General features: G+C 69.2%; 49 protein-coding genes, 1 tRNA gene and 1 pseudogene. 21 read left to right on the forward strand and 30 right to left on the reverse strand.

The window, feature by feature from the left end; translation table 11 throughout:
* From AB0B90_RS35995 to AB0B90_RS36005, 3 genes and pseudogenes are all read left to right on the forward strand, one after another.
* Positions 1-435 (forward strand): annotated as a pseudogene (locus AB0B90_RS35995) (alanine racemase); the annotation flags it as partial.
* A 35-nt stretch (positions 436-470) separates the two neighbouring features.
* The gene (locus AB0B90_RS36000) at positions 471-857 is read left to right on the forward strand and encodes a Rid family detoxifying hydrolase (protein WP_350948466.1); all 387 of its coding nucleotides are present in this window, start codon (positions 471-473) and stop codon (positions 855-857) included.
* Positions 858-888: 31 nt separating this feature from the next.
* A complete protein-coding gene (locus AB0B90_RS36005) occupies positions 889-2,100 on the forward strand; it encodes a hypothetical protein (protein WP_362926489.1) in 1,212 nt (403 codons plus the stop codon).
* Positions 2,101-2,301: 201 nt separating this feature from the next.
* Here the strand turns inward: AB0B90_RS36005 and AB0B90_RS36010 are convergent, their stop codons facing one another.
* The gene (locus AB0B90_RS36010; RefSeq protein ID WP_362926490.1) at positions 2,302-2,856 is read right to left on the reverse strand and encodes a TetR/AcrR family transcriptional regulator; all 555 of its coding nucleotides are present in this window, start codon (positions 2,854-2,856) and stop codon (positions 2,302-2,304) included.
* Positions 2,857-2,963: 107 nt separating this feature from the next.
* Between AB0B90_RS36010 and AB0B90_RS36015 the strand changes: the two genes are divergently transcribed.
* A complete protein-coding gene (locus tag AB0B90_RS36015) occupies positions 2,964-3,692 on the forward strand; it encodes an alpha/beta hydrolase (protein WP_362926491.1) in 729 nt (242 codons plus the stop codon).
* A 69-nt stretch (positions 3,693-3,761) separates the two neighbouring features.
* Here AB0B90_RS36015 and AB0B90_RS36020 read toward each other — a convergent pair whose 3' ends face one another.
* Positions 3,762-4,382 carry a LysE family translocator gene (locus AB0B90_RS36020; RefSeq protein ID WP_350948470.1) on the reverse strand — a complete coding sequence of 207 codons (621 nt, stop codon included), beginning with the start codon at positions 4,380-4,382 and terminating at the stop codon, positions 3,762-3,764.
* Between the two features lie 144 nt (positions 4,383-4,526).
* Between AB0B90_RS36020 and AB0B90_RS36025 the strand changes: the two genes are divergently transcribed.
* Entirely contained in the window at positions 4,527-7,325 is a 2,799-nt protein-coding gene (locus AB0B90_RS36025) for an AAA family ATPase (RefSeq protein ID WP_362926492.1), read from the forward strand.
* A 195-nt stretch (positions 7,326-7,520) separates the two neighbouring features.
* Here the strand turns inward: AB0B90_RS36025 and AB0B90_RS36030 are convergent, their stop codons facing one another.
* Positions 7,521-7,910 carry a response regulator gene (locus AB0B90_RS36030; RefSeq protein ID WP_350948600.1) on the reverse strand — a complete coding sequence of 130 codons (390 nt, stop codon included), beginning with the start codon at positions 7,908-7,910 and terminating at the stop codon, positions 7,521-7,523.
* Positions 7,911-8,218: 308 nt separating this feature from the next.
* On the opposite strand from AB0B90_RS36030, the gene AB0B90_RS36035 reads away from it, so the two are divergent.
* Positions 8,219-8,617 carry a hypothetical protein gene (locus tag AB0B90_RS36035; protein ID WP_362926493.1) on the forward strand — a complete coding sequence of 133 codons (399 nt, stop codon included), beginning with the start codon at positions 8,219-8,221 and terminating at the stop codon, positions 8,615-8,617.
* Between the two features lie 210 nt (positions 8,618-8,827).
* Here AB0B90_RS36035 and AB0B90_RS36040 read toward each other — a convergent pair whose 3' ends face one another.
* The 3 genes from AB0B90_RS36040 to AB0B90_RS36050 all read right to left on the reverse strand — a co-directional run bounded on the left by AB0B90_RS36040 (position 8,828) and on the right by AB0B90_RS36050 (position 10,785).
* On the reverse strand, positions 8,828-9,634 hold the full coding sequence (locus AB0B90_RS36040) for a nucleotidyl transferase AbiEii/AbiGii toxin family protein (protein ID WP_350948473.1): 807 nt from the start codon (positions 9,632-9,634) through the stop codon (positions 8,828-8,830).
* A gap of 92 nt (positions 9,635-9,726) precedes the next feature.
* On the reverse strand, positions 9,727-10,341 hold the full coding sequence (locus AB0B90_RS36045) for a type IV toxin-antitoxin system AbiEi family antitoxin domain-containing protein (RefSeq protein WP_362926494.1): 615 nt from the start codon (positions 10,339-10,341) through the stop codon (positions 9,727-9,729).
* 303 nt (positions 10,342-10,644) lie between these two features.
* The gene (locus AB0B90_RS36050; RefSeq protein ID WP_350948475.1) at positions 10,645-10,785 is read right to left on the reverse strand and encodes a hypothetical protein; all 141 of its coding nucleotides are present in this window, start codon (positions 10,783-10,785) and stop codon (positions 10,645-10,647) included.
* 89 nt (positions 10,786-10,874) lie between these two features.
* Here AB0B90_RS36050 and AB0B90_RS36055 point away from each other — a divergent pair, with 89 nt between their 5' ends.
* Positions 10,875-11,360 carry a DUF5946 family protein gene (locus AB0B90_RS36055; protein WP_350948477.1) on the forward strand — a complete coding sequence of 162 codons (486 nt, stop codon included), beginning with the start codon at positions 10,875-10,877 and terminating at the stop codon, positions 11,358-11,360.
* 218 nt (positions 11,361-11,578) lie between these two features.
* Positions 11,579-12,739: a glycosyltransferase 87 family protein gene (locus AB0B90_RS36060; RefSeq protein WP_350948478.1), complete on the forward strand. Its 1,161-nt coding sequence runs from the start codon at positions 11,579-11,581 to the stop codon at positions 12,737-12,739.
* A gap of 89 nt (positions 12,740-12,828) precedes the next feature.
* On the opposite strand, the gene AB0B90_RS36065 is transcribed toward AB0B90_RS36060, so the two are convergent.
* Positions 12,829-13,374: a TetR/AcrR family transcriptional regulator gene (locus AB0B90_RS36065; protein WP_350948479.1), complete on the reverse strand. Its 546-nt coding sequence runs from the start codon at positions 13,372-13,374 to the stop codon at positions 12,829-12,831.
* A gap of 118 nt (positions 13,375-13,492) precedes the next feature.
* Here AB0B90_RS36065 and AB0B90_RS36070 point away from each other — a divergent pair, with 118 nt between their 5' ends.
* Complete coding sequence (locus tag AB0B90_RS36070) at positions 13,493-14,179, forward strand: SDR family oxidoreductase (protein WP_350948480.1); 687 nt, start codon at positions 13,493-13,495, stop codon at positions 14,177-14,179.
* A gap of 178 nt (positions 14,180-14,357) precedes the next feature.
* On the opposite strand, the gene AB0B90_RS36075 is transcribed toward AB0B90_RS36070, so the two are convergent.
* The 3 genes from AB0B90_RS36075 to AB0B90_RS36085 all read right to left on the reverse strand — a co-directional run bounded on the left by AB0B90_RS36075 (position 14,358) and on the right by AB0B90_RS36085 (position 17,210).
* Positions 14,358-14,660 carry a hypothetical protein gene (locus tag AB0B90_RS36075; protein WP_350948481.1) on the reverse strand — a complete coding sequence of 101 codons (303 nt, stop codon included), beginning with the start codon at positions 14,658-14,660 and terminating at the stop codon, positions 14,358-14,360.
* A 4-nt stretch (positions 14,661-14,664) separates the two neighbouring features.
* Complete coding sequence (locus tag AB0B90_RS36080; RefSeq protein WP_350948482.1) at positions 14,665-15,096, reverse strand: hypothetical protein; 432 nt, start codon at positions 15,094-15,096, stop codon at positions 14,665-14,667.
* A 158-nt stretch (positions 15,097-15,254) separates the two neighbouring features.
* Entirely contained in the window at positions 15,255-17,210 is a 1,956-nt protein-coding gene (locus AB0B90_RS36085; protein WP_350948483.1) for a hypothetical protein, read from the reverse strand.
* 1,203 nt (positions 17,211-18,413) lie between these two features.
* Here AB0B90_RS36085 and AB0B90_RS36090 point away from each other — a divergent pair.
* From AB0B90_RS36090 to AB0B90_RS36100, 3 genes are all read left to right on the forward strand, one after another.
* A complete protein-coding gene (locus AB0B90_RS36090) occupies positions 18,414-18,833 on the forward strand; it encodes a C40 family peptidase (RefSeq protein ID WP_350948484.1) in 420 nt (139 codons plus the stop codon).
* A gap of 270 nt (positions 18,834-19,103) precedes the next feature.
* Positions 19,104-19,178: transfer RNA gene (locus AB0B90_RS36095), tRNA-Arg, on the forward strand.
* A 227-nt stretch (positions 19,179-19,405) separates the two neighbouring features.
* The gene (locus AB0B90_RS36100) at positions 19,406-20,062 is read left to right on the forward strand and encodes an NAD(P)H-dependent oxidoreductase (protein WP_350948485.1); all 657 of its coding nucleotides are present in this window, start codon (positions 19,406-19,408) and stop codon (positions 20,060-20,062) included.
* On the opposite strand, the gene AB0B90_RS36105 is transcribed toward AB0B90_RS36100, so the two are convergent.
* From AB0B90_RS36105 to AB0B90_RS36130, 6 genes are read right to left on the reverse strand one after another with little or no spacing between them, the layout of a single operon-like run.
* A complete protein-coding gene (locus tag AB0B90_RS36105; protein ID WP_350948486.1) occupies positions 20,005-20,565 on the reverse strand; it encodes a hypothetical protein in 561 nt (186 codons plus the stop codon). The two genes, AB0B90_RS36100 and AB0B90_RS36105, sit on opposite strands and share 58 nt — an antisense overlap.
* The gene (locus AB0B90_RS36110) at positions 20,555-20,959 is read right to left on the reverse strand and encodes a carboxymuconolactone decarboxylase family protein (protein ID WP_350948487.1); all 405 of its coding nucleotides are present in this window, start codon (positions 20,957-20,959) and stop codon (positions 20,555-20,557) included. The genes AB0B90_RS36105 and AB0B90_RS36110 overlap by 11 nt, the downstream gene beginning before the upstream one ends.
* Positions 20,956-22,182 (reverse strand): MFS transporter, encoded by a 1,227-nt coding sequence (locus tag AB0B90_RS36115; RefSeq protein ID WP_362926495.1) that lies wholly within the window; start codon positions 22,180-22,182, stop codon positions 20,956-20,958. The genes AB0B90_RS36110 and AB0B90_RS36115 overlap by 4 nt, the downstream gene beginning before the upstream one ends.
* 7 nt (positions 22,183-22,189) lie before the next feature.
* Positions 22,190-22,702: an aromatic-ring-hydroxylating dioxygenase subunit beta gene (locus AB0B90_RS36120; protein ID WP_350948489.1), complete on the reverse strand. Its 513-nt coding sequence runs from the start codon at positions 22,700-22,702 to the stop codon at positions 22,190-22,192.
* Entirely contained in the window at positions 22,699-24,018 is a 1,320-nt protein-coding gene (locus AB0B90_RS36125) for an aromatic ring-hydroxylating dioxygenase subunit alpha (protein WP_350948490.1), read from the reverse strand. Before AB0B90_RS36125 ends, AB0B90_RS36120 begins: the two co-directional genes overlap by 4 nt.
* On the reverse strand, positions 24,015-25,124 hold the full coding sequence (locus AB0B90_RS36130) for a glycosyltransferase (protein ID WP_362926496.1): 1,110 nt from the start codon (positions 25,122-25,124) through the stop codon (positions 24,015-24,017). Before AB0B90_RS36130 ends, AB0B90_RS36125 begins: the two co-directional genes overlap by 4 nt.
* Positions 25,125-25,617: 493 nt before the next feature.
* On the opposite strand from AB0B90_RS36130, the gene AB0B90_RS36135 reads away from it, so the two are divergent.
* The 5 genes from AB0B90_RS36135 (at position 25,618) to AB0B90_RS36155 (ending at position 29,554) form a co-directional block, all read left to right on the forward strand.
* Positions 25,618-25,956 carry a hypothetical protein gene (locus AB0B90_RS36135; protein WP_362926497.1) on the forward strand — a complete coding sequence of 113 codons (339 nt, stop codon included), beginning with the start codon at positions 25,618-25,620 and terminating at the stop codon, positions 25,954-25,956.
* A 168-nt stretch (positions 25,957-26,124) separates the two neighbouring features.
* On the forward strand, positions 26,125-26,895 hold the full coding sequence (locus AB0B90_RS36140) for a neutral zinc metallopeptidase (RefSeq protein WP_362926498.1): 771 nt from the start codon (positions 26,125-26,127) through the stop codon (positions 26,893-26,895).
* Between the two features lie 193 nt (positions 26,896-27,088).
* Positions 27,089-27,664 (forward strand): hypothetical protein, encoded by a 576-nt coding sequence (locus AB0B90_RS36145; RefSeq protein WP_362926499.1) that lies wholly within the window; start codon positions 27,089-27,091, stop codon positions 27,662-27,664.
* A gap of 296 nt (positions 27,665-27,960) precedes the next feature.
* Positions 27,961-28,587 carry a methyltransferase domain-containing protein gene (locus AB0B90_RS36150; protein WP_350948495.1) on the forward strand — a complete coding sequence of 209 codons (627 nt, stop codon included), beginning with the start codon at positions 27,961-27,963 and terminating at the stop codon, positions 28,585-28,587.
* A 52-nt stretch (positions 28,588-28,639) separates the two neighbouring features.
* Positions 28,640-29,554, forward strand: a complete 915-nt coding sequence (locus AB0B90_RS36155) for a sugar isomerase (RefSeq protein WP_350948496.1) — start codon at positions 28,640-28,642, stop codon at positions 29,552-29,554.
* A 6-nt stretch (positions 29,555-29,560) separates the two neighbouring features.
* Here AB0B90_RS36155 and AB0B90_RS36160 read toward each other — a convergent pair whose 3' ends face one another.
* The 3 genes from AB0B90_RS36160 to AB0B90_RS36170 form a co-directional block, all read right to left on the reverse strand.
* Entirely contained in the window at positions 29,561-30,709 is a 1,149-nt protein-coding gene (locus AB0B90_RS36160) for an NAD(P)/FAD-dependent oxidoreductase (protein WP_362926500.1), read from the reverse strand.
* Between the two features lie 222 nt (positions 30,710-30,931).
* A complete protein-coding gene (locus AB0B90_RS36165; protein WP_350948498.1) occupies positions 30,932-31,897 on the reverse strand; it encodes an LLM class F420-dependent oxidoreductase in 966 nt (321 codons plus the stop codon).
* A gap of 151 nt (positions 31,898-32,048) precedes the next feature.
* Positions 32,049-33,437, reverse strand: coding sequence for an NAD(P)/FAD-dependent oxidoreductase (locus AB0B90_RS36170; RefSeq protein WP_362926501.1), 1,389 nt, complete (start codon positions 33,435-33,437; stop codon positions 32,049-32,051).
* Between the two features lie 462 nt (positions 33,438-33,899).
* On the opposite strand from AB0B90_RS36170, the gene ctaD reads away from it, so the two are divergent.
* The gene (gene ctaD / locus AB0B90_RS36175) at positions 33,900-35,567 is read left to right on the forward strand and encodes a cytochrome c oxidase subunit I (protein WP_350948601.1); all 1,668 of its coding nucleotides are present in this window, start codon (positions 33,900-33,902) and stop codon (positions 35,565-35,567) included.
* An 81-nt stretch (positions 35,568-35,648) separates the two neighbouring features.
* On the opposite strand, the gene AB0B90_RS36180 is transcribed toward ctaD, so the two are convergent.
* From AB0B90_RS36180 to AB0B90_RS36190, 3 genes are all read right to left on the reverse strand, one after another.
* Complete coding sequence (locus AB0B90_RS36180; protein ID WP_362926502.1) at positions 35,649-36,581, reverse strand: MBL fold metallo-hydrolase; 933 nt, start codon at positions 36,579-36,581, stop codon at positions 35,649-35,651.
* A gap of 110 nt (positions 36,582-36,691) precedes the next feature.
* Positions 36,692-37,585, reverse strand: coding sequence for a serine/threonine-protein kinase (locus AB0B90_RS36185; protein ID WP_350948501.1), 894 nt, complete (start codon positions 37,583-37,585; stop codon positions 36,692-36,694).
* A gap of 25 nt (positions 37,586-37,610) precedes the next feature.
* Positions 37,611-39,602 carry an N-6 DNA methylase gene (locus AB0B90_RS36190; RefSeq protein WP_362926503.1) on the reverse strand — a complete coding sequence of 664 codons (1,992 nt, stop codon included), beginning with the start codon at positions 39,600-39,602 and terminating at the stop codon, positions 37,611-37,613.
* Positions 39,603-39,686: 84 nt separating this feature from the next.
* Here AB0B90_RS36190 and AB0B90_RS36195 point away from each other — a divergent pair, with 84 nt between their 5' ends.
* Positions 39,687-40,490: a PP2C family serine/threonine-protein phosphatase gene (locus AB0B90_RS36195; protein WP_350948503.1), complete on the forward strand. Its 804-nt coding sequence runs from the start codon at positions 39,687-39,689 to the stop codon at positions 40,488-40,490.
* A 148-nt stretch (positions 40,491-40,638) separates the two neighbouring features.
* Here AB0B90_RS36195 and AB0B90_RS36200 read toward each other — a convergent pair whose 3' ends face one another.
* The 6 genes from AB0B90_RS36200 to AB0B90_RS36225 form a co-directional block, all read right to left on the reverse strand.
* On the reverse strand, positions 40,639-41,469 hold the full coding sequence (locus tag AB0B90_RS36200; protein ID WP_362926504.1) for a phosphoribosylaminoimidazolesuccinocarboxamide synthase: 831 nt from the start codon (positions 41,467-41,469) through the stop codon (positions 40,639-40,641).
* Between the two features lie 189 nt (positions 41,470-41,658).
* A complete protein-coding gene (locus AB0B90_RS36205) occupies positions 41,659-42,039 on the reverse strand; it encodes a DUF488 family protein (protein WP_350948505.1) in 381 nt (126 codons plus the stop codon).
* A gap of 50 nt (positions 42,040-42,089) precedes the next feature.
* Complete coding sequence (locus AB0B90_RS36210) at positions 42,090-47,276, reverse strand: DNA repair ATPase (protein WP_362926505.1); 5,187 nt, start codon at positions 47,274-47,276, stop codon at positions 42,090-42,092.
* A complete protein-coding gene (locus AB0B90_RS36215; protein ID WP_362926506.1) occupies positions 47,273-49,414 on the reverse strand; it encodes a flotillin family protein in 2,142 nt (713 codons plus the stop codon). The genes AB0B90_RS36210 and AB0B90_RS36215 overlap by 4 nt, the downstream gene beginning before the upstream one ends.
* A gap of 13 nt (positions 49,415-49,427) precedes the next feature.
* Positions 49,428-50,048, reverse strand: coding sequence for a hypothetical protein (locus AB0B90_RS36220; RefSeq protein ID WP_362926507.1), 621 nt, complete (start codon positions 50,046-50,048; stop codon positions 49,428-49,430).
* Positions 50,049-50,591: 543 nt separating this feature from the next.
* The gene (locus tag AB0B90_RS36225; protein WP_350948602.1) at positions 50,592-51,353 is read right to left on the reverse strand and encodes a protein phosphatase 2C domain-containing protein; all 762 of its coding nucleotides are present in this window, start codon (positions 51,351-51,353) and stop codon (positions 50,592-50,594) included.
* A 251-nt stretch (positions 51,354-51,604) separates the two neighbouring features.
* On the opposite strand from AB0B90_RS36225, the gene AB0B90_RS36230 reads away from it, so the two are divergent.
* Both AB0B90_RS36230 and AB0B90_RS36235 read left to right on the forward strand, forming a co-directional pair.
* Complete coding sequence (locus AB0B90_RS36230; RefSeq protein ID WP_362897464.1) at positions 51,605-53,188, forward strand: peptide chain release factor 3; 1,584 nt, start codon at positions 51,605-51,607, stop codon at positions 53,186-53,188.
* Between the two features lie 91 nt (positions 53,189-53,279).
* Positions 53,280-54,260 (forward strand): Gfo/Idh/MocA family oxidoreductase, encoded by a 981-nt coding sequence (locus AB0B90_RS36235; protein ID WP_362926508.1) that lies wholly within the window; start codon positions 53,280-53,282, stop codon positions 54,258-54,260.
* Positions 54,261-54,923: 663 nt separating this feature from the next.
* Here the strand turns inward: AB0B90_RS36235 and AB0B90_RS36240 are convergent.
* Positions 54,924-55,640 (reverse strand): GntR family transcriptional regulator, encoded by a 717-nt coding sequence (locus tag AB0B90_RS36240; RefSeq protein ID WP_350948511.1) that lies wholly within the window; start codon positions 55,638-55,640, stop codon positions 54,924-54,926.
* Positions 55,641-56,354: 714 nt separating this feature from the next.
* The gene (locus AB0B90_RS36245) at positions 56,355-56,954 is read right to left on the reverse strand and encodes a hypothetical protein (RefSeq protein WP_362926509.1); all 600 of its coding nucleotides are present in this window, start codon (positions 56,952-56,954) and stop codon (positions 56,355-56,357) included.
* Between the last annotated feature and the right edge of the window lie 5 nt (positions 56,955-56,959).

The raw sequence follows: 56,959 nt of genomic DNA on the forward strand, positions 1-56,959 counted from the left end.
ATCGGCCGCGAGCTCGCCGCCTGCCAGGCGAGGGTGATGCTGCGCAGCGGCGCGTACGTCTCCCACGACGACGGCTACTACCGCGAGCGCACCCCGTACACCCGGATCGACGGAGAACTGCGCGCGGCGCTGGAGATCTGGGCGCACGTGCTGAGCGTCCCCGAGCCCGACCTGGCCGTGGTCGGGTTCGGCAAGCGCGACGCCCCCTTCGACGAGGGGCTGCCGATCCCGCGCGGAGCCGTCGCGGACGCGACGGTGCTCAAGGTCCAGGATCAGCACACGCTCCTGAGGCCGGCACCGGGCTCGCCGGTGCGGCCGGGCGACCTGGTGTCGTTCGGCATCTCCCACCCGTGCACCGCCTTCGACAAGTGGCGGACCATCCCGGTGGTCGACGAGGAGTATGTCGTCGTCGATCTGATAAACACCTTTTTCTGAATTTCCATCGCTGAGGATTGCTGAGGATTGGCGAGATGAGCGACAAGCAGGAGCTGAGGACGAACGAGGGCGCGGCACCCGTCGGGGCGTACTCGCAGGGTCTCGTGGTCGGCGACTTCGTCTACACCTCGGGCATGGGGCCGCTCAGCCCCGAGACCGGCGAGGTCGTCGGGACCGACGTGGCCGAGCAGACCCACCAGGTGATGCGCAACCTCGGCGCGATCCTCGCGGCCCACGGGCTGGGCTTCGACGACGTGGTGAAGTCGACCGTGCACCTGGAGCACCTCAAGCGTGACTTCGCCGCCTACAACGAGGTGTACAAGTCGTATTTCACCCGCCCGTACCCGGTTCGCACGACCGTCGGCTCGGACCTGATGGACATCCTCGTCGAGATCGACTTCGTGGCCTACAAGCCGCGTTAGAGTCTGACCGACTTCGTGGGAGGGCGGCGGCTTGGACAGCTCGCTATACGTCTACGTCGAGGACGTGCGCGGGGAGGGCCTTGAGGCGGTCCTCGACCGGATCACCGGATACGGCGTGACGGGCGTGACCGTGGCCGCGGCCTACCACCGTGCCCGCGACGTCACCCCGCACGGCCGCCCCCGGGTGACGATCCGCAACGACGGCGCGCACTTCACGCCGCCCGCCGACCTGTTCGGCGGGCTGCGCCTGGTGCCGCCCGTCCAGGACGGCGCCGAGGACGAGCCACTGGCCGCCCTGCGCGAGGCCACCGCCGCACGGGGGCTCGCCCTGCACGGCTGGACCGTCTTCCTGCAGAACACCACGCTCGGCCTGGCCAACCCGGACGTGACCGTACGCGACTGCTTCGGCGACCGCGGCTCGCCCGCCGACCTGTGCCCCTCCCACCCCGACGTGCGCCTGTACGCGGTCGCGCTGGGTCGGGCGGTGGCGAGGCAGGGTGTCGACAGCGTGGTGGCCGAGGCGCTGCACTACGGAACCTTCGGCCACGGCTACCACCACGAGCGCAGCTTCGTCCCGCTCGGGCCGATGGACGCCTTCCTGCTCGGCCTGTGCTTCTGCGGTTTCTGCATGCGCCGCGCCGCCGACCTGGGCGTGAACGCGGAGGTGGCGCGCGAGGAGTGCTCCAGGATCGTGGGCGCCGTGTTCGACGGCGACCCTCCCGCCCAGGGTGAGGTGACCCGCGCGGCCCTGACCGCGTACGCGGGGCCCGAGGTGGTCGCCTACGCGCGGGCCCGTTCGGAGACGGTGACCTCGCTGGTCTCCGAGGTCTCCACCGCCGTCACCGACGAGGGCTCGCGTCTCGTCTTCCTCGACGGGACCGGTGCGGTGAAGGGCTACACCGACGGGCTGCCCTCGCCGGGGCTCGCCGCGCACGACTCCTGGCAGCTCGGCGTCGACCTGGTCGCCCTCGGCGACCTGGTGCCCTCGCTCGGCGTGCTCGCCTACGCCAGGGACGTGGCCAGGGTGGCCGACGACGTCGCCGCCTACCGCCGCTCCACGGGCAAGGACAAGGAGTTGCGGGTCGTGCTGCGCCCCGGCCTGCCCGACACCGACTCGGCCGACCGGCTCGCCGCCAAGGTCCGCGCCGTACGGGCCTCGGGCGCCGACGCGGTCGACTTCTACGCGTACGGGCTCATGCCCTACCCGATCCTGGACCGCATCCCGGGGGCGCTCTCCGCCTGAGACCGGCCTGGTCCGGTGAGACCGGCTTGGTTCGGCGAGACCGGCCTGGTCCGGCGAGACCGGCCGGAGGAGGCCGATGTCTGGTCGGCCGGGGGTCTTCGCGAGGCGAGGCTCGGGTTCTGCGGCGGGTCCACGAGCGGGTTCGTGGGTGGGGTCGCGAGCAGGTTCATGAGCGGTTTCACGAGCGGGTCGGTGGGAGGGTCAGGAGGCGCGGGCGCCGTCCAGGACGGTGCTCACGGCGCGGGCGGCGAAGTCGTCGTCGAGGGGCAGGCCGCGGAAGACCGCGCGCAGCCAGACCGCTCCGGCGAGCAGGTCGACGATGAGCATGGGGTCGGCCCCGGCCGGCAGCTCGCCGCGCCGCCGCGCGCGGTCGAAGACGGCCCGCTCCCGCGCGAACCGGTCGGCGAAGAAGCGCCGGGTTGCCTCGGCGAGCTCGGGGTGGTGAACGGCGGCGCCGAGGGCCGCGACCGCGACGTCGGAGGCGGGCGGACGGGTGAGCAGGGCGGCGACCCCGCCGACCAGGGCCTCCAGATCCCCTCTGAGGTCGCCGGTGTCGGGCGGCTCCATCGCGAGCAGGTCGGCCTCGACCAGGGCGGCGGCGAGTAGTGCCGCCTTCGACGTCCACCACCGGTAGATCGTGGTCTTGTTCACCCCCGACCGCTCGGCGACCCCTTCCACCGTCAGGCCCTCGTATCCCTTGGTGGCGAGGAGTTCGAGCGTCGCCTGGAAGATCTGCTGTTCCTTGCGCGGTGCCATGGGCCGACTATAACGACTCATAGCAACGCAACGGTGCGTTGTGTTTTAATCGACGCAATTCCCGGCCGGGCCATCTCCCCGATCGGGCCGACCCCCTGGAGGCGTGCGTGCTCCCCGTCGTTCTCGTCCACGGCATCCGGCTCAGCGCGACCATGTGGGACCCCGTCCTCTCCCACCTCTCCCGCCTGGGGCGTCCCGCGACGGCCGTGGACCTGCCGGGCCACGGCACCCGCCGGGGCGAGCCGTTCACGATGGACGCGGCGGCGTCGGCGGTCGCGGACGCCGTCGACGCCCTCGGCGGCCGGGCGCTCGTGGCCGGGCTCTCCCTCGGCGGATACGTCGGCATCGCCACCGCGGAACGCTTCCCCGCGCGGGTGGCCGGGCTGATGGCGATCGGATGCACCGGACTCGGCTCGGCGGCGGGCCCCCACCGGTTCGCCGCCTCGCTCGCCGCCCGGAATCCGTCGCTCGCGAACCGGATCAGCTCCTACACCCTTCGTCGTCTCCTGCCGGGTCCCGTGGGGGAGGCGATGGTGGCCGGGGGAGTCTTCTGCGAGGTGATGCCCCAGGCCGTCGACGCCGTCGCCGACCAGGACCAGCTCACGGCACTGGCCTCCTACCCGGGACGCGTGTGGCTGGTCAACGGCACCCGGGACCCGTTCCGGGTGCACGAACGCGCCTTCCTGCGCGCCTGCGGGAACGGACGGCTCATCCTCGTCCCCCGCAGGGGGCACCTCGGCGTGCTGGCGGCGCCGGGAGCGCTGGCCAGGCTGGCGGGTGACCTGTGCGACCAGGTGGACCACTGTCCGCACACCGGAGCGGAGCGGCGCGTCTAGACGGACCCGCGCGTCCAGATGATCGCGTACCCCCACGTATGCCTCGTATGTCGAGGTGGTCTCGTGTGTTCAGACGGAGCGACCGGAGAGGGCGGTCGCGACGCCGAGACCCAGGTAGACGATCCCGCTGAAGTGGCCGATCAGCGGCGCCCTGCTCCTCAGCCGCCCGCCCACGGCACCTGCCGCTACGGCGTAGATCAGGTCGGAGAGCAGGCCCAGGAAGAGCAGGGTTCCGCCCAGGACGGCGATCTGCAGCGGCACCGCGCCCGCCTCCGGCTCCACGAACTGGGGCAGGAAGGCGAGGAAGAAGAGGATCACCTTGGGATTGAGCACGTTGACGACCACGCCCTCCAGGAAGATCGCCCGAAGCGGCTGCGGCGGGGTCTCCCGGCTCGCGAACTCCTGCCTGCTCGTCAGTGCCCGGATGCCCAGGTAGACCAGGTAGGCCACCCCGGCCCACTTGATCACGTTGAACAGGGTCGCCGACCGGGCGATCACGTACGAGAGACCGGCCGCCGCCGCGGCGATGTGCACCAGCGTGCCCACCTCGACGCCGAGCGCACTCGCCACCCCGGCGGCGCGGCCCTGGGAGACGGCTCGGGTGATGATGTAGATGTGGTTCGGGCCCGGAATGAGGACCAGTGCCAGCGACGCGATCGAGAAGATCAGCAATGTGGACGGGGAGACCATGCCCCGACGATAGGGGCGGCCCGGCCCTCGCCGTCAGGGCCAATGCCTGGACCTTTTGGTGTACCAATCGGCCTAGGTTCGCCCCTTACTGATGTACCAATCGTTCCCCGTTCATCCCCTGCGGGTGGAATGTCGATTCCGTCAGTGCCCCGTGCGATACTCGCCGACGTGGGGTGGAACAGCACGCGGAGTGTTCTGATCGGGCGGTCGGCGGAGCTCGATCGCCTGACCGCGGTGCTCGACACCGCGGCCGCCGGGCAGGCCGGGGTCGCCCTCGTGGGAGGCGACGCGGGCATCGGCAAGACCCGCCTGATCACCGAGCTGGCCGGACGGGCCGAGGCGGCGGGGTTCGCCGTGCTCGTCGGCCAGTGCGCCGAACTCGGCGACGCCCTTCCCTACCTCCCGCTCGCCGACGCCCTGCGTTCGGCACGAGGGGAGTTGCGCGCGGCGCTCGACGAGCGGCCCGTCCTCGGCAGGCTGCTGCCCGGCGGCACCGACCAGGGCAGGGAGAGCACGTCGGGCCTGACGCAGCAGCAGCTCTTCGGCTCGATGCTCGGCTTCCTGGCCACGCGGCCCGTGCTGCTCGTCCTGGAGGACCTGCACTGGGCCGACCAGTCCACCCGCGACCTGCTGGTCTTCCTCAGCCGGATGCTGCAGACCGAGCGCGTCTGCCTCGTCGGCACCTACCGCACCGACGACCTCCACCGCCGCCACCCCTTGCGCCGGGTCCTCGCGGAGCTCAAGCGCCTCCCCTCGGTGACGCCGGTGGAGCTGGAGCCTCTCGACCGCCACGAGATGACCGACTACCTCGCCGCGCTCGGCGGCACCGACGCCGGCGTGATGAGGAAGGTCGTCGACCGGGCCGAGGGCAACCCGTTCTACGCCCAGGAGCTGCTGGACGCCGCCTCCGAGGGCTCCTCGATCCCCGACGGCCTGGCCGGCCTGCTGCTCTCCCGGACGGAGCCGCTCTCCGACCCCGCGCAGCGGGTGCTCGGCGGCGCGGCCGTCGCGGGCCGCCGGGCCGACCACGACCTGCTCCAGCAGGCCTCGGGCCTCGACGACCTCGCCTTCGAGGAGAGCATGCGGGAGATCGTCTCGCGCGGCCTGCTCCGCCCCGACGGGGAGTACGGCTACGCCTTCCGGCACGCGCTTCTCCAGGAGGTCGTCTACCACGACCTGCTGCCCGGCGAGCGGACCAGGATGCACGCCGAGTTCGCCCGCCTGCTGACCGGCCGAGGAGGTTCGGCTGCCGAGCTCGCCCACCACTACCTGGCGGGCCACGACCTGCCGGGGGCGCTCGCCGCGTCCGTGGAGGCGGGACGCAGGGCCGAGCGGCTGGGGGCACCCGCCGAGGCACACCGCCACTTCGACCAGGCACTCGGGCTCTGGGACCGCGTTCCCGACGCCGAGCGGCTGGCCGGGATCGACCACATCGCCCTCGCGGCGCGCAGCGCCGCCGCGGCGGCCGACAGCGGCGACAACCACCGGGCGATCTCCCAGCTCCGGAGTCTCCCGCCCTCCGCCGAGATCAACGAGCGGCTCTCGTACTACCTCATCGACGCCGAGGACGCCGAGGGCTCGATCGCCGCCGCGTACGCCGCCGTCGAGGCCGCGCCGGAGGGACCCGTGCTCGCCCGCGCCCTCGCCACCTACGCCCGTTCGCTCTACTGGACCGAACGCCACCACGAGGTCGAGGCCCTCGCGAGGCGTGCCCTGGAGGCGGCCCGCGCGAGCGGCGCCGCCGACGCCGAGACCAGCGCGCTGATCACCCTCGCCGCCATCGCCGCGCTCGCCGACGACATCTCCCGCGCCAAGGACCTGCTCGCCTGCGCGACCGCGGAGAGCTCGGGCAACCTCGCCATCGACCTGCGGGCCATGTTCACCTACGCCCGGGTCCAGTACGAGAACGGCGACCTCGCCGAGGCGGCGACCACCACCGACCGGGGGCTGCGGCTGGCGCGCGAGAGCGGTCTCAACTGGAGCACCTACGGCACCGACCTGCGCTTCCTGCGCCTCCTCATTCACTACGTCGCGGGGGAGTGGGACCTGGCAGAGAAGGTCGCCTCCGGGTTCGCCGTCCGCGTCGGCACCCCCTCCGAGGCACTCCTGTCGTCCTTCGCGCTCTTCGTCGAGGTGGCCAGGGGCCTGCCCGTCGTCGAGGACCGCCTGTCGTGGCTGGAGCCCTTCTGGCCGGACGACGTGACGATCGCCGCCATGAGCCGCGGCCTGGCCGCCGAGCACGCCCTGTGGCGCGGCGACCCGGAGACGGCGCTCGAACACGCCCGCGCGGGGCTCGACGTCATCCTCCCCAACGACCCCGCCGTGATCCGGCTCAGCGGCACCGCCCTGTGGGCGCTGACGGACCTGGGCCGCGCGGAGGAGGCCGACGCCTTCCTGGAGCGGGCCAGGGTGCCCGCCGCCGTCGGCCCCGGCTCCGTCCGGCGGGGCCCGCTCGGTCCGGAAGGGCTGGCCTGGCTCGCCAAAGCCGAGGCCGAATGGCACCGCGCGCACGGCCGCTTCGACGTCGCGGCGTGGCGAGCGGTGGTCGAGGCCTTCGACTTCGGATTCGTCTACGAGGTCGCGCGCTCGCGGTGGCGGCTGGCCGAGGCGCTGCTCGTCGAGGGCGACCGCGCCGACGCGTTGAAAGAATGGAAGCTCGCCGTCGAGGCCGCCGAGTCACTGGGCGCCCGGCCGCTCGGCGCGGCCCTGGCGGAGCTGGGACGCAGGGCGCGCTTCACCTCCACACCGCCGACCCTGCTCACCGCCCGAGAGCAGGAGGTGCTCGCCCTGGTGGCCGAGGGCCTGCCCAACCGCGAGATCGGCGAGAGGCTGTTCATCGCGCAGAAGACGGTGAGCGTGCACGTCTCCAACATCCTGGGCAAACTGGGCGTCTCCTCCCGCACCCAGGCCGCCGCCGTGGCCCACCGGGACGGTCTCGTCTGACCCGGGTGGATCCGCGTGGGCCGCACGGCTCATGCGGCCTCGTCAAGACCGGCCGATGGCGTGACTCACGCCGGTACGGCCCTTGACCGGCGTGACCCGTGGTCGGTGCGGCCCACGACGGGTGGACTGCGGCCGGCGGGGTTCGCGACGGGGGTCTGCGGCCGACGCGGTCCGCGACGTCGTCGTCCCGTGAGGTCAGGCTCTGCCCTGGCCGCTGCGCGCGGTCAGGGCGAGGTCCCGTACGACCTGGATCAGCTCGGCCGGATCGAAGGGTTTCGTGAGGTAGGCGTCGACCCCGATCCCGAGACCCCGCCGCTTGTCGTCCTCCTGTGCCCGCGCGGTGATCAGGACCACCTTGATATGGCTGGTCCCCTCGTCACCCCGCAGCCTGGTGGCCGTCATCCAGCCGTCCAGCCTGGGCATCATGACGTCCAGAGTGATGACGTCGGGCATCACGTCCAGCACCCGATCCAGGCAGTCCTGCCCGTCGGAGGCCGTGTCCACCTGGAACCCCTCCAGGGTCAGGTTGACCGCGATGAGCTGCCGGATGACGTCGTCATCATCCACTACCAAGACCTTGCCCAGAACCTCTCCCACGGCGTGAGGCTAACTCCTCTCTCCCGTCCACGCGCGGCTTTCCGAAGATGTGTACGCGTAACCGTCACCGCGTGACGGGTTTCCCAGGGCCGAGCCCTCCCCTCTGCGTCCCCGGCGGCATCGCGGCCACCCCGAGTCGTCAAACGCGTCCGACGAAGCGGCTCCAGGACCTGCCTGCCCATCGGAAGACCCCGACGCCCCCGCTGCCGGGTGACCGAGTCGAGCAGCGGTGTGCTCACTCTCCGACCGCAGGACGGTGGACGCACCGCGCGGGAGGATCACTCTAAGTTGGGCACATGGCACCGCAGAGATTGCAGTCGATCAGGATCGAGGGATATTCCTCGATTCGCTCCGCCACGGTGGAGTTGCGTGATCTCATGATCCGCCGCGGCCTGTCCGCCGCCCGAGGCCGTCACCGCGACGGCCAGGCCGTCATCGCGGTCCCGCACTACACCTGGGACCACGAGGCCCGCGTCCAGGCCGCGATGCTGCAGGCCACCCGCCCAGGCTGGTCGGTGCTGTACAGCACTGGCAGCCGCCTGTTCCACGCCATCGCCACCTGGCCCGTCCCGGAGCCGCTGATCATCTGTGGCCGGACCCTGGAGGGGTTGAAGACCCAGATGTACGAGGCCGAGACGACCGTCCTGCACCGCTGGGCGCTCACCTCCAGTTCGGTCAGCATCGGCCGCTTCTGACGAACGGGCACGGCGGCCCCATCCCTTCCCCGGTCCCAGGGGGCGCCGTGCCGCCCACGACCTACCACGCGAGAACGAAAAACGGTACGTCACAAGGGTGGGCCGCCCACCCGGCTCACCCGCCTCAGAGGTCCCCGCGATGAACCTTCCTGCGACAGAACCGATTACTGGACGGAGCACGTATCGCACCCGCGAAGGGTGATTTCGGATTCAGTTCCATGCTTTGAGTTCGGCCTCCCAGGTGCGCCCGGCGGCTTTGCCCACCACGAGAGGGTCCGCGAATGTGATGACGAGTTCCGTCAGATCGGCGAAGTGCGGTGGGTGGTCGGCGTCGGTCTGGCCTTGTCGTCGTATCCAGGCCAAATATGAGGACTGTCGTCGCACCGGTAGGTCGCTTATCCGGGAACTCAGCGGCTCGAGGACTACGCCCCTGTGCTCGGCGGTGGCCCTGATTGCTGCGGTAAGTTCGTCGCCGTTCAAGTTGTTGAGCGAAATCAACCGGTAAATGTCGGCGTAATCCCGGTCCCGAGTATTGAGGGCACCCAGGGACACCGCCGTGACGACTTTCTCTGCGATGACCGTGGCGAGGGGGTATCCGTACAGCTGGAAGCTCCCGCCTGCCAGTTGCTGGGGATAGTTGATGAGCTGAGGCGCGGGTGTGACGGGGTCGCCGAAGCTGACATCCAGTTGGAGCTTTAACCGGGCGCGTGCGATGTTCGAGGCCATGGAGAGTCGGAGCCCGTGATATTCGTCGTCCTGGCGTATTGGTACCGTCTTGAGGGAAGCCGGGTCAAAGGTCACGCCATCATCGACGACTGTTTCGGCTATCCCCGCTATCCGTCGGATGATCTCGGCGTCATCTCCGGGAAAAGCACGGCCAAGGATGTCGATGTCCCTCGTCATGCGGCGGGCGCCGAACTGAGCCAGAAGCAGACCACCCTTGAGAACGAAGTGCCGTCCACCGAGCGGTGAGGCAGCCAGTCGAAAGAGGAATCGTTCGAGCACGTACTCGACCATGATCTCGTCAGTGGATCTGCCCTCTCGGCGGGCCAGGGCACGTAGGTCGTTGTATACCTGTCCAGCGGCATCAGTGCGGGGCGGGTTGGGCATCAGGCCAGCACCGCCTTAACCGCTGGGCGGATCGCTGACATCGCATTCAGTCTCTCGGCCATGTTCTGAAGGTCAATGACCGCCGAACCACCACGGGTGCGTAGGTATCGGCCGAGCGCGGAAAGAGCCAAGTCCTCTCCGATCCGATGGCGATATCGCATCGCGTCGACCACACTCCGAGGTGCGCTGTACACAGGGATCCTCTCTCCCGGGGCGGCTTGGAACTCCTCGCGGCCGAGGTCGAACGTGTCGGCTGCGTACTGGGACACCACGACAGGCGGATATGAAATCGAGGGACGATGACTGCCGCGTGCCACTGCGATGTGAACAGCCGAAGGTATGTCGTCGATGAGCTCGTGAAGTGCAAGAGCTGACTCTCCGCAGACGATCGCGCGGGGCACCCGGGTGCACACGGCCAGCAGATCAAGGTGTGCTGTCTCCGGAGCGTCCACCTGGCGGTAGACCCCCCGCGACAGCTCGTCGAGCTTTTCATTCGCTGTCAGTAACGCAAGATCACGAGAGGAGACTCCGGCATGACGCGCCTGAGCAGCGGTGAACGTGGGTCGCAAGGCTGCCAACCGCGCTTCGGACGCTCGCTCCTCCTTCGTCTTCATGTATCAAATCCTACCCATTGACCTAGGTGTAGGGGAGGATTTGATACATGGAAGGTGAGGGGTCGGCGTGGCATGTGCTCCAGAAGGCCCATACGGTTCGTTCGTGGCACCAGCTGCGCCTGAGGGGGAGATTTAATCGCAGCGACCAAACCGTCGCCGCGGTCCCGCGTTACACCTGGGATTACGAAGTCTGCGCCCTGGCCGTGATACTGCAGGCCCGCCGTGCCGCCCACGACGTACCGCGCGAGGACGAAACGCGGTGCGTCACGCGGGCGGGTCGTACACCTGGCCCGCCCATGCTCTTCAGGGGGCGGCGTTCCAGTCGGTGATCCAGGCGCGGATGTTCTTCTCCAGAGCCCGGACGCTCTTGTGGGCCCCGCAGCGGATCTTCTGTTCGGTCGGGTAGTCCGAAGCCTGCCGCCTGAAATCGATGTTCACGTTCATGGGGAATCCCCGCATGGCGGTAGGTAGAGCATGAGCCGACGCCGATAACATGTCGCCAAGGTCGGGGCCGGCCATCTAGGTTGCAGCCCATGGCGAATATCTCCATGACGGATCGGTGCGACTGCGGTGCGGCGGCCGGCCCACTGGGCATGTGCGTGGACTATTATCACGGGATCCTGGCCGAGGAGCAGTCGGATCCGCAGATGTACAAGTGGCACGGGCCCGTGGTCATGACATATCTTCTGCAGCATCCTTCCAGAGCTCATGAGAAATACCTCGACGGCCAGTTTCGCCAGTTGCAGCTCTACGTGGATCAGGGCCTTGACGCGTGGCTCCGCCTGTCGGCTCATCAGGTGGCACGGAACAACCATCGGGCACGCCTGGGCTATGACATGACGCTGTTGGCGGCATACGCACCGCTCCCGAAAGGTGAACCTTCCGGCTTCCGCGCCTCGTTCAGCGGGATGCCGTTCAGGGACGGCAGTTTTGTGTTCGACGGACATCTGGCGTACGGGGATCACATCAAAGCCATCGCCGAAGCGACGGTGGAGTCCTGGAGATCCGTTCAGAGTTGATGATCGAAGGCCGGCGTGAGGGGTGCGTAGACATCGGCCGAGCACATCAGAGCCCGGACCGGTAGACGGTCGACGCAGCACGACAAGTTTTGGACAAGCCGACGTGGCTAGCGTGCACCGTAGCTAAGTCGGGAGCGGCCATGCCTTCTTCAGCGCCAGTCGGTCCGCGAATTCGTCTGGGCAGCAGAGATGGCAGCTCTTTCCACATGGCATGCGGGGTGTTGATCGCGTTGTGTGGCGCGCTGGCAGCCTTCGCCTTCAATGCGATCTATGCGAGGGGCTGGATCGATCTGGAGGTTTATCGGGAAGGTGGAGCGGCGGTACTGCAGCATACCTCTGTCTACAGCTTGATCGTGGGTGACAATTCGCTGAGGTTCAGCTACTCGCCGTTCGCGGCGATGCTGTTCACGCCTCTTGCGTTGGCCGGAATGAAGACCGCCGTCGCCCTATGGGTGCTGATCTCCATACTCGCCCTTGAGGTTTTGATATGGATTCTCGTCGGTCGCGCTGCGGTGGAGCGCCATAGCCGCCGGACTGCTCGTACGTTGTTGGTCGTTGTCGCGATGCTTCCCTTGTATCCGGTGACGCTGACGTTGTGGAATGGGCAGATAGGTATCATCCTGCTACTGGTGACAGTTGTAGACCTGACGCACGGCAAAGAGAAGTGGCACGGCATAGGAACGGGCGTCGCCGCCGGCATCAAACTCACCTCGCTGATATTCATCCCCTACCTTCTCGTCACGCGTCGCTTCCGGGTCGCCCTGATGGCGGTCCTCGGTTTTCTCGGCACGGTGGCCCTCGGATTCCTGGTGCTGCCGGCCGATTCACGTGATTACTGGGGTGGTGAATTTCTCGACACGCAACGGGTGATCGCCGGGCAGGGTGTGAATTTCTTCAATCAGTCGCTTCGCGGCATGCTCATGCTCGTGTCCAGCTCCTGGCCCACCGTGCCCCTCTGGCTCGTCCTGTGCGCGGTGGTCGGCGCGGGTGGACTTTGGGTCGCCGCACGGACCGCGAAGGAGGTGGGAGAGCTCGCCGGAATCACCGCCTGCGCCATCGTGGGACTACTTGTCTCACCCGTCTCCTGGCCACACCACTGGGTCTGGTGCGTACCGCTCCTGGTGCTCTGGGCGCAGCGCGCTCAGCGCGTGGACTCCACGCTTGAGAAGGTGGGTGTGGGGCTCTTGTGGTTCGTCTTTCTGCTGCCCGGATATATCGTCCTGGCGACGCTTTTCATATATCCGTCCCACGTCGGAACGTGGCTGATGCCGCTGACGGGTAGTTACGTGCTCGGTGGACTGTCGATATTGCTGGCGCTTGCGGTTCGTTTCGGCCGAAGCGATTGGCGGCAAAGAAGGCACGGGTCGGTCGACGGCTAGGACCTTCGAGGGGCAGGAGAATACGGCCTGACCTGGGCGTGAGTCGGCAATCGGTCGTATGGCCACGACATACCGCGCTGTATCCGGGATCAGTTGTTCGCCGTCAAGGCCGCGCGTGCGGCGGTGAGGATCTCCTCGGAGAGAGGGGAGCCCTTGGTGGCCCGAGCCAGGACGAGTGCGCCGAGCATCGTGGACAGCCGGACGAGGCCGTCCTGGTCTTCGGTGGCGAGCTGCTCGGCGAAGTCGCTCACGCCTTCGGCGTAGACGCGGTGGGCTTCGCGATCACCGAGCTCCCGTGCCATGTCGGTGGCGAGCCCGGCGACGGGGCAACCGTCCGCAGGGTTGTCGCGGTGCTCGACGGAGAGGTAGGTGTCGATCAACGCCTGCTGGGCGGCGTGCGACTCCGGTCCTGTCGTGCGGTGCCGGGCGAACTCGTCGAAGGCGTGGGCGGTGGCCTCGTCGACGAGTGCCTCCTTGGAGGCGAACTGCTTGTAGAAGCCGCCGTGGGTCAGACCGCACTCCTTCATGAGGTCGGCGACGCTGACCTGCGTGCCTCGTTCGCGGAACAGCCGGGAGGCGGCTTCCACGACCCGCTTGCGGTTCTCCTGCGCCTGCGCCTGCGACACGCGGCCCATCGGCCACCTCCTAAGTTGGATGTCGGTTGACATCTATCTTACCCTTCGGTTTAGATTATAGATGTAATCTAATTTCGGGACTCGGTCATCAGGACCGTCCACGACGCTGGGAGCAAGCATGGAACTGAAGGACGCGGTCGCAGTGGTCACCGGCGCCAACCGGGGGTTGGGTCGCCAACTGGCCATCCAGCTCCTGGAGCGCGGAGCGAAGGTCTACGCGGCGGCCCGCCGCCCCGAGAGCGTGGACGTGGTCGGTGCCATCCCGCTCCGCCTGGACGTGACCGACGAGGAGTCGATCCGAGCCGCGGCCAGCGTCGCCTCCGACGCGACGCTGCTGGTGAACAATGCCGGGATCTTCACCGGCACCCCCCTGGTCGCCGGCGACCTGGACTCGGTGCGGTTGGAGATGGAGACGAACTTCTTCGGGCCGCTCGCCGTGACGCGGGCCTTCGCCCCGGTCATCGAGAGCAACGGCGGCGGCGCCGTGCTCAACGTCCTGTCCGTGCTGTCCTGGCTGCACCCGGCCGGTTCGGGGGCCTATTCGGCGGCCAAGGCCGCCGCGTGGGCACAGAGCAACGCGATTCGCGAGGAACTGGCACCCCGCGGCATCTCCGTCTCTGCACTGCACGTCGGGTACATGGACACCGACATGGCCGCCGACGTTCCCGCCGAGCGGAAGACCGACCCGGCCGAGGTCGCGGCCCAGGCCCTGGATGCCATCGAGAAGGGCCTTCCCGAAATCCTCGCCGACGAGATCACCCGGCAGGTCAAGCAGAACCTGGCCGCGACGCCGACCCCGGTCTGAGGCGCAGCCCGCGGCGCCCGTTACACGTCGTCCCTGGTGGCATCGACCCGAGCGAGGGCTCGGACTCGTCCTCTCACCAGACGCGGTCAGGGCCCATGTCGGGCTCGCGCACCCGGTCTGGTTCGACGATGGGGAGTCGGTGGGTCGTGGAATCGTACCGGGAGCTCTCCGGGCTTCGTCAGGGGAGGCCGTATCGCTGCTTGATCATTTTGGCCTCCTCCTCGCTCACCTGGAGGGGGGTGACGGCCAAGGTCCTTCGCAGGTCAGAGATGATCTTCTCGCCCGCGCCTCGTACCCGAGTGCGGTGCTGGACGAGTTGGGCGTCGAACTTCTTGGCGGCCGGTCCCGTCCACACCCTGCCTTCGTGAAAGTCCCGGTACGGGGGCTCGATGCCGCTCTCGATCTCCTGGACCAGCGGCTCGACCGTTCGGAGGGCCTCTCCCAACGCCGCGTGGAGCGGATTGGGCACCAGCTTGGCCATCGGATCAGTCCTTCTTCGAGGTGGAGGTCTTCGCTGTCGGGGACGGCGCGCTGGCGTCGGTGAGCAGCTTGGGGGCGATCAGCTTCATGAGCGCCAGCACATCGGCAGCGTTGTCCCGCCCTTTGGCGCCGATCTCCAACTGAATGTTGATCTCCGCTTTGCCCCGTACCAGCGTGGAGAACGCGGCGTTGTCTTCGCCGCTGGCCCGCTTGAAGTAGTAGCCGGTGACCCCGGGGAGGATCTCCGGCAGCGGTGTGGCCCCATCTCCGAGTGCCTCCTTAACATCTTCCGGGTCACTTGCTGGAGTGAGGTCAACCTGTAGCACTTTCAGTCGATCACCCTCACGTTGGTAAATTGCACAACCTCCAATACCGAGGCCTCCGGAGAGCGTGAAGTCGAATGAGCCGCGAACCAGAGGGTTGCGTACCTCGGTCATCAACTCAACTGCCCTCAAAGGAATGTGCTCACAGAGGTACGGAGGGGTGGCAACCGTCGGTAGCGGAGTACGGTCGACCGTCACTTCCTCCCCCCGGCAAGCCGTCAACATAGTCAGGACGCAGGCCAGCACGCTAGTTACAGCGAATGCTTTTCGCATCACGAGCCGTACTGGGCGAAGCCGATGGAGAAGCCCTGATCTAGGCGGTTCTCAGTCTCCAGCCATGGTCTTCCTGACAGCCCTTCATAGAGCCAGCGGTCATAAGCCTCGACCCGCCGATACTTGTCGGTGCTATTGGCGGCTGTTTTGTCGATCATCTCGTCCTTGGTCATGAGGGTCCGACCGTCGTCCTTGAGGAAGTTGTTGGGGTTGTCGCGGGGGTCGTCCCCCTTCTCCAGACCCTCAAGGGTGGCCCATGGATGGCTTCGATCGGCGGGTTCGGCGGAGCCGAAGAGGCCATTTCTGAGCATCGCCTGAGCTGCGAGATCATGCACAAGCCCTCGGGTCTTGTCAACGACGGCGTTGGCGTCAACGCGGGCGTTGTCCTCTGCCTTGCCCTTGGCTATCTCCTCCGCTACCCCGCTCCAGGCTCCGATGACACCGGCGGCGATTGGCCAGGCTCCCCGTTGAGGGATGGCGAGACCGGTATTGACCGCAGCCAGGAGCATCTTCATGTTGCGCTGCTGTGCCTCGTCCAGATCCTTGCCTTCCTCGATCTTCGCCAGTCCCGCCGCGTCGGTGATCATTCCGAATCCTGATCCGGCCCGTTTGGCGCCGGTCATAAACTTCTCGTTGCCCCGCCCGGCGGCCATCTCAGCAGCACCGTAATCAAGAAACAAGCCCGTGAATGCCGTCTGGGCAGCCAGAACAGGGGCAAATGCCTTCGGGTCTGCAAACGCTTCTTTCATCACCTGGCGGAGCGCCCCTTTATCGAACTCGGCTCCCCAAGGATCCAATCCAGCAGTGAAGGGATTATCGGCCCCCCGTACTCCGGGCCCGGCGGTAATGCTGTTGTCCCCCTTCTGGGCGGTGCGGTTGATGTCGCTGATGTAACCAGCCAGGATGTGCCCCATCGATGCAGGGCTCACAGAGGATTCAGAGAGCTTGCCGTCCTTGATGCGTACGGCCTCCAGATGGATGAGTTCCGAGGCGAGCTTGGCGGACAGGAAGCCGCGCGACGGGTTCTGCGGTGAGCCGTCGTGGTCGCGGAAGACGAGCGTCGCGGCTTTCAGGGCCGAGCCAAGGGCCACGCCGTCGTCGCTCAGGCCCCGTTCGGTCATGAAGCGTTTCAGCATGGTCGGGTCGCCCACGAAGAAGTCCTGGGCCGCCGCGGGATCACGGCTGAGCCCTTCCAGCAGGGTGGCCATGACCCGCGGATCCAGTGGCCTTTCGCGATCGATGGACTCGATCTTCCTGGCGGTGGCGAGGAGGAAGGCGGTGCTGAAAGTGCCGTGTTTGAGGGCCAGTGTGGCGGCGTAGCCCTTCTCCCACCCGACATAACCTCCCTTCGGAGCGGTGTCGAGGTCGGACAGCAACCCTTTCCACCAGGCGTCGCCCAGGCGTGGGGTCGCCGTACCCAAGGTTTTTCCGAGGGTGGCCTGCAGGCGCTCCGCTTTCTTGTCGTCCTTGCGCTTCGCGGTCTCAACCATCAACTGGCGGAATCTCGTCGTGCCCAGCGTGTTCATCAGCGCGGCGGCGAACGTCGCGTCCCCCGTCCGCTTCTCCAGCCCTTTCAGGAGTTTTTCGTCGATCTTGCCGTCTTTGGCGGTCTTGCCGAGGCCGAGGGTCGCGGCATAGATGTCCGGGTTGTGGTCGGCCTTGCCGTACAGCGCCTCGTCGAAGGCGGCCAGCCCGCTGGGCGTCTCGGCGGCGGCGCCCCACTCGGTGAGCTTGGTGCTGATCGTCTCGTTGCGACGTCGCAGGTCGGGGCGGCTGGTCTCGATCCAGCTCTGCATCTCGCGCAGCGCGCCCAGCCCCGAGGCGTCCAGGTCGAACCGTTGCAGGGTACGGCGGATCTGCGGTTCGTTGCGTCCGAGTGCGTCCTGCGCTCGGCCGAGCCCTCGCTCGAAGTCGTTCATCCGCTCGGGGTCGATCCCCGAGTACTCGCCGTTCACGCTCGGAGTCGGAGTCGCCGGGGATCTGTGCGGTGCGGGGGAGGGGGTGGCTGGAGCGGGTTGAGCGGTGCCGGTGGGCTGGGCGGTGCCGGTCGGTGGGGAGGGAGACCGCAGGTCAGGGGCGGACTGGGGAGAGGGTGAGGGCGTGGGATACGGATGGGTCATGAGGGCGCTGGACTCCGGCTTGGTCCGTGAAGGTGACAGCTCCAGCGGACATATTAATTTCAATCCGCCTATCCCGCCAAGATATTTCCTAAAATGGACATAATTGATAATTGTGTCGCTTTGAAATAGGTGCTTGCCGGGTGTAAGTGCTCACAGGTCCTCGGCCTGTGTCGCCGCTCGGACGGACTGTTTCGCCGTGCTCGGGGAGGTGGTGCTTCACGAGTTATCCACAGAATCGGGTTCGGCTCGTTGGTGATCGCTCCATCCAGCTGATCCTGGGGCCTCGATCCTTCATCGAGCCCAAGGAGGGCGTGCGTGATCACGGCACTCGTCACCGTCACCATCCTCTCGGCGGCCCTCGCGGGAAACTCGCCCTTCCCCGCGCCGCGCCTCTCCCCGGAAGCCTGCGAGACCTGGGGCCACCTCCTCTCCTTTCCTCCGGTCGCCCCGCCGGGCGGCACCCAGCACCTGCTGGCGGAAGAGGATTTCCTGCCGGAGAAGATTCGCACCGCTCTCGCCGTCATCTGCGCGCCCTGGGCGCCGCTCTCACCGGACGCGAGTGGCGGCCGATCGACATTCCCGCAGGGCTCCTTCCCCGGCGGGGGTCCGGCCTCGGCTTCGAATCCGGTGCCGGATTCGGTTCTGGACGCGGCCGGCGAATGGTCGCCCGAGTTCCCGGGAGTCGATGTCGGCTCCACTGAGCCTTCCGGTCCGGAGGTGGGAGGGGCGGTGGAGTCGGCAGGCGACTCAAGTGACAGGGAAGACGTCTCGGCCTCTTGGATGAATCCGGCGTCTTGGGCGGGACCGAGAGACCCCCGGGCTTCCTCGCGGTCGGAGCCCTCGCGGTCAGAGTCCTCGTGGGCGCGAGCCAAACGGCCGCAGCACCCTTCCGGGGGACGAAAAACGCCCTCCGATCCCGGGGCGGTGTCCTCCCGTGGGGCAACGCCCCCGCGTGGGGCGGCGTCCTCCCGAGAGAAGGCCGTTTCCCGGGGGAAGGCCCTCTCCGGTGGGCGGGCGGCACCTTCGCGAGGGAGAGCGGTGTCCTCGCGCGAAGGTGTCCAGGGCCTGCGGGGCCGGATCGCGGCCACCGCCGCGCTCCGGCAGGTCGGCAGGCCGTACGTCTGGGGCGGCGGTTCGAGCGCTGGCCCGACCGGCGGGGGCTTCGACTGCTCCGGGCTCGCCCTGCACGCCTGGGCCAGGGCCGGAGCCAGGCTCACCCACTACACCGGCAGCCAGTTCAGACAGGGCCGCAGGGTGCCCTTCTCCCGGCTCCGCCCGGGAGACCTGGTCTTCTTCGGTGGAGGTGGCGGAGACCCCACCCACGTGGGCGTCTACGTCAAAGGCGGCGTCATGGTCCACGCCCCCAAGACCGGCGATGTCGTCAGGACGATCGACTTCACCACCTCGCCCTACTACCTCTCCCGCTATCGAGGTGCCGTCCGCCCCACCCCGCGCTGACTCGCCTCGTCCGGCCTCCCCCGTCCGGTCTACCCCGTCCGCTCCCACCCGCGCTGACTCACCCCGTCTGTCCCCCTCCGCGCCGTCCCACCCCGTCTGTCCCCCTCCGCGCCGACTCACCCCGTTCGCCCTGACCCGCGCCGCTCCACCTGGGCCGTCCCGCCTCGTCCGGCCCAGGCCGCACTCGATTCGCCTCCGTCTCGGAGATCACTCGCTTGCCTAACCGAGTGTCGGTTCCCCCCAGGATGCTGGTAATGTAATCACGCGTTGGCCCCCTTAGCTCAGGGGATAGAGCACCGGCCTCCGGAGCCGGGAGCGCAAGTTCGAATCTTGCAGGGGGCACCAGCGATCCATCAAGGGGAAACCCGGAGACGACCCGCGGAGACGCGGGTCGTTTTTTGCTTTCCTGAGTCCTGCCGGCGGTGTCCGTCTCGCCCTTGCCCAGCGGTGCTCAACCCGTTTGGGGGGTGGTCGATTGTGGGTAGTTTGAGGCTGCCTCAGCGTGCGGCCGTGGGTGCTTCGTCAGGTGGCCGGTCCTGGATGGCGCTGAGCGGACAGGGGAGGCCCTTCGGATGAAGGTCATTGCGTTGTCCTGCACGCAGAAGCGTCTCCCGTCGCTGACCGACGCGCTGCTGGAGGCGGCGATCACCGGTGTCCTCCGGGAGGTCGGTGACGCGGAGATCCAGCGGATTCGGTTGATCGACCATCGCATCGCGATGTGCGAGGGCGAGGACACCTGCCTTGATCCAGAGGTGGGCCGGTGCACGCTCGACGACGACTTCGAGCACGTCGTCGGTCTGGCCGAGGGCGCGCAGGCGATGCTGCTCGCCATGCCGGTGTACGCGGGGAACGTGCCCGCGATACTGAAGATCTTCCAGGAACGGCTGAAGAGCTTCATGAACGCCGGGCAACGCCCGTTCGGCAACCTGCTGGTGGGGACGATCGTGCATTCGCGCACGATGCTGACCGAGCCCGCACTGGGATCGTTGTTCCCCTGGTACCTGCGTCTACGGAACAGGAACGTGGCGTCGGCGTGCTTCACCCAGAACGATCACCAGGACCTGACCCGCACCGCGGCGCCCGACCTGTGCGTGGCCGTGGGCCGGCAGCTCGGCATGACGCTCGACGGCGGCCGGTCGCCGGCCGACGAGCGCACGGCACTGCCGTTGGTTCAGTCACCGGCTCGTCCGCGGTGCGGCGACCCGACCGCGTCCTCTTCCGGAGAGTGAGGGGATTCCGCGCGCCAGGTGCACCCGTCGCCCACCTGTTCGCACGAGACCGTGACGCCCGGTTCCACGTAGCGGGCGGCGATGGCGGTGTTGAGTTCCTGGCAGTACGGGCACGGTGACGGGAACGTCAGGACGACGCCGTCGCGGGCGGCCCGTTTGCGGTACCGGAGGATCCCGCAGTCGGCGTTGCGCAGGACGGTGCCCGACGGCTGGGGCTCACTGGTCACCGCCGAGTCGTACAGCAGCAGCTGACGCCGCAGCCGGGTCATGAAGTGATCGGTGGCGGACACCCCGGCGGGCCGTTGGGCCCGCAGCAGCTCCGCGGTGATGCGGGAGTTCGCCTGGATCCACGCGGTCAGGCCCTCTTCGCCGTGCTCTCCCAGGATGAACTCCTCCGCGGCCGCCTGTGCCTCGAAGAACCGCTGGCGCCACAGGTCGACCTTCTCGGCCGGGTCGAGGGGAGACGTTTCAGCCGGGTCGAGAGGAGCCGGTTCATCGGTCATGGTCCGCGTCCTTCCCGGTGGCGTCCCCGGCGGCGTCGTCCAGTTCGGCGAAGACCTCCTGGGCGACGCGCAGCCCGTTGTTGGCGACCGGCCAGCCACCGTAGTAGGCGAGCTGGATGATGACTTCGATGATCTTCTCTCGTGACATCCCGAGGTGCAGGGCGGCGCCGATGTGGCCACGCAGCTCCCAGTCGGTCCGTGCCAGCGCGACCGCGGTCAACGCGACGAGTTCGCGCTCCTCGACGCTCAGGTGCGGGCGGGTCCAGATCTCGCCGAACAGGTGGTCGACGGTGATCCTCAGGAACTCCGGGTAGGAGCCCGGGCGTGGTTCGCGGCCGAAGACCTGCTGGAACATGGCCTCGCCCCGCTCGTGCCGGGCAGACGGCTGATTCATCGATCAACTCCCTCGTGTTGGCCGAACACCGGTCGAACAGTTGTCAACGTCCACGACGCCACGAAGGCGACGAGCAGCAGCGCGGCGCCGCTGCCGAAGGCGGCCGGAACGCTCACCCGCTCGGCGATGAGTCCCACGACGACCGGTCCGACGACGGCGCCGACGTCGGTGCACATGGAGAAGACGGCGACGCCACTGCCGGCCCGGCTGGCGACGACGTCTCCGATCAGCGCGGCCGGTGCGGCGTTGAGCAGCGCCGATCCCGCCGCGTACACGCTGAGCAGGACGACGAGCCAGGCGTAGTCGTCCACGAACATCAGGGCCGTGATCGCCGCCGCGGCCACACCGGTGCCGGCGATCATGGCGAACCGGCGGCCGGCCCGGTCGACGACCCGGCCGGCCGGCATGATCAGCAGTGCCTGGACGACGGCGGATGTCGTGAACGCCCACCCGACCCACGTCACGTCGTGTCGCCACGCCACGATCACCGTGGGGACCAGTGCGCCGCGTAGCCCGAACAGGACCCATCCCTGCGCCAGCGCCGCGAGGCAGGCCGCCACGTAGCGTCGATCGCGTAGCAGGACCGGTAGCCGGACCACGTCCCGGCCGGGCTCCGCGCCGGCGCCTCGGCCGGTGCGGAGGACCGTCGACGCCAGCAGCGCGGCGGCGAGCAACAGCACGGCGTACGCCACGAACGGCGCGGACAGGCTGATGAGAGCGAGGAGCCCGCCCAGTGCCGGTCCGCAGATCCCGCCGAACAGGAAGCCCGCTTCGAACACGGCGCCGGCCCGGCCCCGCTGGTCGGCCGGTGCGACCGCGAGGAGTGTCGCCAGTGCGGACACCGAGAACAGCACCGAGCCGACGCCGCCGAAACCGCGGAAGGCGAGCAGTTGCCCGTAGGACCCGGCGAACGCCGTCAGCGCCGAGGAGATCGCGCATATCAGCAGGCCGGCGACGAGGAGTCGCCGCTCGCCGAAACGAACCGCGAGCCGGCCGCAGAACGGGCTGGCGGCCAGCCGCGTCAACGCGAACAGGGCGACGAGCGCCCCGATCTGGGTGGGTCCGGCCCCGAACGTCGCCGCGTACACCGGGAGCAGCGGGAGCACCAGTCCCAGGCCCAGCATGACGCAGCCACCGACGACACTGAGGACGTAGACCTCGCGGGGGAGACTCGGCTGGGCGGTGGCAACGGGTGGGACGCTGCCGGGGCCGGCCGCCGTCACTGTCCGGTCACAGGATGATGCTGAGCTTTCCGTGCTCGTACAACGTCTCGTGGTCGAGCACCACGACCCGTTTCCTGATCCGGAAGGACTCGCTCTCGACCACGAGCTCGAACCGGTATTTTCCGACGTAGACGTCAGAGCGTCCGTGCCCGAACCGGTACACGACGACGTTCGCCGCCACGTCGAGGTGCGTGCCCCGATCGGTCAGGATCTCCACGTTGCCGATCATCCGATTCGTCCGCGACCGGGGGTTCTCGCACCACACCTCGCCGTTGAGGAGCTGTTCGATCCGCTGGCGCAGCCGGGCGGCGTCGTCGTCGATGAGCCCGAGCGCGTCGGCCGTCCCGCCGCGGACGTCGGTGGCAGGCACCGAGTAGCGGATGTCGTCGGTCAGCATCTCGTCGTACCACTCGCGCAGGCGCCACTCGTCGAGCAGCCGCGCCTCACGGAAAAGGAACCGGCTCACCCGGTGCCACAACCGCACCTGGGCCGCTTCGTCGACCGTCAGCTCGATGGTCATCGTGGTTGCGCCCCTTGCATCTCGGCCCGGTGGGCGATTTCGAGGTGACCGTCGTCGCCGTGCATCAACCGGTCCCACTGCCGCCAGAACTCGCGGGCGGGAAGCTCGTCGGTCGTCTCCGGGACCTCCTTGTTCATACCGCGTGACAGATCCGAGTAGCGGACCGTGCGGTTGAGGTAACCCCGCTGGCACGACTCGACGATCTCGATGTCGTCGGGGGTGGCGAAGCCGGCGGGGCCGAGGAACGTCAGGTAGTGACTCTTGCGGAGTTCCCGGATGTCGGGATCCTCGTCCTTGGGGGCGAGGGCGACCGAGGTGATGGCCATCTGGCCGGCGCCGACCGGGTCGATCTTGCGGATCGTGATCGCGATCGCGTCGATGATCATCAGGTTGGGGAAGATCAGCACCGCGCGATTGGTGCCGGTGATCCGTTCGGCGCGTTCGGCGCCGAACCGGTCGACGAACCGCGCGGCCGTCGCCTCGATCCGCGGCCGGACCTCGGGGCCGAACATCGGCGTCCAGTAGGCGAGCGGGCGGGCCGCCGCCGGTGGCAGCTCGTTGGCTCCGTGCCCCAGTCCGAGGGCGCGGCCGAAGCCGCCTCGTCGCCGTGGCGGCACCGACCCCAGCGACTCCATGTAGCCGACGTAGCGCTTGTGCAGGGCACGGAAGTGGTAGATGTCGACGCTGTTCTCCATCATGAGCTTCCAGTTGGCCCGAGCTCCGTGGAGCTGCGCCCCCTGGATCACCTCCATCCCGACCTCGGACTGGTCGTCGATCAGGTCGAGGTACTCCGTCGCGCCCGCCAGGTACTCGGTCAGGGTGCGCGGCTGCTCCGCATCGAAGGTGACGAACACGAAGCCTCGGTAGCCGTCACTGCGGTGCTGTGCCAGGCCGAAGTCCGCCTTGCGGAAGCCCGGCCCGTACCCGTCGGGGATCGGGACCCCGACCAGGTCGCCCTGGTTGGAGAACGTCCAGTCGTGGTACGGGCACCGGAACGATCTGGCCTGCCCGGCCGGTTGCGAGCAGATCAGGGCACCGCGGTGGGTGCAGCTGTTCGCGAAGACCCGGATCACCCCGTCGGACCCGCGCGCCATGACCACCGGGCGCCCGCCGACGTCGCGCGACACGTAGGAGCCCGGTCCCGGCACCTCCGATTCGTGCCCGACGTACAACCAGCAGCGATCGAAGATCCTGGTCATCTCCTGTGCGGCCAGGTCGTCGTCGGTGTAGGCGCGGCGATCCACCCGGAACGAGAGGCGCTCAAGATCGTCGAGCACGATCGGGTCGCCCACCGGCCGCCGCGGTTCGATCGTCACTGCTCCCTCTTTCGCTGTAGCGTCTCGACCGCGCCGATGACCAGCTCGGCCGTGCGCACGGCGGAATCGCCGCACTCCGGCTGCGCGGCGCGCAGCCGGGCCCGGTGGTCCCGGGCGGGATCGAGCAGGTCGGTGACGGCGTCGGCGACCGCCTGCTCGGTGACGCCGGCCGGCTCCAGCGCCGTCCCGAAGCCCGCCCTGTCCACGAAGTACGCCTGGATGGGCTGGTCCACGGCCAGCGGGATCACCAGCATCGGTGTCGCCGCCCGGATCGACTCCGCCACGGAGTTGTAGCCGCCGTGGGTGATGAACACGTCGGCGCGTTCGAGCACCTCACGTTGCGGTAGATAGGGGGCGGTGAGCACTTCGTCGGGCAGCGCGAGCTCCTCGGCGAGATCCCCCACCGCGGCGATCACCTGCGCACCGGTCGCCGCCGCCCCGGTGATCACCGTACGCAGCAGGTCCGGCCGCCGGTAGAAGATCGTGCCGAAGGAGACGTACACCAGCGGGCGGTCGGGGTCGATCCGATCCAGGCCGGAGAAGGCGACCTCGTCGCCGCGGGTCCCCGCCGCACCCGGCAACCCGACCAGCCGCACACCGTCGTCGGTGACCGCGTCGTCCCCGACGAGGGCGGGAATCGTCGGCATCAGGTTGAGAATCGGCGAACGCGCCGAATGGGTGCGGGTCGACCACAACACCCCGTGCCCGGTCAGATAGGCGCCGACCTGCTCGTCGTACGGCCAGCGACCTCGTCGGTGCTCGCGCGGGCATACTCCGCCCAGGTTGGCCCAGATCATCCCGTACGGCACGCCGGACGCCTCCGCGCCGACCATGGCCGACGCCGTGACCGGCAGCGAATCGACGAGTACGAAGTCCGGCGCCGTCTCGCGGAGCGCCTTGGCCGTCTGCTCCGCCACCGGCGACGACCGGAGCATCGGGCCGATCTTCGCCGGGTCGCCGCTCCACGGCGCCATCTCGACCTTCCCGATCGCGTGGACCGGCGTCTCACCCAGGGCCTGGCGACGCTGCTCGTCGAGCGTGCCACCGTCGGCGGACAACAACAGCAGCGCGACCTCACTGCCGGCGGTTCGGAGCGCATTGACCACTGGAATATACGGGTTCAGGTGACCATGCTGAGTCGTGGTGAGGAGGGCAACGCGCATCAAATCTCCGATTCATGGAAAGAAGACGACCAGGCCGACTCAGAATCCGGCTCCGGGTGCACCACAGCAGCTACGACCGCGACACCCTCCTGCCTTCGGAAACGAGTCGAGACGGCGACGGGCGAACGGCGGAACTCCGCCTCCGGACAGGCGAAAACGCCCGGCAGGCGAAAGGGGCCGTCGACGTCTGGGCACTGCTGTGAAGCTCTACGCATTCCCCACCATCGCCGAGGGGACACATCATGTCAACGACGTCTAAATCCTGGATTTGACGCTAATTTCATGATATCGACCTGTTTAAGCGGGCAAAGAGGATGCGCTTGCGCAGGAAAACAGAGTTGGCCAGGCCATACATCTGTCGCTTGAGCATCTTGACGCGGTTTGATGTCAAGCAGCTTCTTGGCATCGTGAAGACCATTGGCGAGGGAGGCAACCGGTGAACCGGTCCACCCAAGAGCCCTCACTGCTTGAGCTCACCACCACCCTGACTCCCGCCACCGTCTCGCGGTTCCTCGCCTCCAACGCTTGGAACCTTGAGTACAGGGGGCAGGTCAAGGAGGTCTGGCGGCTCGTCGAGGGCGGGAACCTCATCGCCCGGATCATGCTGCCCCTCGACCCGGGCTTCGCTGACCACTCCGATCGCTTCTGCGACGCCCTCCACGTGATCGGCCGGGTCGACGACTGCGATGCCGACCAGCGCTACGAGCGCATAGTCGCCGCGAAAGTCGACGCGAGTTCCCTTCGGCGCAGGCTGGGAGACTTGCCCGAAGCGTAGTTCGGCTGTGTCCGAAGGAGCCCTCACCTTGTTTCAGGTGAAGGGTTTCCGCTGTTCCGCGCCGTGAGGTTCCCGAGGTAGTCCCTGATCATCGATCTCGACCCCCGCGAGGGGAGCCGAGCTAATACTCCCTTTTGCTGCATCTTTCCCTTTTGCTAAGTTGATCTTATGCGCCCCCTCCTCGCAGTGCTCTCCGGCGCACTGGTGAGCCTTTTCCTGGTCGGTACAGCCACAGCCGACGCCGACCGGCTCCGGCCGGTCCCCACCGGCACAGCCGCCCTCACAGCCAACCCGATCTACGAGACCGGCGAACTGAAACCGGACACCTGCCCGGAGCGGCCAGTTGACAACGACGACTTCAAAGGCGCCACCAATTACCTCAACGGTCTCCTCCGTTGCCTCAACACCAGTTGGAAGCGCCAGTTCGCAACAGCGAGACTTCCCTTCAGCACACCGAAGCTGCGGGTCATACGCCACGCCGGTGTGAAAACCGGCTGCTCCGAATTTCCCGAGAGCGCCCAGGCGATCTACTGCTCGGCGAACAAGACGATCGTCTTTCATCTCGACAAGAAAGCCTTGGCCGACGTAAGCGACCTGTGGCTATTCTCAGTCCTTGGCCATGAGTACGGCCACCACGTCCAAGAGCTCTCCGGAATCATGACCACCTTCGACTCTCGCAGGTACCGCACCAAGAAGGACTACAACGCAGCCTCACGTCGCCTCGAATTGCAAGCCGACTGTCTGAGCGGCGCCTTCATCGGCAGCGTCTGGTCCTCCCTGGAGCGGCCGGACTCGGATTTTTCCTACCTGCGGCGCTTTGAGAAGAGTTCTCCGACTCATGGCAAGGCCGCGAACTACTCTTACTGGTTGAACCGCGGCTTCCTGGCCAAGGGGCCCGACGCCTGCAATACCTTCGCCGCCAAGTCCAGAGTGTCTTGACCGCTGTCTCGGCGCCCGCGCCTCTTCCGGCGGCGAGGCGCTGAATCGGGAACGGGGGCAGCTTCGTCGCTCCGCTCCCGCCTGTCAGCGGTGCTATGACAGTCGTGCCGGGCGTGGGCGGAGCACTGCATGCGGCTCCTGTCCGGCGACCCCCATAATGATCGACGGCATTTGCCGATCAATAGGGGGTTTTGTGAAGAAGCTCATGGTCGCCACGGCTCTCGTCCTGGCCGGTGTCGGCACGGTGGCCGCGCCCGCGCCCGTGCTGGCCCGGTCGACGACCTCGGGGGCCGCGTCGTCGCTCGTCGCGGCGGCCGGAGGCGAGGCGGCCGTCGTGAAGTGCCAGACCCGCAGCATCAAGTCGCCGGCGAACGGCAGGTACGTGTCCGCGGAGTTCGGCTGGTCGGGCGACAAGTACGGGATGCTGCGCGCCCGCGCCACGAAGGTCGGCCCCTGGGAGAGGTTCTCGATCTGCTACAACGGCCGCAACTACACGATCAAGTCCCTGGCGAACGGCAAGTACGTGTCCGCGGAGTTCGGCTGGTCGGGAGGCGACCACGGGATGCTGCGCGCCCGCGCGTCCTCGGCCGGCACCTGGGAGAGGTTCCACATCGCCTCCTGCGGGACGGGCTGTGTGTCGATCAGGAACCTCGCCGTCCCCTCCCGGAACTACGTGTCGGCGGAACTCGGCAACAAGGGCGACAAGTACGGGATGCTGCGCGCCCGCGGCTCGAAGGTCGGCCCCTGGGAGAAGTTCAGGGTGCAGTAGGCCGCATTTCGAGCATCGATTTCGGGCATCGCCGTGGGCCGCCGATCCGGGTCCGGCGGGCGGTTCGCGGCGGATGCCATAGGAACGGGGCCGGTTCGCGGCGAATGTCACGGGAACGGGACCGGGGACCGGTTCGTTGGCAGGGAAACCAGGCGACCGGCCGAGATGACGGGGTGTGACGACAGGCGGGCGGAGCCTCGGCCGGATGACGGTCGTCGCCCGGACAGAGGCGGTCCTTCGCCGCTTCACGGCGGCGAAGTGATCTCGCGGGGGTTCCGTTCCAGAAGGGGTGCTTGATGCGTACCACCACGGATGCCGACGTGCGGCGGGTGTTCGACCGGATGGCGGATCGGTACGACGACCAGATGCGGGTCTGGGAGCGGCGCCTGTTTCCGGGGAGCAGACAGTGGGCCGTCGGGCAGGCGCGCGGCCGTACGGTGGAGATCGCGGTCGGCACCGGGCTCAACCTGCCGCTGTACGCCGCCGACGTCACGGTGGTCGGCATCGAGCTGTCCGAGCGGATGCTGGAGCTGGCGCGGCGGCGGGTGGCGCGGGAAGGGCTCGGCGAGCGGGTGGAGTTGCGGCAGGGCGACGTGCAGCGCCTGGAGTTGCCCGACGGCCACGCGGACACCGTGCTGTCCACGTTCACGATGTGCACCATCCCGGACCCGGCGGCCGCGGCGCGCGAGGCATACCGCGTGCTCAAACCGGGCGGCAGGTTCGTGCTGGCCGAGCACGGGCCGTCGAGCAACCCGATCGTCCGCACTGGGATGCGGGTGGTGGAACCGCTGTTCGTGCGGTTCGCGGCCGACCACCTCACCCGCGACCCCCGGCCGTTCCTGGAGCAGGCGGGATTCCGGATCGAGTCGGTGTCCCGGATGACGCGCGGCGTCGACTTCCGGGTGCTCGCCGTCCGGCCGTGACCCGCCGCCTTCCACCCGCGTGATTCCGGTGCCGGTGAGGCGCTGCGCCCTCATGAGCGGGGTACGAGAGGGAACGGGCATCGACGAGGAGGCACCCGTGGAGTACGTCCTGAAGGAGATCGCCGACCAGCCCGCGTGCTGGCGGCAGGCGCTGGATCTCGGCGCGGCGAGTCCGGCGGGGCTGCCGGAGACGGGTGAGCGCGTCGCCGTGATCGGCTGCGGCACCTCGCTGTACATGGCGCAGGCGTACGCGGTGCTGCGCGAGCGTTCCGGGCAGGGGGAGACCGACGCGTTCCCCGCCTCCGAGCTGCCCGCGCGCCGCTACGACCGGCTGGTCGCGATCACCAGGTCCGGGACCACGACCGAGGTGCTGCGCGTTCTCGACGCGGCGGGTGACGTCCCGACGGTCGCCGTCACCGCCGACCCGGCGACCCCGGTGACCGGCCTGGCCAAGACGGTGATCGCGCTGGAGTTCGCCGACGAGCGTTCCGTGGTGCAGACCCGGTTCGCCACCAGCGCTCTCGCCCTGCTCCGCGCGCACCTCGGGGAGGCCCCCGCCGACCTCGCGGCCCAGGCCGAGACCGCGCTCGTCACACCGCTCCCCGAGGGGGCGATCTCGCGGCGGCAGTTCACCTTCCTCGGCAGCGGCTGGACCAACGGCCTCGCCCAGGAAGCGGCGCTGAAGCTCAGGGAGGCCGCTCTCGCCTGGTCGGAGGCCTACCCCGCGATGGAGTACCGGCACGGGCCGATCAGCGTCGCCGACGAGAACAGCCTGGTGTGGTTCTTCGGCGGTCAGGAGAGACTGCTCGACGACGTCGCCCGCACCGGAGCCCTGACCACGGCCACCACCCTCGACCCGCTGGCCGACCTGATCCGGGCCCAGCGGCTCGCGGTGGAGCTGGCCCGGTCGCGCGGCCTCGACCCGGACAACCCGCGCAACCTGACCCGCTCGGTGATCCTCGGGTAGTCGCCCTCAGCGGCGCCGGGCGGCGTTCAGCAGCCAGCGGCGGACCACGGCCAGCGCCAGCGGCACCGGCACGGTGCCCGCGCCCAGGCCCACGTCGACCAGCAGGTCGAACACCTCCTTGCGGCGGGCGGCGGTGTCGATCGCGGCGTCGATGAAGCCGGGTGACTGGGAGGCGAGGGCGAGCACGTCGGTGGTACGCAGGTGCCGGCCGAGAGCCTTTCTCAGGCCGCGCCGGTAGGCGGGCAGCGGGTCGTCCGCCGCCTGGACGGCGGCCTCCCCGGCGAGCCGGCCGGAAAGCAGCGCGTAGAAGATGCCCTCGCCGGTGAGCGGGTTGATGAGACCCGCGGCGTCACCGGCGAGCAGCACCCGCCCCGAACCCGGCCCGGGACGGCCGGGGGAGAGGGGAAGATGGTGGGCGCGCAGGTCGCGGGCGTTCACGTGGGGCAGCAGCTCGGCGAGCCGTCCGTGCAGCACCTCCTTGCCCGGCAGGCCGGTGGCGTGCAACCGGGGCAGGAGCATGCCGTAGCCGACGTTGGCGGTCCCGTCGCCGATCGGGAACGACCACGCGTACGCGGGCCACCCGTCCTGCTGCATGAAGATCGACTGGACGTCGTCGTCGGCGGGCACGTCGGCGTAGCCGCGCACGGCGATCGCGGTGTGCTTCTCGGGGGAGGGGGGAACGCCGATGAGGCGCCGTACGGCCGAGTTGGCCCCGTCCGCGGCGACCACGGCGCGGGCGGTGACGGTGCCGTCGAGAACCACGTGATCGCCGAGAGTGGCGAGCGCGCGGACCTGGTGGCGGCGGACCTCGACACCGCGGGCGCGGGCGGCGTCGACGAGGCGGGCGTCGAAGACCTTGCGAGGCACGACGTGGTTGGACCTGGCGGAGGTGGCCGAGACGCGGGCGCCACCGGGGGAGACCACCGCCAGGCGCCGTGTGGGCCGGTAGTCGGCGATGAGGTCGGGAACGCCCAGCAGGGCGAGCTCGTCGCGTCCGTGGGCGGCGATGCCGTCACCGCAGGCCTTGTCGCGGGGGAAGTCGGCCCTGTCGAGCAGCAGGACCCGCGCCTCGGGCCTGAGCTGTCTTGCGCGCAGGGCCGCGGCCGCCCCCGCGGGCCCGCCGCCGACGACCACCAGATCCCAGACGTCATCCACCCCGGGGAGCCTTCCCCGTACGCCCGGGGGGAACCGCCACGCGGTGGATCTTCCGGGCGGCACACGCCACCGTGACCCACCCGGGTATGGGGCCGGGGTGGGCGGGAGCGCGGAGGCCAGGCCGCTCAGGGCCGGGAAAGCCGGTGGCCGGAGGTGGCCCCATGGCCGGGGAAAGGCCAGGGAAGGGCCAGGGACAGGGGGGAGAGGCGGTGCAGGCGGCGGCTAGAGATCGCTCAGGGCGGGGAGGAGCTCCTTCTCCGACCAGTCGAAGAACGCGTCCTGGTGCTCGTGACCGATCTGGACGAGGGCGACGTGGGTGAAACCGGCGTCGGTGTAGGCGCGTACCGCCTCCACCACGGCGTCCACGTCGGGGCCGCACGGCACCTTGGCCGCGACGTCCTCCGGGCGCACGGTCTCGGTGGCGGCGGCGAAGTTGACGGGCCCCGGAAGCTCGGCCATCACCTTCCACCCGGCCACCGACCAGCGCCACATCCGGTGCGCCCGCTCCCTGGCGGCCTCCACGTCGGGGTCGTAGCAGACGGCGAGCTGGCCGTAGACGGGCTTGCCCGTGCCACCCTCCCCGGCGAACAGGCGCACCAGGTCCGAGTCGGGATCGACCGCGACCAGCGCGTCGCCGTGCTCGGCGGCGATCTTCCCCGACCGGCCGCCGGAGGCGGCGATCGCGAGCGGGACGGGCCGGTCCGGCAGGTCGTACAGCTTGGCCGAGTCGACGTCGAAGAACTCGCCGCGGTAGGTGACGTACCCGCCCTCGAACAACTCCCTGATGATCTGCACGGCCTCGCGGAACATCCCGTGCCGGGTGTCGGCGGACGGCCAGCCCTGACCTGTCACGTGCTCGTTGAGGTTCTCGCCCGCGCCCAGCCCGAGCGTGAAGCGGCCCTCGCTCAGCACGCCCATCGTCGCCGCCTTCTGCGCCACCACCGCGGGGTGGTAACGCATGATCGGGCAGGTCACGTACGTCATCAGGGGCAGGTGCCGGGTGGCCTGCGCCGCCGCGCCGAGCACCGACCAGGCGTACGGGGAGTGGCCCATCTCCTCCAGCCACGGGAAGTAGTGGTCGGAGATGACCGCGTAGTCGAAACCGACCCGCTCGGCCGTCGCGACGTCCTGGACCAGCTGTCTGGCGGGCGTCTGCTCACACATCATCGTGTAACCGATCTTTGCCATACCCCGCCCCTACCCGGCTTCCCGCGAGCATCGCCGGAAGAGCCGAAAATATCGCCGTCCTTTACGAATCGCCCACCTACCAGTGGCCTGCCTCCACATCGCCCGCCTTCGAGTCGTCTGTCGGTGGACCGCCCGGCCACGAGTGACCCGGTTACGAGTCGCCCGCCTTCGCGGAGGCGCCCGCCTTTCGTGGGGTGCCCGCCTTCGACGCCGCCCCGTCCGGGGCGTGCGGGGCGTGCGGGGCGTGCGGGGCCTGGGGGGTGGTGTGCTTGAGCGGGACCGCCGAGCCGCGGACCACGTCCAGCTGGACGGTCTGGCGGGGCGTCAGCAGGTCCAGCAGCCAGCTTCCCGCGATGCGCGCCCGGTTGCGCGGGATGGACAGCAGGTGGTAGCCCCGGGTGACCACCTTGGCCGCCATGCCCGAAAGCGGCACGCCCAGCGGGTTCGCGGCGGCGCCGGTCCCTCCCAGGTCGACGACGAACCCCAGGTCGCTGTGCTTGTACGGCCGGAGCCGCCCGTGGCCGTAGGAGGCGGCGATGTTGCGGGCGGCCTGTCTGCCCTGGCGGCCGGCGTGCTGGGCGGTCATCGCCGTGTACTCGCCGGGCCGGGTGAGGTCGGGGACCGCGGCCGCGTCGCCGCAGGCGAAGATCTCCGGGTGGCCGGGCACCCTGAGGTACTCGTCGACGCGCAGACGCCCCTTCACGGTCGGCAGGCCCAGGGACTCCACCATCGGGTCGGGGCGCACGCCGACACACCAGATCAGGGATTTGGTCGGTACGAACTCCCCGTCGGAGAGCTTCACCCCCTCGGCCGTCGCCTCGGCCACGCTCGTCTCGGTGAGGATCTCCATGCCCCGCTCGGACAGCGTCCGGTGCGCGCTCCGCGACAGGCGTTCGTCCAGCTCGGGGAGGATGCGCGGGGCGATGTCGGCGAGGATCCAGCGCATCGGCTGGTCGCGCAGCCTCGGCCGGTGCCTGCGGAGGGCGTTCGTGAGCAGCTGGCCCTGCGCCGCGACCTCGGTCCCGGTGTACCCGGCGCCCACGACCACGAAGGTGCACCTGGCCGCGCGCTCCTCGGGGTCGTCGGACGCGTCGGCGAGCTCGACCTGGCGGATCAGGTGGTCGCGCAGGTAGAGGGCTTCGACGATGCTGCGGAAGCCGTGGGCGTACTCGGCGACCCCGGGTACGGGGAGGAGTTTGTTGACGCTGCCGACCGCGACCACCAGGCGGTCGTAGCCCAGTTCGCGGTGGTTGCCCTCGGCGTCGGTGCACTTCACGCGGCGCGCCTCGATGTCGACGCTGTCCGCCGTGGCGAGCAGATACCGCACGCCGGGATAGTCGCCCGCCAGCGGGACCGCCACCTTGCGGGCGTCGAGGATGCCCGCCGCGACCTCCGGCAGCAGGGGCAGGTAGAGGAAGTAGTCGGTCGGATTGATCAGGACGATCTCGACCGCGCCCTTCGCGATCCGGGAGAGGGTACGGACCGCGGTGAAACCCGCGAACCCTCCTCCGATCACGACGACTCGTTGTCGTTCACCCATGACGTCGCTCCTTTCGGCACTCCGTTTCCAGCGGCGTGCCCCCTCTGCCCCCGGGTCAAGCGTGATGGGCCGTCCCATATTGCCCACGCGGCTCGTACGGACATCGCGGCGAGCGGGTGGGACGCGGGGACGCGGAATGCCCGGGGAGCGGATAAGAAGGATTAATCGCCAGGTCATCGCGCGGGCAAGATGGCGGGGCGGGCGAGTGGGAGCCGCTTTCCCTGGGGATGGCCGGGAGAAGGCGGTGGAATCCAGATGCCGCGCCGATTCGAGGATGATCCGGTTTGTTGAGGGATCGGCTGATGTGAAACGGCCGGTTCGAGAGGGCGGGTCTGCTTCGGGGATGGGCCGGCCCGAGGATCGACCCGCCTTCGAGGGCCGATGTGGAACGGCGGGTTCGAGGCCGAGCCGGTTCGAAGGGGGTGGGTCGTGACGACCTCCGAACAGTCACGCGAGGAGCCGCTGACCTCACCGTTGGCGCCACGCGCGAAGGAGCCGGGCTCGATCGTCGTGCGCTGGCTCACCAGCACCGACCACAAGGTCATCGGCTACATGTACCTGATGACGTCGTTCGTCTTCTTCCTGTTCGCCGGGCTGATGGCCATGCTCATCAGGGGCGAGCTCGCCCAGCCGGGACTGCAGGTGCTGACCACGGCGCAGTACAACCAGCTGTTCACCATGCACGGCACCCTCATGCTGCTGCTGTTCGCCACACCGCTGTTCGCCGGGTTCGCGAACGTGGTCATGCCGCTGCAGATCGGGGCGCCCGACGTGGCCTTCCCCCGGCTCAACATGGTGAGCTTCTGGCTCTTCCTGTTCGGCGGGCTCATCGCGAGTTTCGGTTTCCTCACCGGCGGGGGCGCCCCCGACTTCGGCTGGACGGGATACACGCCGCTCTCCCACGCGACCTACTCCCCGCAGCTCGGCGGAGACCTGTGGATCGTGGGCCTGACGATGTCCGGGCTCGGCACGATCCTCGGCTCGGTGAACTTCATCACCACGATCATCTGCATGCGGGCCCCGGGGATGACGATGTTCCGCATGCCGATCTTCACCTGGAACACGCTGCTCACCGGTGTCCTGGTGCTGATGGCCTTCCCGGTGCTGGCCGCCGCGCTGCTCGCCCTGCTGGCCGACCGCAAGTTCGGCGCCCACATCTACGACCCGCAGACCGGGGGGCCGATCCTGTGGCAGCACCTGTTCTGGTTCTTCGGCCATCCGGAGGTCTACATCATCGCGCTGCCGTTCTTCGGCATCATCACCGAGGTGATCCCCGTCTTCAGCCGCAAGCCACTCTTCGGCTACATCGGCCTGATCGGCGCGACGATCGCCATCGCGGGGTTGTCGATGACGGTGTGGGCGCACCACATGTTCGCCACGGGCCGGGTGCTGCTGCCGTTCTTCTCGTTCATGTCGTTCCTGATCGCGGTCCCGACCGGGGTGAAGTTCTTCAACTGGATCGGGACCATGTGGCGGGGGCACATCTCATTCGACACGCCCATGCTGTTCGTCGTGGGGTTCTTGGTGACGTTCCTGTTCGGCGGGCTGACCGGGGTCATCATGGCCTCCCCGCCGCTGGACTTCCACGTGCACGACTCGTACTTCGTGGTCGCGCACTTCCACTACGTGGTCTTCGGCACCGTGGTGTTCGCGATGTTCTCCGGCTTCTACTTCTGGTGGCCGAAGATGACCGGCAGGATGCTGAACGAGAAGCTGGGCAAGCTGCACTTCTGGACGCTGTTCATCGGCTTCCACGTCACCTTCTTCGTCCAGCACCTGCTGGGCGCGGAGGGCATGCCGCGCCGCTACGCCGACTACAGCGCGCTCGACGGGTTCACCACCCTCAATTTGATCTCCTCCATCGGCGCCCTCCTGCTCGGCCTCTCCACGCTGCCGTTCCTGTACAACCTCTGGTACACCGCCCGCCACGCTCCACGCGTGACGGTGGACGACCCGTGGGGCTTCGGCAACTCGCTGGAGTGGGCCACCTCCTGCCCCCCGCCCCGGCACAACTTCACCTCGATCCCGGCCATCCGCTCCGAGCGGCCCGCCTTCGACCTGCACCATCCGAGGGTGGCGATGCAGCCGCGCCAGCTCGACCCGGCGGCGAGGCTCAAAGAGGAGATCTGACCGGCGGCACGGTGGTGACGCGACGGGCCGCCAGGGCGTCCGGGCCCGGCGAGGCGGTCCGCTCCCTTCCCTGTGCCCCTCTCAGGGGCCACCCGTGACGCGGCCGAGGGCGATCTCGGTGGTCTCCTCGGGGTACGGCGACAGGCGTACGGCGTCGGCGGGGGAGAGCAGACCTGCCGCCACCCGCCCGCACAACTCGGCGAGGGCGGCGATCTCCGCGTGCTGGGCGAGGACGAACGCGCGGTCGACCGGGTCGCCGTGCCCGGGAACGACCGTGCCACCGGAGCCGGAGCCGGAGCCGGAGCCGGAGCCGGAGGTAGAGGTGGGGGTGGTCGTGTCACCGGAGGCGGGGAAGAACTCGGTCGTTCCATCGGGACCGGGACCGTCGTCGGGCCGGTCGAGCAGGCCGAGGAGCCCGGTGAGTGTGGCGGGCCATTCGAGGGGATAGGCGTCCTCGTAGGCGGGCGGCGCGCCGTTCTCCACCAGATCCCCGGCGAAGATCACCCCGGCGTCCGGCACGTGGACGACGAGGTCGTTGCCGGAGTGGCCGCGGCCGAGGTGGGCGAGGACGACCGGGCGGCCTCCGACGACGAGCCGCGTCCGGTCGGTCACCAGATGGTCCGGCGGCACGATCTCGGTCCTCACGATGTCGTCGGCGATGTCCGGCCGCCCCAGATCCCGGTAGTACCGTTCCCACTCGCCCCTCGCCCGGCCGCCGTTCTCGACCAGGTCGGCGCGGCAGTCCTCGTGCGCCCAGACCGGGCAGCCGAGGAAGGACCGGGTGCCGAAGCTGTGGTCGAAGTGCGAATGGGTGATCGCCACCGTCCACGGGTCGCGGGTGATCCGTCTCACCTCCGCGAGCAGCTCCGCCCCCTGCCGCTCGTCTCCCCGCGTGTCGACCACCAGGCAGCCGCCGTCGCCCATGACCAGCCCCACGGACAGGTCCAGCTCGGCGTACCGCCGCACGAGCACCCGGTCCGCCACCTCGACCCATCGACCTTCCACGAATCGCATTCTCCCCCCAACCCGGGACCTCGGCGCAGGCCCCCGGCCTGGGACCTCAACCCGGGACCTCACACAGGCCCCCGGTCCGGGACCTCGGCGCAGCACCTCGGTCCAGGACCTCACCCCAGGACCCGGCCGACCATCCGCGCGTACATCCGCCCCGGGCTCGGCACCGACGACGGGTGCAGGAAGCCGGGAAGCATCGGCAGGTCCACCGCGAAGGGCTGCAGCCTCTCGTAGAGGACGTCGGCTCCCGAGGGGCGGTCGTCGGGGTCCTTCTCCAGCAGGTCGGCGAGGAGGCGGTTCAGCTCGTCGGGGATGCCGGGCACCCGTGGCGGGCGTTCCTTCACCTGGCGCTCGAACACCGCGTACTCGGTGGGGCCGGTGAACAGCTGGCGGCCCGTCAGCATCTCGTGGATCACGCACCCGAGGGCGTAGAGATCGCTGCGGGGGCCGGACAGGCCGCGCTGGATCTGCTCGGGAGCCATGTACGACGGGGTGCCGAGGATCTGGCCCACCCGGGTGAACTGGGTGGAGTCGGCCTCGCGCAGCACGGCCAGGCCGAAGTCGAGGACCTTCACGCTCCCGTCGGGGCAGAGCATCAGGTTGGTCGGCTTCAGGTCGCGATGGCAGACGGACAGCGCGTGGGCGGCCGTCAGCACCGCGCACGCCTGGGCGGCGATCGCCGCCGCCCACGGTACGGGGAGCGGGCCGTGCTCGCTGACCACGTCGGCCACGGTGACGCCCTCGATGAACTGCATCACCTGGAAGAGCCGCTGGTCGAAGGTGCCGAAGTCGTACAGGACCGGAGCGCCGGGGTGCTCCAGCCTGGCCAGGATGCGGGCCTCGCGCAGGAAACGCCGCTTCAGCTCCTCGTCGGGGCCGGTGAGGAACTTTAAGAACTTGACGGCCACCCTGCGGTCGAGATGCTTGTCGTGACCGCCGTAGACGGCCCCCATGCCTCCCTGGCCGAGAGGGAGGTCGTCGAGGACGTACCGGTCGCCGATGACCATCGACCCTCCCCTGGACCTGCGGGCATCAAGCCCCTTGGTCGCACGGCCGGAGATGACCGTCGACCAGTCCGTCAAAGCCTAGCCGGATCAGCGTTTCCCCCAGCGTCCGTGTTTCGCGCAGTTTGTCCTCAAGGTCGAACAGCTCGCGGAAGGCCGTGCCGTACATCCGCTGGTCGGACAGCGGCAGCACGGGCACCCGCGCCCGCCGCACGTCGAGGCGGCTGGAGCTGGGATGGACCCTGGCCGCGTCGGCCGAGCGCAGGAACCCGGCGAGGAACCCGGAGTCGAGCCGCTGCGGATCGACCCGGTAGAGCGTGAGCTGCGGGCCGAGCGCCGCGCCACCGTGGGTGATCACCCTGACCGCGCCCAGCACGGTGGTCACCACGTCACCCGGCCGGATCATGACCAGGGCCGGGTCGAGGGTGGTCCGGCCGGAGGGCGGCGTGCCCGCCGCGGTGTCCTCGGCGGTCAGCACCGGCAGGGGACCCTCGTCGGCGGACATCCTCGCCGGTGCCTGCAGGATCGTGATCAGTCCCGCCTTGGCCAGCTCGCCGACCGTGGTGGTCGGCAGGTCCTGCCGTTCGGCGAGCGGCTGGAGGGCGGGGGTGGCGTCCGGGAGCAGGGCCGAGGTCTCCTTGAAGCCGGCCAGGGCGTCGGTGAAGTCGCGCAGGAGATCGGGGCCGCCGTGCTGCGGGCGGTGCCTGGACGGGGCGAGGTCGACCTCGTCGTCGAGCAGGTCGATGATCCGTACCGTCCTGCTCTCGCCGGACAGCTCGGCCTCGGGGTCCTTCTGGTACGCGCGCCAGGCGGGCTCCACGATCGACAGGTTGTCACCGGCGTCCACCAGCAGCAGCCGGGACGGCGGACGCCCGCCGTCGGGCCTGCGGAGGATCCACAGGTCGGGACCGCCCGGCGCGAGCGTCACCACGGCACGCAGCGCGCCCGCCCGGAGCAGGTTGCCGCGGATCCGCTTGCCGGGACGGCGGCTGGCGGCGGCGGTGGGCATCAGGATCGCCACCAGGCCGCCCGGTCTCACCCGGGCCAGGCAGTGCTGCACCCACGCCAGCTCCGACTCCCCGCGCGGCGGCAGCCCGTACTCCCAGCGCGGGTCACCGGCGAGGTCCTCGTGTCCCCAGACCCGCTCGTTGAACGGCGGGTCGCAGACCACGGCGTCGGCGAGCTCACCGGCGAGGCGATCCTCGCGCAGCGAGTCGCCGGCGACGATCCGCGCCTCCGCGCCGCGCAGCAGCACCCGTACGGCGGTGAGCAGCGCGTTCGACTCGTTGATCTCCTGCCCGATCAGGACGGTCTTCCGTTCCGACCGGGCACGCCCCTTGCGGCCCGTCCGTGAGCCCGTGCGCGAGTCCGTCCGTGAGCCCGTGCGCGGCCCGGCGAGGGAGTCCGCGCCCAGCAGCAGTGTCCCGACGCCGCACGCGGGGTCGAGGACGACGCCGCCCTCCCCGGCCGCGAGCCCGACCATGAGCGCGGCCACGTCGTCCCTGGTGACCGGGAGCTGGCGGGAGTGGGCCTCGGCGTAGCGCTGGAACAGGAACTCGAAGACCTCCAGCGGGTCGCGCTCGGCGGCGAGCTCGGCCACCAGCCGGACGAGGGCGAGGTCATCCAGAAGAAGATCGGCGGAGCCGGGAAGATCCGTCGTCACCTTGGCCACGCGGGTGAGAGACTTCGTACCATGATCACGCCAGAGGGTGGGTTCGCGGCGCAGGAAGAGCAGGAACGCGCCGACCCCGCCCACGAGTTCGCCCAGCCTGAGGTCGTCGACCGAGGTGCGCATCCGCTGCCAGACCAGGTCGCCGAGCGAGACCTCGAACGACTTGCCGTTCGCGCGCAACCACACGGCGATCTCGGGCAGGGAGAACAGCGGGCTGGAGGTGGTGCCGCCCACCGGCTGGGGAAAGTCCTCGTGGCGGCGGCGCCAGTTGCTCACCGCAGCCCTGCCGACCCCGGCGAGCCGGGCGATGTCGCCCGCGTTCACGGTGATCTCCTGACTCTCCTCCATGGTGGGTCACAGTAGTTGACCGTGCCGCAACGGTCTACAACGACTTTGCTTGTGAAGTGCTTCAACCAATGATTTACTGCCCTCATGGCACTGAACCAACCACTTGCACTGCGCTACGCGGCCCGCTCCGACGTGGGTGTCCGTCGTGAGGCGAACGAGGACTCGGGCTACGCGAGTGCACGCCTGCTCGCCATAGCCGACGGCATGGGTGGTCACGCGGGTGGAGAGGTCGCCAGTTCACTTGCCGTCACAGCCATGGCGAAGCTGGACGACACCCTGCCCGCCGACGGTGTCGACCTGCTCGCCGCGCTCAAGGGCGCGGCGAGGGACGTGAACCACACGCTGCACGACATGAGCGAGCAGGACCCCACGCTCCGCGGCATGGGCACCACGTTGACCGCGATGCTCTGGAACGGTGCCACCTTCGCCCTGGCCCACGTGGGAGACTCCCGGGCCTACATGCTGCGCGACGGCGCCCTGTACCAGATCACCCACGACCACACCCTGGTCCAGTCGCTGGTGGACGAGGGGCGGATCACCCCGGAGCAGGCCGCCGAGCACCCGCGCCGGTCGATGGTGCTGCGGGTCCTCGAAGGCACCGGCGACGGGGAGCTGGACCTTTCGCTGCGCGAGGCCTACCCGCAGGACCGCTACCTGCTCTGCTCCGACGGCCTGACCGCCGTGGTCGGCCCCGAGACCCTGTTCAACACGCTGACCGAGATCTCCGACCCCGACGAGGCCGTCCGCCGGCTCATCGACCTGGCCAACCGGGGCGGCGGCCCAGACAACATCACCTGCATCGTGGCCGACTTCGGGGCGCCCACCGGCGCGGCCCAGCCGGGCCCGGCCATCGTGGGCGCCGCGGTCGAGCGGAAACTTCCCCTCTGACCCGCGATCCCGCGGACGGCCGAGGGCGACCTCCCGCGGGAGGACCCCCGGCCCCCGACTCGCGGGCCCTGGCCTTCGACGCTCACCGAGGACACCGGCTCCCGGCGTTCGGCAGGTCACGCGGCTTGGTGGCGCCGGGCTCCTGGATTTACCAGGTTTTGCCGGTGATGCGTTCGTAGGCTTCGATGTAGCGCTGCCGGGTGACCTCCACGACTTCGGCGGGCACCTCGGGGGCGGGTTCCTTCTTGTCCCAGCCCGTGCCGGTCGCCCAGTCGCGCACGTACTGCTTGTCGAAGGAGAACTGCGTGTGGCCGGGCTCCCACCGGTCGGCGGGCCAGAATCGGGAGGAGTCGGAGGTGAGCACCTCGTCGCCGAGCACGAGGGTGCCCTCGGAGTCCCAGCCCAGCTCGATCTTGGTGTCCGCGATGATGACGCCCCGCTCCGCGGCGAGTTCGGAGCCTCGCCGGTAGATCTCCAGCGTGATCCGCCGGAACTCCTCGGCGACCTCCGCGCCCTCCAGGGCGACGACGTCCTCGAAGGAGATGGGCTCGTCGTGCTGCCCGAGCGGCGCCTTGGTGGACGGAGTGAAGATCGGCTCGGGCAGTTTGGAGCCGTCGAGCAGTCCGGGCGGGAGCGGCACGCCGGAGACCGATCCGTGCTCCCGGTACTCCTTCAGCCCGCCCCCGGTCAGGTAGCCGCGCGCGACGCACTCGACCTTCGCCATCTCCAGCTTCCTGCACCGCACCGCGCGCCCCTCGAACTCGGCGGGCACGTCGGTCGCCGAGATCACGTGGTTGGGCACGATGTCGGCGAGTTGCTCGAACCACCACAGTGACAGCCGTGTGAGGATCTTCCCCTTGTCGGGGATCGGGGTGGGCAGGATCACGTCGTACACCGACACCCGGTCGGACGCCACCAGGATGATGTCCCCGCGGTCCTCGTAGACGTCGCGGACCTTCCCTGAATGAAGAAGCTTCACTGCGTTCCTTGCTCTCGCTCGACCCGGCGGCCGCCTCGCGGGCCACCGGTCGCTGACCGACACCTGCCCACCGTATTCGAGATCCGGCGGCGACCCGGCAACCGGGCACCCCCTCACCTGCTCGGGGAGAGTTTCGCGACCCCCTCGGCCCTCGCTACTCGCAGGGCCGTGCTCCCTTCGGTGCCAGGCTCACGTGGGACGCCGCGGTCGACCCCGCAGCAGGTCGGCCAGGACCACGGCCTCGCTGATGTCGGCCTGCCTGGTCGCGGTCAGGAGCGTCACCGTTCGCTGCTCCGCCAGCTCCCGCAGGTGCTCAAGTGCGGTGGCCCGCTCGGGGTCCTCCAGTTCGGCCCGGTAGCGGTGGCGGAACTCCTCGAACCGAGCCGGATCGTGGCCGTACCACTTGCGCAACTCGGTCGAGGGCGCCACCGCCTTGCACCACTCCTGAAGATGCGCCTTCTCCTTGGAGAGCCCGCGCGGCCAGACCCGATCGACCAGCACCCTGGCACCGTCCTCGGCCTCCGGCTCCTCGTAGATCCGGCGCACCCGCACTTCTGGTTCGTCAGCCATGACGTGGTCGTTCCCGGGTGACGGTAATGGCAGCCACCCGGTGGAGTCGATCAGTCGGGTGAGAGGCGGTCGGCGGCGTGTTCGATGGCGGTGCTCACCCGGTCGGCGAGCAGGCCGACCGCGCCGACCGCACGGGTCATCGGGTCGTCCTCCGCGCCGCCGAGAGCCTGGGAACGCAGGTAGGCGGTCTTCACCTCGGCCCACCGCGCGGCCTGTGCGGGGGTGATGGTGCCGCGCAGCTCGGCCAGTTTGAGCAGGTTGGCCTCCGCGCCCGAGGTGAGGGTCTGGGCCTCGCCGAGGTAGTGGTCGTCGATCACGGCCTCCAGCTCGGCGTCGTTCATCACCGGGACGACCCTGGCCGCGAGCTTGTTCATGTTCCGGTACGAGCCCTGGAGCTGGAACGGGGGCTCGGTCCGCGACGCGTCCGCCTGGGCGGCGGAGGCGATGTACGCCTGGTTGTTGGCGAGCACCACCCGCTGGATCCGCAGCAGCTTGCGCAGCACCGCGAGGACCTGCTCCAGCTCCACCGAGGAGTACGGGTGGGAGAGCTGGTCGGCCCGGACCCCCGAGTCGCCCCGCGCCAGCCGTACCAGAAGGCGGATGTCGCCCCGGTCGCGGGTGGAGAGCGGCGCCAGGACCGGGTTGGAGGTGAGCGCGTTGTCGATGTAGCTCAGCGCGAACAGCTCGTCCCGCCCCGACAGCACGTCGCCGAGGTTCCACACGTCGGCGCGGTTGGCGAGCATGTCGGGGATGCGGAAGCGCTTGCCCGCCTCGGTGTACGGGTTGCCCGCCATGCAGACCGCGAAGCGCTTGCCGCGCAGGTCGTAGGTGCGGGTCTTCCCCTCCCAGACGCCCTCCATCCGGCGCTGGCCGTCGCACAGGGAGATGAACTTCTGCAGCAGCTCGGGGGAGGTGTGCTGGATGTCGTCCAGGTACAGCAGGACGTTGTTGCCCATCTCCAGCGCGAAGGAGATCTTCTCGATCTCCTGCCGCGCCGTCGCGTCGGGCGCCTGCGCCGGGTCCACCGAGGTCACCAGGTGGCCCAGGGCCGGGCCGTTGACCTTGACGAAGATGAGCCCGAGCCGGTTGGCCACGTACTCCATGAGGGTGGTCTTGCCGTAGCCCGGCGGGGAGATGAGCAGCAGCATGCCCATCTGGTCGGTCCGCTTGGCGTCCCCGGCCGCGCCGAGCTGCTTGGCCAGGTTGTCGCCGATCAGCGGCAGGTAGACCTCGTCGAGCAGCTGGTTGCGGACGAAGGCGGTCATCACCTTCGGCTGGAACTCCTCCAGCCTCAGCCGCTCGCGTTCGGCCGCGACCAGCTCGTTGCGCCGCCTCTGGTAGGCGCGGTACGCGGGGACGCGGTGGTCGCGGAAGTGCCGGGTCCTGGTCAGGAACTCGTCCAGGCGAAGCTCCATCGCGTGCCCGGAGATCCGCGGGTGCGTGCCGAGCAGCCCTTCGACCGTGACGGTCAGCGCCGCGGAGGAGTCGTGCCGGGGCACCTCGCACAGCAGTACGGCCACCGCCTCCACCAGCTCCGCGGAACCGGCTCCCGGAGCCCCTCCCGCGCCCGCTTCCCGGCCTCCCGCCGACGTCGAGCCGAGCGCCGAGCCCGAACCCAGTGCCGAGCCCGAACCCGACCCTGAGCCGGGAGCCGAGCCCTCGAAGGCCGAGAGCCACGCCTCGGCCAGGCGGTGGCGTGCGGCGAGGTCGTCGCCGAGCGCCCGCAGGTCGTCCTCGAACTCCCCGCGCGCCGGTCCCAGCGCCCGGTCGAACCGGTCGAGCAGCGATCGCGCCCCCGCACCGGTCACGAAACCGAACGGCTTGCCGGGCAGCTCCTCGAAGAGATACTCCCCGGCCAGCTCGAAGACGCCCTCGTCCCCCCGCGTGCGCGTCCCGCCCGTCCGGGACTCCCCGGCCGTGCTCGTGGCGGCGACGGCGAGCGCGCCCGCCGCGCTGCCCGGCCGGTCGTGGAGACCCCGGACGAAGGACGCGATCGCGGAGCCGAGGGCGGCGCGGGTCTCCTGGACCGCCTCCACCCCGCCGAACAGGGCCCGTGCCCGCACGAGCGACGTCGCCCGGGTGGTCCACGCCGCGCGGGCCGTCTCGTCGGTGCCGAAGGCCCAGAAGAGCTGGGCGGCGGCCCTCGCGGCGGGCGGGTAGCGCAGCAGTCCGGCGCCCGCGTGCAGGCGGAGCGCGGCCCGCAGGATCGCGGTGGCGTCGTGGTCGTGGACACCCCGTTCGTAGCCCTCGTCGTACCGGGTCTCCGCCACCTTGCGGACGATCTCCAGCAGTTCCCCGCCGTCCACCGCGGCCTCGTGCAGCGCGTCCAGGGAGACCTGCCGCCCGCCCGGGGAGCCCGGGGACCCCAGGGACAGGGTGCCGGCCTCGGCGGCGGCGAGGATCGAGGCGGCGAGGTGCTCGCCCCGGTAGACCTCGGGCGACTCCGAGACCGTCAGCTGGTTCCAGAACGGCCGGGTCTCCTCGAAGGCCGCGTCGCGCACCGGGGAGCGGTAGTCGGTCCCGGTGACGGCGAAGGCCATCTGGTCCTGGTGCGGGACGAGGGTGAGGTCGGGCGCCTGGGTGTTGACCGCGAACAGGTGGCGGCCGAGCCGGATGGTCTCCCCGCCGTCGCTGTAGAGGTCGAGCCGGTCGCGCAGGGCGCGGCCAGCCTCCTGGCGGGCCGACTTGATCCGGCCTTCGAGCTCTTCGGCGCGCACCTGGTCGCCCAGCGCGCGCAGCTCCCCGGCCACGCCCTTCAGCTTGAGCACCATCGGGTCGGACCCGAAGTAGGTGTTGACCTCGTCCAGCGACGTCAGCCCGGCCACCCGGCGCCGCACGCTCGACAGGATGCGCGTCGCCGAGTCGGCGAGCCGGTCGGCGCGGCGGGCCCGCTCGTCCAGCAGCGCCTGGCGGCGCGAGGAGAACGCCTCGTAGACGTCCTCCCGCTTGGAGGCGAGCTGCCCCAGGAAGTCGTCGAACTCGGTGAAGCGCGACTCCAGGTTCTCCAGCTGGAGCATCAGGCGGCCCAGCTGCTCGTCGCAGCGCTCGGGGGTGTCGGACATCGCGAGCGCCCCGGTGATCGCCTGCCCGAGCAGGGCGTACTCGGCCGCGAAGGCCGCCCGCCCCTCACCGGCGAGCAGTTCCGCGCGCCGGGCCTCCAGGGTGGCGCGGGCGCGGTTCACCCCGCCGAGCACCTCGCCGACCCGCTCCAGGATGGCGGTCCTCACCGTGGCGTCGGCGATGTCGAGCGTGCCGACCACCTCGACCACGATCTCCAGGCCGCGGGCCTGCCCCTCCAGCCGCTCGCCGACCGGCCCCGCCTCGGCCACGGTCGTGATGGCGCCCGCGTCGGCGACCAGCCGCTCGACCTCCGCGTGGTACCCGGCGAAGGCGTCGTCCCCCCGCAGGAACTCCGCCGCGCGCCGCGCGGTGCCGCCCAGCTCGGTCGTGAGTTCCGCGTCGAGCGCGTCGATCCTCGCGGTGTCGACGTGGCGCAGCTCGCGCAGGGTCACCAGGTGTCCCTGCGAGCGCCGCAGCTCCGACAGCCGGTCGATCCAGCCCCGCGCGGACCTGGGCGCGTCGGCCCGCGTGTGCCGTACGAGCGCGGTGACCTCGGCCTCGGCGGTCTCCAGCGCCTCGGCGGCCTGCCGGGTGAGCGACTGGACCTTCTCGAACTCGTCGAGCACCTGCTCGGCGGTGGCCCGCAGGTCGGCGAGCGGGCCGCGCAGCCGGTGCTCGCCCAGCCAGTGGTAGTGGTCGAAGACCCGGGCGCAGGAGGCGATCAGCGCCTCGAAGACCGGGATCGACGGCGCCATCTCCTCGACCATCCGCGCCACCGAGAGGCAGTCGGAGATGCCGCGCACCAGCTCCGCGTTGCCGATCCGCTCCAGCGGCCCGGTGCCGACCGGGCGCCCGGCCGCGTAGACGTCCGACTGGTAGGCCGTCTGCCAGACCTGCATGGGGTGGACGCGGGTGGGCTCGTCGGAGGTGGCCCTGAAGACGACCAGCGTGCCGTCGTCGAACAGCGAGTACCCATGACACGACAGCGGGGTCTCCACCCGCTTGCGGATCACGTTGTACGGCAGCAGCAGCGACCGGCCCTCGGCGCGGGCGTGGAAGACGTACAGCACGTCCTCGCCGTTGGGGGAGCGGATCACCCGCTCGAACTCCAGCTCGGACACGTCGGTGTCGAACGTCTTGTTCACCCCGGTGGACAGGTAGTAGCCGCCGGGGAAGATGATCCCCTGGTCCTCGGGCAGGCGCTGGCAGGCCTGCCCGATGCCGTCGAGGCGGACCACCTCCTTGGTCCGGGTGTTGAACACCAGGTGGCGCCACTCGGGTTCCTTGTACGGCCGCACCCGCAGCAGGATCAGCGGGCCGATCCTGGCGTGGTGGACCTCCGCGTCGGCGAGGCTCTGCAGCGGCTCCGTGACGGGCTCACGGTAGACGCCCTCCCCGCTCTCGGTATTGTTCTCGATCTTGATGGTGAGGTCGCCGCCGACGGTCTCGACGAACACCTCGCCCTCGATCGAGATGTGCGGGTGGCGGCCCAGCACGTGGTCGTCGCGGGTGGTGGGAATCCACTCGAAGTCGTGCGAGGGCGGGAAGGTGTGGTCGCGCTCGCCACGGTCGTCGATGTACGAGAGCGTGCCGTCGGCATCGACCTGCCAGCGCAGCACGCGGGTGTCCTGCGGGCCGGTCTGGAAGACGGCGAGCAACTTGCCCTCGACCCGGCGGAGCTGGAGCAGCCGGGTCTCCCGGTAGTACCGGTAGAGGTCGGCGAAGTCCCGCTCGAAGCGCGGGTCGCGGAACATCGGCACGGGGTCGAACCGGAACGCGCTCCCGCCGTTCTCCGTGCTTTCACCGCTCCCGCCGCTCCCACCGCTCCCGCCGCCCCCGTCCTCCCGGACGAACGTGTGCGCGGAGAAGACGTCCTCGATGGTCGTCTCCGGCTTCATCCCGATGAACACGTTGTAGCCGAAGAGCATGAGCCCGCCGACCGAGACGATGTCGCGAGGCACGCAGTTGTTCTCGGTGCGTATCCGCTCGGTGCCGATGAGACGCAGTTCGGCCCCGCCGAACACCGCGAGGCGTTCGGCGTTGAGCGCGTCGGACTGCCGGGCCAGCTCGGCGGCCTGCTCGGCCAGCCGGGCGCGGAGCACCTCGTAGGTGCCCGCGTCCAGCCCCGCCCCCTCGCCGGGGGCGCCGGTGACGGCCTCCGCCGTGGAGGACGTCACCGCTTGACGGATCCGGTGGAGTTGCCGGTGGAGTTGCCGACGGTGTCGAGCGCCGCGACGGGGACCTCGGTCGTGGCCGGCGCCTGGGTCTCACCCAGCAGGCCGCGCAGTTTGTCCGCGTCGGGACCGCCCTCGTTCATCATTTTCATCAGCAGCGCGGACAGCGAGAGGTTGCGCACGTCGGCGGTGTCGATCGAGCCGATCACCCTGCCCAGGTCGGCGGGGAGGCTCGCCGAGCCGTCCAGGTAGGGCCCGGCCAGGGTGCGGGTGACGTCGGAGTTCTCCACGAAGCCGTCCACGGCCTTGCCCATGCTGATCGAGTTCATCAGCCGGTCGAAGAAAACGGTGTCGCCGCCGACGATGTCGATGTTGGCCTTGGACAATCCGGCCGACACCACGGAGGCCTGCGCCTCGGCGATCTTGAACTGGGCGTTCACCCCGGCGAGGCGGATCTCCTTCTCGGCGTCCAGGCGCAGGCGGTACTCCTCGTGGGAGCGGGTCGCGTCGGTGAGCGCGGCCATCGCCGCGGCCTTCTCGGTGAGACCCTCGGCCTCGGCCTTGAGCTTCTCGCCGACCGTCGCGGCGGCGGCGAGCGCCATGGCCTGCTCGCCCTCGGCCTCGGCCTTGAGCTTCTCGCGGACCGCGGTGGCGGCGGCGTGGGCCCTGGCCTGCTCGCCCTCGGCGATCGCGAGCGCCTTCTCCCGCTCGACGGCGGCCTCGGCGCGGCCGACCTTCTCGATCGCCGCGGCGTCCCGCTCGCGTACCTGCACCTCGGCCAGGCCGACGGCGGCGGCCTCGGCCTGCACGCCCTCGGCGAGACGGATCTTGGCGCGGGCGTCGAGCTCGGCCGCCTGCTGCCGCGACTCGGCCAGCACCAGCGCCTCGCGCGCCCGGTGCTTGGACGACGCCTCGGAGGCCTCGGCCGCCTTGATGTCCTTGACCAGGCTCTCCTGCGCCTCGGCCTCGGCCTGGATGATCACAGCCTGGCGGGTCCGCTCGGCCTCCTCGACCACGCGCAGGCGCTTGATGCTCTCCTCCTGCTCGGCGACCGTCTTCTCCACCACGATCCGCTCGCGGATCACCTCGGCGATGGAGCGCTTCTCGCCCTCCAGCTCCTTGTCCTTGGAGATGCGCGACAGCTCGGTCTCGCGCTCGCGGGCGATCACCTCGAGCAGGCGGTCCTTCTCGATGCGCTCGGTCTCGATGGCGATGACCCGCTCGCGGTTCTTCGCCGCCACCGCGATCTCACGGGCCTGGTTCTCGTGCTGGACGCCGAGCTGCTCGTCGGTGCGCAGGTGCGCGGCCTGCGCCTTGAGCCGCTCCTCGGCCTGGACCTTGGCGGTCTCCGCCTCCTCGCGGGCCCGCATGGTCTCGACCTCGCGCTTCTGCTTGGTCTCCGCGTCGGCCTGCCGGCGCTCCAGCTCCAGGATCGCCTCCCGCGCGTCCACGTTCTGGCGGGTGATCTCCTTCTCCTCGCGCCGCTGGAACTCGTTGGTCCGGACGTGCTCGATGGCGGTGAGCTCGGTGATCTTCCTGATGCCCTGCGCGTCGAGGATGTTGTTCCTGTCCAGGGCGGCCAGGGAGGTCTGCTCCAGGTAGTCGATGGCCGCGTCCTCAAGGCTGTAGCCGTTGAGGTCGGTGCCGATGACCTGGATGATCTGGTCGCGGAACTGGTCACGCTGGGTGTAGAGGTCCACGAAGTCGAGCTGCTTGCCGACCGTCTTGAGCGCCTCGGAGAACTTGGCGTTGAACAGCTCCTGCAGCGTTTCCTGGTCGCTCGCGCGTGCGGTGCCGATGGCCTGGGCGACCTTCACCACGTCCTCGACGGTCTTGTTGACGCGGACGAAGAAGGTGATGCGGATGTCGGCGCGGATGTTGTCGCGGCAGATCAGGCCCTCACGGCCGGTGCGCGCGATCTCGATGGTCTTCACCGAGATGTCCATCAGCTCGGACTTGTGGAAGACGGGCAGCACGACGGCGCCGGTGAAGGTGACGTCAACCTTGTTGATCTTCGAGATGATCAGGGCCTTGCCCTGTTCCACCTTGTAGAACAACCGGCTGATCATGAAGAGCATGCCGATGACGACGAGGAGGACGACGGCGAGAAGGATGCCGAGCCCGGTGGATATGACGTCCAATGTGGCCCCTCGGTTAAATGGAACGATCAGGGTCGAGTTCCGCGTCGTACGGCATCACCCAGAAGAACTCGCCGGGGGAGTCATAGGCGAAGATCAGGGCGACGCTGCCGGCGGCGAAATCCTCGTCACCGGTCTGTCGTACTTGAACGAGAGCGGAAGAGCCGTCGGCGGAGGTGACCTCGGCCTGGCCGAAGTCACGGCCGACGCGGCGCGTGCGGATGACGCACACGCGGCCCACGAAGTCGGCGCGGGAGGGGACGCGCTCCTTCGGGACGAGCCGTCGCAGTGAGAGGACGACGAGGCGCGTGCATGCCCAGGCGCAGACCAGTGCCGCGACCAGTACGGCGACCAGGGCGGGGGTGCTCGTGAACAGCGTGCCGCCCACGAGGCTCGCGAACCACGCGACGACGACCAGCAGCGAGACGACCACCGCGGCCGGGACTCCGCCGAGTCCCAGACCGCTGAGGAAACCGGTGGCCCCCGTCGCCTCGGCACCGTCACCGCCGTCGCCGCCGTCACCGTCGAACCCGAACACGCCGGCCGCGACGAGCATCCAGTACGCGATGATCACCAGGAGCATGAACGTGAACAGGACGGTCGGAAAAGACAGTGCGGCATCGACGAACTGGCCCATTGGCGTGCGAAATCCCCCCGCTGATCTGTCGGAACGTGGTCCCCTGAACACGTGTAGGTGACTATATACAGATAAAGAACAGTTAAAGGAGATAGTTCCCGAAGCGGACAGAATCCGCATGATCTTTAAGTGCGGCGGCTACCGGCGCGTACGAGGGCCGGTGGCAGGGGGCATGCGGAAGCGGAGGAGGGGGAGCGGGCTCCGCGTCCTCGGCTCTGTCGCGAGAAGACGCTCCGGAAAACCGTCGCGGAGGTCAGGCGGGGCGAGTGATCATGTAGGCGAGACCGACGAGGATCACGATCGGAATGAGCCACACGACGGCCTCGATGGCGAACTCCTTGTACATGAGGACATCCCTCCGGGGCGGTGATCGGCGAGGATCTCCGACGATAGCCGTTGTCTCCGTCGGCGACCAGAACCCTTCACCTACCGGAACGGCTCCCTGCACGAGAGGGCACCCATGAGCCGGTTCCCTCCGCGAGAGTCAGGTCTCTCCGAGGGGTTGATTCCCGCCAGGATCGGGGCTTCGCGGGAGACCGGTCTCTACGAGGGGTTGGCCGAGCCGACCACCACCGAGGTGTCCGACATCTCCCCCTCGACCACGTCGGCGACCACGCAGGTGATGTTGTCGGGCCCGCCCGCCTCGCAGGCGAGCGCGATCAGCTGCCGCGTCACCTCGTCGAGATCGTCGACCTCGGCCAGCACCTGGCGGAGCCGCTCGGCGTCGACCACCCCCGACAACCCGTCGGAACAGAGCAGATAGCGGTCACCGAGCTCGGCGTCCCGCAGGGAGAGGTCGAGCTCAAGGTTGTCGCCGCCGTCGAGGACCTGCAGCAGGATCGACCGGTGCGGATGGCGGGCCGCCTCCTCGGCGGTGATCCGGCCGTCGTCCATCAGCGTCTGGACCAGGGTGTGGTCGTAGGTGATCTGGTACAGGTCACCGTTACGCAGGAGGTAGGCGCGGGAGTCGCCGATGTGGGCGAGGGCGACGCGAGAGCCGTTCCAGAGCATCAGGGTCAGGGTGGTCCCCATGCCGGTGAGCGACGGGTCCTCCTCGACCAGCTCGCGCAGGCGCTGGTTGGCCTTGCGGACCCCCGCCTCGGCGGCGGCGGCGAGGTCGCCGGGGCACTCATGGTCAAGGGAGGCGACGCTGGCGATCGCCGCCGAGCTGGCGACCTCCCCGCCCACGTGGCCGCCCATCCCGTCGGCCACGGCGAGAAGCCGGGCGCCCGCGTAGGCGGCGTCCTCGTTGCCTTGCCGGATCCGGCCGACGTCGGAACCTGCCGTATAGCGCAGCGTGATCATCTGCACATCACTGGATCGTCGAGTTGCACGAGCTGAGCCGCTTTCGGACAGTTGGGATGGGCATAGGGCGAACCGAGATGTTCCACAATCCACTTAACACCATGGTGACGCAAGCGGCCTGGGGAAGTGTTGCCACATCTGTTGACACCCACGGTGGCGCGTAAGCTGGTTTCAGCGCCACGCGGGGTCCCTCCAGCACCCCCGCACTGTGCGCGGATTGCCCCACCTCACGCATCGCTAGGAGATCAGTAATGGCCGCGATCATTCAGGAGGCGGCTCGTCGTCGCACGTTCGCGGTGATCAGCCACCCCGACGCGGGTAAGTCGACCATGACCGAGGCACTGGCGCTGCACGCCTCCGCGATCAGCCAGGCGGGTGCGGTGCACGGCAAGTCCGGGCGGCGCGGGGTCACCTCCGACTGGATGGAGATGGAGAAGGCGAGAGGCATCTCGATCACCTCCGCCGCCCTCCGGTTCGAGTACCGCGGGCACATGTTCAACCTCGTCGACACCCCCGGCCACGCCGACTTCTCCGAGGACACCTACCGGGTGCTCGCCGCCGTCGACTGCGCGGTCATGCTGCTGGACGCGGCCAAGGGCATGGAGCCGCAGACCCTGAAGCTGTTCGAGGTCTGCCGGCACCGCCGCATCCCCGTGATCACGTTCGTCAACAAGTGGGACCGGCCGGGCCGCGAGGCCCTGGAGCTGCTGGACGAGATCGAGGAGCGCACCGGCCTGAAGCCGACGCCGATCACCTGGCCGATCGGCACCGGCGGCTTCTTCCACGGCGTGGCCGACCGCACCGACGACCGGATCGTCCGCTACACCCGCACCCCCGGCGGCGCCACCAAGGCCATCGAGACCGACCTGAGCGCCGAGCAGGCCCTCGCGGAGCTGGGCGGCGACTGGGAGCGGGCCAAGGACGAGATCGACCTGCTCTCGGCGATCGGCGCCGACCACGACCAGAAGACCTTCGAGGCGCACGAGTCGACCCCGGTGCTGTTCGGGGCCGCGCTGTCCAACTTCGGCGTCGGCCGCCTGCTGGACGCCATGGTCGACATCGCCCCCGCCCCCACACCTCGCCCCGATGTCGCCGACGACCCGCGCCCGCTGGAGGAGCCGTTCTCCGGCCTGGTCTTCAAGGTGCAGGCCAACATGGACCCCTCGCACCGCGACCGCATCGCCTTCGTCCGGGTCTGCTCGGGCAGGTTCGAGCGCGGCATGGTCCTCGTCCACGCGGCCACCGCCCGCCCGTTCGCCACCAAGTACGCCCAGTCGGTCTTCGGCCAGGAGCGCGCCACGATCGACGAGGCGTACCCCGGCGACGTGGTCGGCCTGGTCAACGCCAGCGCGCTGCGGCCCGGTGACACGCTGTACGACGGCCCGCCCGTCGAGTTCCCGAGGATCCCGAGCTTCGCCCCCGAGCACTTCTCCACCGCCAGGGTCCGCGACTCCAGCCGATCCAAGCAGTTCCGCAAGGGCATCGAGCAGCTCGACGCCGAGGGCGTGGTCCAGGTGCTGCGCTCCGACGTCCGCGGCGACCAGTCGCCGGTGCTCGCGGCGGTGGGGCCGATGCAGTTCGACGTGGTCAAGCACCGCATGGCCGCCGAGTTCAACACCGAGATCCTGATGGACCGGCTCGACTTCAGCATCGCCAGGCTCACCGACGCCGAGTCGGCGCTGATCCTGGCCCGCCAGCGCGGGGTGGAGGTCTTCACCCGCTCGCTGGACGGGGTGCTGCTCGCGCTGTTCACCGACGAGTGGCGCATGCGCGGCGTGCTGCGCGAGCACCCCGACCTGGTGCTGAACGCGCTGCTCGCGGACACGCGCGGGTGATGTCGAGGTGAGACGGGTCGCGTGAAGGTGAGACGAGGAGGTCCGGGGGCCAGGACCTTCTCGTTGCACATTCATGGTGAGATATGTCGTTATGAGCGTGATTAAGTGGGGAATTCTGGCGACCGGCGGCATCGCCACGACCTTCACCGAGGACCTGAAGCTCCTGCCTGACGCCGAGGTGGTCGCGGTCGGATCGCGGTCGGAGGAGTCCGCACGGGCCTTCGCCGACCGGCACGGCATCCCGCGGGCCCACGGAAGCTGGGCCGAGCTCGCCGCCGACCCCGACGTGGACATCGTCTACGTGGCCAACACCCAGAACGCCCACCACGACGCCGTACGGGCCTGCCTCGAAGGAGGCAAGGCCGTCCTGTGCGAGAAGGCGTTCACCCTCAACCGAGGTGAGGCCGCCGCGCTGGTCGACCTCGCGCGGGAGCGCGGCCTGTTCCTGATGGAGGCGATGTGGACGCGCTGCCTCCCGGCCGTCCGCAAGGTCATGGAACTGGTCGAGGGAGGCGCCATCGGCCCGGTCAACACCGTCCACGCCGACTTCGGCTTCTCCGTCTCCGTCCCGCCCGAGCACCGGCTCCGCAACCCGAAACTCGGCGGCGGCGCCCTGCTCGACGTGGGCGTCTACCCGATCTCCTTCGCCCACATGGTGCTCGGCGTCCCGGCCGGTGTGCGCTCCTGGGCGCGGCTCACCCCGGAAGGGGTGGACGAGAACACCGGCGTGCTGCTCGGCTACGACAACGGCGCTGTCGCCTTGTTGTCCTGCGGCCTCACCACGCACAGCCCGGTCGCCGCGTCCATCTCCGGCCCGCTCGGCCGGATCGAGGTGCCGGGCCCGTTCTTCCGCCCCGACACCTTCGTCCTGCATCCCACGGAGGGCGAGTCGGAGACCTTCCACGTCCCCTTCGACGGCAAGGGCATGCTGCACGAGGCGGTCGAGGCGATGCGCTGCCTGCGGGAGGGGCTGCTGGAGAGCCCGCTGATGCCCTGGCAGGCGACGTTGGACGTGATGGGCATCATGGACGAGGTTCGCTCGCAGGTGGGTGTTCGTTTCCCGGGTGAATAGTTGAGCGGGCGTTTTTTCTTATAGCTGGGGCTGTTCTCTTTCGGTGCACCCGGATTTTCCGGGTGCACCGTGCGGGTGCTCATTGCGCCGGTGTGGTTGGTGTTCGTGCGCGCATGCGGCGGGTGGGTGGCTCTTTGTGCTCGCTGCGGTGGGCGGGTGCTCCGGCCGGCCGTCTCAGTTGCGCTCTGGTGGTTCAGGCCTCCGGCCTGCTCGGGCGTGGTGGTTGCGGGCTCTTTTAAGCCGGCCGGAGCACCCGCCCACCTCCGCTGCACGTGTTCGGGCCGTGCGGGGTGCGGGCCGTAGTTGCTTTCTTTCCGGCCGCCCTGACGACCCGCCGCCGCTGAAGCGTCCTTTACCGGCCTCCAGGGCGGGTCGCCGTAGCTGAAGCGTCCTGTGCACGACCCAGTCCAGGGCTGAGGCGCCACAGGCCGCACTACCCGGGCGCGCTAGCGGGCCCCTCGTCGTGGACACCGGTGTCATCGTGATCGCCTTGGGCTGTCCGACGCAGCGGTTCTTCCACGATGTCACGGGTTTCACCACTCATGTCGTGAGCATTCCGGCCTCGGATGTCACCCGTTGATTACCGCCGAGGTAGGGGATACCTGCAGAGGTCAGGGCAAGGTGGATCGTCTTCTTGTCCAGCCACGCCATCCGGTTGAGGGGTTATTTCAGGGTGTAGTCGGCTGAGAGTTCGCGGCTGGGGCCGAGAAAGTCCACGGCGTACTCGGTCACCTCGTCGTGCTGGTCCCAGTAGAGGTTGGTCATGGTGAGTGCCGGTTGACCGCTTTCCATGCCGAGTGCCGAGGCGATGTCCTCGGGGACCGGCCTGATGGCGACGATGTCGCGCCGTCTGACGGCCCGTCGGCCCGCTCTGTCCTCGACCAGCCCGAAGGTCATTCTCGGGAGCGGTTCCGCGACCAGTAGTTCGGGCACCACCTGGCCCAGCTCACCCGGAAGCCATGAGGTGGACAGCGCCACGAGCCCTCTGTCGTCGTAGTAGGCACGACGACGTTGGACGACGGCGACTCCCTCTTCGATCTCCAGCGCGTCCGCGACAGCCTCGGGTGCCGGAACGAGACCGGCGCTCAAGATCTCAACTCGCTCGCCCTCGCGGTAGCCGCTCCCGTTCGCCCGCAGCATCTGAAGGCGATCGGAACCTGCTGTGATCTTCTTCGGCAGGTTGGCCAGGGTGCCGATCCCAGGAACCGACTCCGCGTAGCCTTCCGCTCTCAGCACGGCGGCGACTCGGGTGGCTGTCGCGGTGGACACTCCCTCGTCGCGCATGATCTCCCGCACCGACGGAATCCGGTCGCCCGGCCGGATCTCCCCGCTCTCGATCCTGGCCTTGATCTGTGCGGCGATCCGCCTGTATGGAGCCATCGCCTGTGGGCTGCCGGCCATCATGAGACTCCTGTTCTAGTGCACTCTGAATCAGCGATTGACTTTGCTGCTGCTCTAGAACACTATAGAGCTGTCGCTGGCCAAAGAACAGGCAGGTTGCTTCGCGAACGAATTCGGATCGCACCGCCTTCGCGAGGCGCCAGGCAGGAAGAGAGCACTCGCCGTGGAACGTTCCCTTCAGTCCGACCAACCGCCCGCCCGCCATGATTCGGGCTTCAGCGGAGACCTCACTCGCGATACGGGGTCGGGACACGTCCGTGTAGAGACATCCGCTCTGACAGGTGAGCCACGCCTGTTCGCCCTGATTCAGGAGTGTGCGAGGGATGACGAAGGAGTCATGACAGAGGTGGTGGCATACGGGCTGACACTGCCAGGCGGAGCGGCGGCAACCGTCGGAGTGAACGGCAACGGTTTCGGCCGGTGGACGAGCGCGCACAGTGCCGCACGACGACTGCACTCCGACCTCCTCTGGCTCGGGGACGGCGACACACGGAATCCCCCGCCATAGTGTCCATGCGGCCGTGATCCCCCTCTCCTCGCGTCCGGAGAACCCCGAGACACCCTGGAAACACCGGAAGGTCCCGAAAACACGTAAGGCGCCCCGGCCCTCATGGGCCGGGGCGCTTTACGAGCTGAAAGCTCACCAGGCAGGGTTGTGGCCTCACCGGTTGGGGGGAACGGCGTCGGGGCCGCTCAGAGGCGCAGAGTGGTCGACGCGGTGCCGATTCGCTGGCCTCCCGAGAACAGGTGGGTCTTCAGCGTCTTGTTCAGCGCGCCCGCCGCGACGGCGGTCAGCTTGACCCGGATGTTGCGGGCGTGCACGACCGAGCCGTCCACCTTGAGCTTGGCGACCGACAGGTCGAGGTCGAAGACCGGAACGCGGGACTTGGGGTTGTCGTTGACGTTGCCACTGATCTTGCCCTTGGCCAGGTCGATGACGAAGTCGCCGACCTTGAGCCGCTTGCCGTTCTTCACGTTGACGAACGCCAGGTCGCCGCGGTGCCCGACCTTCCCGGCCAACGGGTCGACCGAGGCCCGGCCACCGGTGACCGGGTAGCTGAAGGAGAGCGCCAGGTTGTCGCCGGAGAGGTGAACCCCGGTCTTGCCGGGAGAGGTGGCGTAGACGGCGATTCCGTTCTCAAGAAGGACCTTGCCCAGGCCCCGGACCGTGGTGACCTTGGTCTCGCCGCCCTTGACGGGCGCGGTCGTGGCAGCCGAGGCCGGAGCCTGGAGAGGGAGAACGAGGAGGGCGGCGCAGGCCGCGACCGAGCTCAGCGTACGAAGAAGGCGCATGGTAG

It is taken from the genome of Streptosporangium sp. NPDC049078, from assembly GCF_040648855.1.
Classification (GTDB): Bacteria; Actinomycetota; Actinomycetes; order Streptosporangiales; family Streptosporangiaceae; genus Streptosporangium.

Coding starts and splice junctions, on each gene's coding strand:
- AB0B90_RS36000 (WP_350948466.1), top strand. CDS start 471: ATGAGCGACAAGCAGGAGCTGAGGACGAACGAGGGCGCGGCACCCGTC.
- AB0B90_RS36010 (WP_362926490.1), bottom strand. CDS start 2,856: ATGGCACCGCGCAAGGAACAGCAGATCTTCCAGGCGACGCTCGAACTC.
- AB0B90_RS36020 (WP_350948470.1), bottom strand. CDS start 4,382: ATGGTCTCCCCGTCCACATTGCTGATCTTCTCGATCGCGTCGCTGGCA.
- AB0B90_RS36035 (WP_362926493.1), top strand. CDS start 8,219: ATGGCACCGCAGAGATTGCAGTCGATCAGGATCGAGGGATATTCCTCG.
- AB0B90_RS36040 (WP_350948473.1), bottom strand. CDS start 9,634: ATGGTCGAGTACGTGCTCGAACGATTCCTCTTTCGACTGGCTGCCTCA.
- AB0B90_RS36045 (WP_362926494.1), bottom strand. CDS start 10,341: ATGAAGACGAAGGAGGAGCGAGCGTCCGAAGCGCGGTTGGCAGCCTTG.
- AB0B90_RS36050 (WP_350948475.1), bottom strand. CDS start 10,785: ATGAACGTGAACATCGATTTCAGGCGGCAGGCTTCGGACTACCCGACC.
- AB0B90_RS36055 (WP_350948477.1), top strand. CDS start 10,875: ATGGCGAATATCTCCATGACGGATCGGTGCGACTGCGGTGCGGCGGCC.
- AB0B90_RS36065 (WP_350948479.1), bottom strand. CDS start 13,374: ATGGGCCGCGTGTCGCAGGCGCAGGCGCAGGAGAACCGCAAGCGGGTC.
- AB0B90_RS36070 (WP_350948480.1), top strand. CDS start 13,493: ATGGAACTGAAGGACGCGGTCGCAGTGGTCACCGGCGCCAACCGGGGG.
- AB0B90_RS36075 (WP_350948481.1), bottom strand. CDS start 14,660: ATGGCCAAGCTGGTGCCCAATCCGCTCCACGCGGCGTTGGGAGAGGCC.
- AB0B90_RS36080 (WP_350948482.1), bottom strand. CDS start 15,096: ATGACCGAGGTACGCAACCCTCTGGTTCGCGGCTCATTCGACTTCACG.
- AB0B90_RS36100 (WP_350948485.1), top strand. CDS start 19,406: ATGAAGGTCATTGCGTTGTCCTGCACGCAGAAGCGTCTCCCGTCGCTG.
- AB0B90_RS36105 (WP_350948486.1), bottom strand. CDS start 20,565: ATGACCGATGAACCGGCTCCTCTCGACCCGGCTGAAACGTCTCCCCTC.
- AB0B90_RS36110 (WP_350948487.1), bottom strand. CDS start 20,959: ATGAATCAGCCGTCTGCCCGGCACGAGCGGGGCGAGGCCATGTTCCAG.
- AB0B90_RS36120 (WP_350948489.1), bottom strand. CDS start 22,702: ATGACCATCGAGCTGACGGTCGACGAAGCGGCCCAGGTGCGGTTGTGG.
- AB0B90_RS36140 (WP_362926498.1), top strand. CDS start 26,125: ATGCGCCCCCTCCTCGCAGTGCTCTCCGGCGCACTGGTGAGCCTTTTC.
- AB0B90_RS36150 (WP_350948495.1), top strand. CDS start 27,961: ATGCGTACCACCACGGATGCCGACGTGCGGCGGGTGTTCGACCGGATG.
- AB0B90_RS36155 (WP_350948496.1), top strand. CDS start 28,640: ATGAGCGGGGTACGAGAGGGAACGGGCATCGACGAGGAGGCACCCGTG.
- AB0B90_RS36165 (WP_350948498.1), bottom strand. CDS start 31,897: ATGGCAAAGATCGGTTACACGATGATGTGTGAGCAGACGCCCGCCAGA.
- AB0B90_RS36170 (WP_362926501.1), bottom strand. CDS start 33,437: ATGGGTGAACGACAACGAGTCGTCGTGATCGGAGGAGGGTTCGCGGGT.
- AB0B90_RS36180 (WP_362926502.1), bottom strand. CDS start 36,581: ATGCGATTCGTGGAAGGTCGATGGGTCGAGGTGGCGGACCGGGTGCTC.
- AB0B90_RS36185 (WP_350948501.1), bottom strand. CDS start 37,585: ATGGTCATCGGCGACCGGTACGTCCTCGACGACCTCCCTCTCGGCCAG.
- AB0B90_RS36190 (WP_362926503.1), bottom strand. CDS start 39,602: ATGGAGGAGAGTCAGGAGATCACCGTGAACGCGGGCGACATCGCCCGG.
- AB0B90_RS36195 (WP_350948503.1), top strand. CDS start 39,687: ATGGCACTGAACCAACCACTTGCACTGCGCTACGCGGCCCGCTCCGAC.
- AB0B90_RS36205 (WP_350948505.1), bottom strand. CDS start 42,039: ATGGCTGACGAACCAGAAGTGCGGGTGCGCCGGATCTACGAGGAGCCG.
- AB0B90_RS36220 (WP_362926507.1), bottom strand. CDS start 50,048: ATGGGCCAGTTCGTCGATGCCGCACTGTCTTTTCCGACCGTCCTGTTC.
- AB0B90_RS36225 (WP_350948602.1), bottom strand. CDS start 51,353: ATGATCACGCTGCGCTATACGGCAGGTTCCGACGTCGGCCGGATCCGG.
- AB0B90_RS36230 (WP_362897464.1), top strand. CDS start 51,605: ATGGCCGCGATCATTCAGGAGGCGGCTCGTCGTCGCACGTTCGCGGTG.
- AB0B90_RS36235 (WP_362926508.1), top strand. CDS start 53,280: ATGAGCGTGATTAAGTGGGGAATTCTGGCGACCGGCGGCATCGCCACG.
- AB0B90_RS36240 (WP_350948511.1), bottom strand. CDS start 55,640: ATGGCTCCATACAGGCGGATCGCCGCACAGATCAAGGCCAGGATCGAG.
- AB0B90_RS36245 (WP_362926509.1), bottom strand. CDS start 56,954: ATGCGCCTTCTTCGTACGCTGAGCTCGGTCGCGGCCTGCGCCGCCCTC.